The organism is Streptomyces sp. SAS_272 (genome assembly GCF_052543235.1).
Genome location: NZ_JBMNDR010000072.1, coordinates 1 through 45954, shown reverse-complemented (window position 1 = coordinate 45954; position 45954 = coordinate 1). Strand labels below are relative to the sequence as shown.

Here is a 45954-nt window from a genome sequence, read left to right as displayed (position 1 = left end):
CCCCCCCCCCCCCCCCCCGGGACCCGTTCCGGGCGGTCCCCGCGCTCTGAGACAATAAGAGGCATGGCCTCAGACCGACCCCGCGTGCTCTCCGGAATCCAGCCCACCGCAGGCTCGTTCCACCTCGGCAACTACCTCGGCGCCGTCCGCCAGTGGGTGGCCCTGCAGGAGTCCCACGACGCCTTCTACATGGTCGTCGACCTGCACGCGATCACGGTCCCGCAGGACCCGAAGGAGCTCGGCGCGAACACGCGGCTGGCCGCCGCCCAGCTCCTCGCGGCCGGTCTCGACCCCGAGCGCTGCACGCTGTTCGTCCAGAGCCACGTCCCCGAGCACGCGCAGCTCGCCTGGGTCATGAACTGCCTCACCGGCTTCGGCGAGGCCAGCCGGATGACGCAGTTCAAGGACAAGTCCGCCCGGCAGGGCGCCGACCGCGCGAGCGTCGGCCTCTTCACGTACCCGATCCTCCAGGTCGCCGACATCCTGCTCTACCAGGCCCACGAGGTCCCGGTGGGCGAGGACCAGCGGCAGCACATCGAGCTCACCCGCGACCTCGCCGAGCGCTTCAACGGCCGCTACGGCGAGACGTTCACGATCCCGAAGCCGTACATCCTGCGCGAGACCGCGAAGATCTACGACCTCCAGGACCCGTCGATCAAGATGAGCAAGTCGGCGTCCACGCCCAAGGGCCTCATCAACCTGCTCGACGAGCCGAAGGCCACCGCGAAGAAGGTGCGCAGCGCGGTCACCGACACCGACACGGTGATCCGCTACGACGCCGAGAACAAGCCGGGCGTCAGCAACCTGCTCACGATCCTCTCGACGCTGACCGGCCGCAGCGTCCCCGAGCTGGAGCTCGCTTACGAGGGCAAGCTCTACGGCGCGCTCAAGACGGACCTCGCCGACGTCGTCGTCGACTTCGTGACGCCGTTCCGCGACCGCACCCAGCAGTACCTGGACGACCCCGAGACGCTCGACTCGATCCTGGCCAAGGGCGCCGAGAAGGCACGCGCCGTGGCCGCCGAGACGCTGTCCCGGACGTACGAGCGGATGGGCTTCCTGCCCGCGAAGCACTGAAGGCGCTTCGAAGCACTCGGGGCGCACCGCACACGTGTTCCTCGCGGCAGAGCGCTGCACATCACTTCGTCTGCGCCTGCCCAGAGCACAGCGGTGGTCGTACAGTCGATAGCCGTACGACTGAGTACGAACCCGGCACCACACCCCGCCATCACGACATGACGACAGGAGAAGACGTGGGGACCGTAACGATCGGCGTGTCGATCGCGGTCCCGGAGCCTCACGGCAGCCTGCTCCAGGAGCGGCGCACAGGCTTCGGCGACGCCGCGGCTCACGGCATCCCCACCCACGTCACGCTCCTGCCGCCGACCGAGATCGACGCGGGCGCGCTGCCGGCCGTCGAGGCGCACCTCACCGAGGTCGCGGCGGCCGGCCGCCCCTTCCCGATGCGGCTGTCCGGCACCGGGACCTTCCGGCCGCTGTCGCCGGTGGTCTACCTGAGGGTCGTTCAGGGCTCGGAGACCTGCGCCCGGCTCCAGCAGCGCATCCGGGACGCCTCCGGGCCCCTCGTGCGTGAGCTGCAGTTCCCGTACCACCCGCACGTCACCGTCGCGCACGGCATCGACGAGGCGGCGATGGACCGTGCCTTCCAGGAGCTCGCCGGCTACGAGGCCGAGTGGCCCTGCACCGGCTTCGCCCTCGCCGAACAGGGCGCCGACGGCGTCTGGCGCAAGCTCCGCGAGTACCCCTTCGGCGGCACGGTGGTGCCCCCGCAGGCCGCCCACGTCGACCGGGGCTCCCTGCCGGCCCGCTGAGCCCGGCAGGCGGGCTCAGAGCGGCAGACGCCGGAACAGACCCCGCGGCAGGTGGCGCAGGGCGGACATCACCGCGCGCAGCACCCCGGGCGCCCAGACCGTCTCCGAACGGCGCCGCAGTCCCAGTTCGACGGCCGTGGCGACCGCCTCCGGGGTGGTGGCCGGCGGCGTCTCCTCCCGCCCGGCCGTCTTCTCCGTCCGCACGAATCCGGGGCGGACGACCATGACGTGGACGCCGGTGCCGTGCAGGGCGTCGCCCAGACCCTGGGCGAAGGCGTCGAGGCCGGCCTTGCTGGAACCGTAGATGAAGTTCGAGCGGCGGGCCCGCTCGGCGGCCACCGAGGAGAACACGACCAGCGAGCCGTGTCCCTGCGCCTGCAGGGCCTGCGCGGCGATCAGGCCGGCCGACACCGCCCCCGTGTAGTTGGTCTGCGCGACGCGCACCGCGGCCGCCGGCTCGCGCTCGTCGTTCGCCTGGTCGCCGAGCACGCCGAAGGCGAGCAGCACCAGGTCGACGTCGCCCTCGGCGAAGACCTTCCCGAGGGTGGTCTCATGGGACTCCGGGTCCAGCGCGTCGAACGGCACGGTGTGGACGTCCGCCCCCAGCAGCCGCAGCTTCGCGGCGGCCGACTCCAGGGCCGGCGACGGCCGCCCGGCCAGCCAGACCGTGCGGGTGCGGCGGGCGATCAGCCGGCGCGCGGTGGCCAGGGCGATCTCGGACGTGCCGCCGAGGACGAGCAGGGACTGGGGGAGGCCGGAGGCGTCCTTCATAGGGGCTCCTGAGCGACGGTGCCGGGAACGGTCTCGGCAGGCATGTCGGCGACCGTATCGCCCCTGCTCGGGCGACTGGTCGTGAAACGTGACGATCATCCCCGAAATGGGCGATTAATGGGATGTGGCTCGATATTGCCGGAGTTCCGGTGGCGTCGGCGTACTCGTACCCCTCTCCCCGGCGTCATCCTGCGGGAGCAGGGCAGAGTGGGCTCATGGACTGGCTCAGCAAGCTGCCCGGGATCGGGCCGGCGGTCGCGCGTCTCATGGCCACGCACGCGTGGCGGTCGTACGAGCGCCTGGACCGCGTCAAGTGGACGCGGCTCGCCGCCGCGATGACGTTCGTCAGCTTCGTCGCGCTCTTCCCGCTGCTCACCGTGGCCGCAGCCGTCGCCGCCGCCACGCTGAGCGAGTCCCGGCAGCAGGAACTCCAGGACAAGATCGCCGACCAGGTCCCCGGCATCTCCGACCAGATCGACATCAACGGCCTGGTCGAGAACGCCGGCACGGTCGGCTCCATCGCCGGCGCCGTCCTGCTGCTCACCGGCATCGGCTGGGTCGGGCAGATGCGGGACTGCCTGCGCGCGGTGTGGGAGCTGCCCGACAAGGACGAGAACCCGGTCCTCGCCAAGGCGAAGGACGCCGGTGTCCTCGTCGGGCTCGGCGGCGCGCTGCTGCTCACCCTCGCCATCTCCACCGTCGCCTCGGCGCTGGTCGGCTGGATCACGGACGAGCTCGGCATCGACCAGGCCGGCTGGGGCAGCGTGCTGCTGCGGTCCGCCGCGTTCGCCGTCGCCGTCCTCGCCGACTTCCTGCTGCTGCTCTACGTCCTCACCCTGCTGCCGGGCGTCGAACCGGGCCGCCGCCGGCTCGTCGTCGCCGCGTTCATCGGCGCCGTCGGCTTCGAGCTGCTGAAGCTGCTGCTGAGCGGATACATGCAGGGCGTGGCCGCGAAGAGCATGTACGGCGCGTTCGGCGTGCCCATCGCCCTGCTGCTGTGGATCAACTTCACCGCGAAACTGGTCCTGTACTGCGCGGCCTGGACGGCGACCGGCAGTACATCCGACGAGCCCGGGGACATCGACGTCAGCGACGACGTCGTACCAGGTCCGGCAGCGGCCAGCGCCGGTTGACCAGCCACGCGCCGCCCGCGAGCAGCACCAGCAGACCGCCGGTGATCGCCAGCGCGATCCACATGCCGCCGGAGCCGTCGTCCGCCACCGCGCCCGCCACCGGCTTCGCCGACGCGTTCCCCGCGCCGCCCGCCTGCCCCGCCCCCGCGGACGGGTTCGCGCCGGGCTGGGCGCTCGGCTGCGCCGCGTTCCTCGGCGCGACCAGCTCGCCCACCGGAGTCACCTTGCCGGCCGCCTGGAACCCCCAGTCGAACAGGGCGGCGGTCTCCTTGTAGACCTCGTTGTGGTCGGACTTCTCCGGGTTCATGACCGTGACGAGCAGCACCTTGCCGTTGCGCTCGGCGACGCCGGTGAAGGTGGCGCCCGCGTTGGTGGTGTTGCCGTTCTTGACGCCGGCGATGCCCGGGTACTGGGAGATGTCGTAGTCGCCGCTCAGCAGCCGGTTGGTGTTCTGGATCTCGAAGGTCCCGCGGCTGGTCTTGCCCTTCTTGTTCTTCGTCGTCTCACCGGGGAACTTGGCCGACACCGTCGAGCAGTACTCCCGGAAGTCCTTCTTCTGCAGGCCCGAACGGGCGAACAGCGTCAGGTCGTACGCCGAGGAGACCTGCCCGGGCGCGTCGTAGCCGTCCGGGGAGACGACGTGGGTGTCGAGGGCCTGCAGTTCGCCGGCGTGCTCGTTCATCTGGGCGACCGTGGCGGCGACGCCGCCGTTCATCGCGGACAGGACGTGCACGGCGTCGTTGCCCGACCGCAGGAAGACGCCGAGCCACAGGTCGTGGACCGTGTACGTCTCGCCCTCCTTTATGCCGACGAGGCTGGAGCCCGAGCCGATGCCGGCCAGGTCCTTCGGGTCGACCTTGTGCACGGTGGCCCGGGGGAAACGCGGCAGCACGGTGTCGGCGAACAGCATCTTCATCGTGCTCGCCGGGGGCAGCCGCCAGTGCGCGTTGTGCGAGGCGAGCACATCGCCCGACTCGGCGTCCGCGACGATCCACGACCGCGCCGTGAGGTCCTTCGGCAGCACCGGCGCGCCGCCCGCGATCGTCACCTGGGTGCCGGCCTGCCCGAGCCGGGCGCCGCCCACGGTCGACATCTTCGCCGGGGGAGTGACCGAGGGACCGGCGGACGCCGAGGCCCCCTTCGAGGCCCCGGCGGACGGTGAGGCCGAAGCCGAGGCGGGCGGCGACGCCGAGGGCGAACGGGGCGCCGACGGGGGCGGGATCGGCGCGGCGAGCGAGACGGGCGCGGTCAGCGCGAGGGCCGCGAGGGTCGCGGAGGTGACCAGCAGGGAGCGCCTGACGGTCTGCTTCATGGGTGCGGGCACGACGCAGAACGTACCCGGCCCACGACGCGAAGTCCCGCTCCCCTCCCCACCCCGGTCACGGAACAGGACACCGGGCGGCGATACTGGACGCATGACGCTCAGCCGCCGCCTCTCCTGGTTCCTGCTCGCCTTCGGGGTGTGGAGCTGGATCATCTGGGTCACTTTCGTCAAGAACCTGGTCAAGGACAGCAGCGGGCTCGCGTTCGAGAACGGCGACCCCACCGCGTACTTCTGGGTGCATCTCACGCTGGCCGTCGTGTCCTTCGTATTGGGGACGGTCGTCGGGGCCATCGGGTTGCGTGGTCTGCGCGCACTCGGCCGGACGTCATAGCCATGGTGATCGTTTTCGCGCTCGTCGCACTGACCGTGCTGGTCACGGCCAACTGGTATCTGTGGCGCCGGCTGTTCCGCGACACCACCCGCGGCCCCGGATGGGCCCGCCGCGGCGGCGCCGCGCTCATCGCGGGCGGCTGGGTACTGGCCGTCGGCGCCCTGGTCGCCGAGCGGGCCGGCGCTCCCTTCCTGCTCCAGCAGGTCCTCGCCTGGCCGGGCTTCCTCTGGCTGGCCCTGTCGGTCTACCTGCTGCTGGGCGTCGTCGCGGGCGAGGCGGTTCGGCCGCTGCTGCGCCGCTGCCTGGAGAGGCGGGCGCGCGCTGGAGCCCCGGCCGGGACGTCCGTCGCCGGCCCGCCGCCGGACCCGGTCCCGGTGGGCGCGTCCGCCGCCGAGCGCTCCGGCCCGGGGAAGAACCCGGGACCGGGCGCGCCGGGTCAGGGGCAGCCGGGGGAGCGGAAGCCGGGCCAGGGGCAGCCGGATCCGGACGAGTCCGGGTCGGCGAAGTCCGAGCCCGGACAGCCGGGGCCGGAGAGGTCCGGCCCCCGGCAGTCGGCGTCCGGGCAGCCGGCGTCCGAACGGTCTGTGGAGTCGGTGGCGGAGCCGGTGTCGGAGTCGGGGGCGGGGAGGCCGGGCTCCGGGACGCCTTCGCCGTCGCGTCGCCTGTTCGTCTCCCGGGTGGTGGCCGGCGCCGCGGCCGCGGCCGCGGCGGGGACGGTCGGCTACGGCACTTACGGCGTGCTGCGCGGACCCCGGGTCAAGCGGGTGACCGTTCCGCTCGCCAAGCTCCCTCGGGCCGCCCACGGTTACCGGATCGCGGTGGTCAGCGACATCCACCTGGGCCCGGTGCTGGGCCGGGGGTTCGCGCAGAAGGTCGTGGACACGATCAACGCGACGCAGCCCGACCTGATCGCGGTCGTCGGCGACCTCGTCGACGGCAGCGTCAAGGACCTCGGGCCGGCGGCCGCCCCGCTCTCGCAGCTGAGGGCCCGTCACGGCAGCTACTTCGTCACCGGCAACCACGAGTACTTCTCCGGCGCCGCGAGCTGGGTCGAGGAGGTGCGCCGGCTCGGCCTCACCCCGTTGGAGAACGCGCGCACCGAACTCGGCTGGTTCGACCTCGCCGGCGTCAACGACATCGCCGGCGAGAGCGAGGGACAGGGCCCCGACTTCACCCGGGCCCTCGGCGGCCGCGACACCGCACGGGCCTGCGTGCTCCTCGCCCACCAGCCGGTCCAGATCCACGACGCGATGCGCCACGGCGTCGACCTCCAGCTCTCCGGACACACCCACGGCGGCCAGCTGTGGCCCGGCAACTTCGTGGCCGCCGCCGCGAACCCCACCGTGGCGGGACTGGAACGCCACGGCGACACCCAGCTGTACGTGTCCCGGGGCGCCGGCGCCTGGGGGCCGCCCACGCGCGTCGGCGCACCGTCCGACATCACCGTCGTCGAACTGGCCTCCCGGCACGCCTGACGGGGGGCTCGCCCGGATCCCGGCCGGGCCGCCCGGCCGGGACCTGACGCCCCGTCTCATCCCTTGCGGAGAACCTGAGAAGGAGCTGTGAAACCCGGCCGAAACAGTGCGTCGGTAAGTTCTTTCCCATCTCGCCGGACACCTCTTCCCCCAGCTGAAACTCCTGTGGTTAGGTGAGGCCGCCGCCAAGGGGAGCGGCACTTTTTATGGACTGGGCCCGTCTGGCGGCCTGGGGAGGCAGGGCACCACCATGCGCTCTGTTCGCATGCGGATTCTCCTGACGCTGCTGGTCCTCGCGGTGATCGGAGTGGGCGGCTGGCAGCTGCTGCCGTCGAAAGGGAAGAGCGACGCGGCCATCACGGTCGGCACCACGGACACCGTCACCTCGCTGGACCCGGCGGGCGCCTACGACGCCGGGTCCTGGGCGCTTTTCAGCAACGTCTTCCAGTCGCTGCTGACGTACCAGCCGGGCGGCGTCTCGCCGGTGCCGGACGCGGCCAGGAGCTGTTCCTTCGCCAAGGGCAGCCTGCTCACCTACACCTGCGAACTGCGTGACGACCTCGCCTTCACCGACGGCGACAAGGTGACGGCCGAGGACGTGAAGTTCTCCTTCGACCGGGTCAAGAAGATCAACTCGGATGTCGGTCCGGCGTCCCTGTTCTCCACCCTGAAGTCGGTGGACGCCAAGGGTCTGACCGTCACCTTCCATCTGTCGTCGCCGGACGCCACCTTCCCGTTCAAGGTGGCCACCGGGGCCGGATCGATCCTCGACCACACCCGCTATCCGGCCGACGCCCTGCGCACGGGCGACGGCGTCGACGGCACCGGCCCCTACGCGCTCACCGGGTACACCAAGGGCAAGAAGGTCGAGCTGTCGCCCAACTCGCGCTACCGGGGCGCGGTCTCCACCGGCGCGCCCGTCGAGCTGCGCTACTACTCCGACCCGGAGGCGCTGGAGAAGGCCTGGAAGGCCAAGGACGTCGAGGCGGCCACCCGCCAGCTGCCGCCCGCGGTCCTCGCCGCCCTCAACGCCAGCGACCCCGGCCAGCGGGTCACCGAGGCCGACAGCTCCGACATCCGCAACCTGTACTTCGACACCCGCTCCGGCTCGCCGCTGCACGACGTCGACGTCCGCAAGGCGGTGGCCTGGCTGATCGACCGCGAGCAGCTCGCGTCGACCGTGTACGACGGGACCGTCGAGCCGCTGTACTCGCTCATCCCGACCGGGATCACCGGCCACACCACCTCCTTCTTCGACAGCTACCCGGACCAGGACCCCGCGAAGGCGCGCAAGCTCCTGGAGAAGGCCGGCGTCCGCATCCCGGTGAAGTTCACCTACGGTTACGGCCTGGGCAGCGGCACGGCGGCGGCCGAGGCCGCGGAGATCAAGCGGCAACTGGAGGCCGGCGGCCTGTTCAAGGTGGACGTCAAGGGGTACGAGTGGACCGACTTCCAGAAGCGGTGGGCCACCGGCAGACTCGACGCCTACGCCGTCGGCTGGGTCGCCGACTACCCTGACCCGGACACCTTCGCGGCCCCGCTCGTCGGCACCGACTCCACCATGAACACCGGCTACAGCGACAGAGGCGTCGACGAGTACATCGCCGCGAGCCGGCAGTTCGCCGACCGCGGCCGGGTCGCCGCCGACTTCCGCGACCTGCAGCAGGTCATCGCCGAGGACGTGCCGGTCATCCCGCTGTGGCAGCGCAAGGAGTACGTCGTCACCTCCTCGGAGGTCGGCGGCGGCCAGTACCTGGCGGACGGCAACGGGGTGTTCCGTCTCTGGAAGCTCGACTGGATCTGAGTGTTCGTGCGCCCCGGCGCGCGCGGTTGATTCCACGCGCCGGGCATACGCCCCCGTGACACCGGGCACTCACCCGGCACGGCACCGTGCGACGGAGGTGTGTGCGGGGGAGGAGCGGACGTGTCGAGACGCAACTCCTTCCGGCTGCCCCGGCATCCGGAGTCCGTCGGCCTCGCCCGGCGCCGGGTTCGGGACCATCTCGTCGACTGGGGACACCGCCCCGACGACCCCGCGCTGACCGGCGCCGTCCTCGTCGTGTCCGAGCTGGCCACCAACGTCGTGCGCCACGCCTCTCCCGCGCGCTCTCCGGGCCGGCCGGAACCCGGGCGCGAGCGGGAGTTCGAGGTGGCGGTGACCGCCCTGGGCGACGGCTCGTGCCTGATAGAGGTCTCCGACGAGGGACGGCATGCCCCCCGACGGCGACAGGTGGGGGAGTGGGAGGAACACGGCCGCGGACTGCACCTGGTGGAGCACATCGCCACGGCGTGGGGCGTGTGGAGCCGAGGCCGCCACGGCAAGACCGTCTGGGCCCTGGTCACCGCCCCGCTCTGACCCCGCCCGCAGCCCCCTGCCTCCCGGGAGCCTGTCTCCGAAGCCCCGCCGGCGGCCCCTCCGGCCGGTCCTCCCGGTCCTCGGCCGCCGCTATCCGCAGGTCTTCGGGCGGATCGGCAGCGTCACCGTCACTCCCAGGCCCTCACCCGGCGCCGTCCGCACGCTCACCTCGCCCCCGTGGGCCCCGACGACGCCCTGCACGATCGCCAGGCCCAGCCCGCTGCCCGCGCCGCCGCCGGCCCGGAAGAAGCGGTCGAAGACCCGCGCCGCGTCCTCGGCGGCCAGCCCCGGCCCCTCGTCCTCCACCCACAGCCGGACGACGCCGTCCACCCGCCCCACGCCGAGCCGTACCGGCACCCCGGCCGGCGTGTGCGTGCGGACGTTGCCGACGAGGTTGCCCAGCACCTGCCGCAGCCCCGACTCGTCGGCCCGCAGCAGCACGGCCCCCTCGGCCTCGACGGTCACCGGCCGGCCGGGCTGCTGCGCCCGCAGGTCCTGCGCCGACTCCCGCACCAGACGGCTCACGTCCACCGTGCGCAGCCGCAGCTCGGGCCGCTGGTCGAGACGGGCCAGCATGAGCAGCTCGTCGACCAGCCGGCCCATCCGGTCCACCTCGCCGTTCATCCGGTCCCAGGCCCGCCGGCGCTCCTCCGGCTCGACCAGCATCCCCTGGTCGTACAGCTGGAGATAGCCGCGGATCGCGGAGAGCGGGGTGCGCAGCTCGTGCGAGGCGTCGGCCACGAAACGGCGCAGCTGGGCCGCGCTGCGCTCGCGTGTGCGGTACGCCGTCTCCACCTGGTGGAGCATCGAGTTCAGGGCCAGCCGCAGCTGTTCGACCTCGTGGGCGGGGTGCTGGCTGGACGGCACCCGCCGGGTCAGGTCCCCCTCGGCGATCGCCGACGAGGTCTCCACCATGTCCTCCAGCGGCCGCATCCGCCGCCGCACGCTGAACAGGGTCAGACAGGCGAGCAGCGCCAGCAGCAGCGTGCCGACGGCGAGGTCCAGCCGGAGGGCCTTCGCTATGCCGTTGTGGAGCGCCTCGGTGGAGGTGGCCAGCAGGATGTACGTACCGTCGGAGAGCCGGGTCGCGGTCGCCCGGTAGGGGACGCCGTGCACGGTGACGTCGCTCGGGCCGTCGGCGGCGGCCAGCGCGCCCGGGTCCCGTACGGCGTCGGCGAGACCGCGCTGGGCGTCGGTGGGCTCGACGCCGAACAGGGTGAGGGCGGCGCCCCGGCCGTCGACGGCGGTGAACACCGAGTCCGGCGCGGGAGGCGCGTCGCCGCCCCGGGGCGCGAGGCGGTCGCTGACGACGCTCAGCGCGCTCAGCGAGTCGATCTGGCTCAGCGTGAGCCGCGAACCGCCGAGCGAGTCGCGCAGATGGGTCAGTTCGGTGTCCACCTGGTCGAGCAGGTAGTGCCGCATCCCCATCAGGCTGACGGCGGTCGCCACGACGATGCCGAGCGCGAGCAGCCCGACGCTCGCCGCCGTCAGCTTGGCGCGCAGGGAGTGGACGCCGTGCCGGCGGATCCGCCTCACGCCAGCCCGTATCCCACGCCCCGCCGGGTGGTGATCACCGGCGGCCCCAGGGGGTCCAGCTTGCGCCGCAGATAGCTGATGTACGTCTCGACGACGGTCGACTCCGGCGGGGTGTGCTCGTACTGCCAGACGTGGCGCAGGAGTTGCTCCTTGGGCACGATCCGGCCGCCGTTGCGCACCAGGAAGCGCAGCAGCGCGTACTCGGTGGGGGTGAGCTCGACCGAGCGCCCCGCCCGGTGCACGCTGTACGTCGTCTCGTCCAGCTCCAGGTCGCCGTAGCGCAGCGGCGGCCGCTGCGGCAGGACGTCGGCCGGCCGGGTGCGCCGCAGGACCGCCGTGATCCGGGCGACCACCACGTCGATGTCGAACGGCTTGGTGATGTAGTCGTCGCCGAAGCCGAGGGCGCCGACGATCTCGGCCGGCGCGTCCCGCGCGGTGAGGAACACCAGCGCCAGGTCGGGCCTGCGGGCGCGCAGTTCGCGCCCCAGCGCCCTCCCGTCGCCGTCCGGCAGCATCACGTCGAGGAGGGCCGCGTCCGGCCTGGTCCGGTCGGCGAGGGCGAGGGCCTCACGGACCGTGCCCGCGGTCATGACCTCGAAGCGGTGATAGCGCAGGGCGATGGCGAGGACGTCCGCGATGCTCGGTTCGTCCTCCACGACCAGCACGGTTCCACAAGCCGTCGTCATTCCCCCAGTATCGGCGGGCCCCGGGGCCGCCGGGACCGGTTGTCGCTTTGGAGTTCCTTGAGAGTCGGCCCGTCCGCATGTCCGCACCGGCGCGCATCCGCCGATCCTGGTGCCCAGGACCTGGGGGACCGACCGACGATCTGCAGAAGGAGTTTGAGCGTGGCGGCATTGGCGCGCTGGTGCTATCGGCACCGGCTGGTGGTCCTGTTGCTCTGGGTGGGGGCGCTGTTCGGGCTGGGATTCTCGGCCTCGGCGGCGGGCACGGACTACGCGAACGTCTTCTCCCTCCCCGACACGGACTCCAAGAAGGCGTACGACCTGATGGAGAAGGCGTTCCCCGCACGCGCGGGCGACACCGACACGGTCGTCTGGAAGGTCGACGAGGGCTCGGTACGGGACCAGGACGTACGGTCCCGGATGCAGCCCGTCCTCGACGACATCGCGAAGATGAAGGGCGTCGGCGGGGTCGCCGGCCCCTACGCGGGGGGAGCGGCGCAGATCAGCGGCGACGGGCGGATCGCCTACGCCCAGATCACCTTCACCGAGCAGGCGAACGCGGTGCCCAAGGAACTCGTCCAGGACGTCGTCGACACCGCGCGGGACGCCGGGCGCGGCGGCCTGGAGGTCGAGGTGGGCGGCCAGGCCGTCCAGCGGGTGCAGGAGCCGCCCACCGGCCTCGCCGAGATGGTCGGTCTCGCGGCGGCGGCGGTGGTCCTGTTCCTGGCCTTCGGCTCGCTGTACGCGATGCTGCTGCCGCTCGCCGTGGCGGTCTTCGGCGTCGGCATGGGCCTGTTCTCGACCCAGCTGCTCAGCCACGTCACCGACATCCCGGACCTGGCCCCGCTGCTGTCCTCGCTGATCGGGCTCGGCGTCGGCATCGACTACGCCCTGTTCATCGTCACCCGGCACCGCAAGGGCGTCCTGCGCGGAATGGACCCCGAGGAGTCGACGGTCGTCGCCCTCAACACCTCCGGCCGGGCCGTGCTGTTCGCGGGCGGCACGGTGTGCATCGCGCTCGCCGGGATGCTGGTGACGAACCTGCGCTTCCTGGACGGCGTCGTCATCGGCACCTCTCTCACGGTGGTCCTGAGCGTCCTCGCCGCGACGACGCTGCTGCCCGCCCTGCTGGGCTTCCTCGGGGTGCGCGTGCTGAGCCGCAAGCAGCGGCGCATGCTGGCGGCGACGGGCCCGGAGCCGGAGAAGGCGAGCAGTCCGGCGGCCCGCTGGTCGACGGGCGTGCAGCGCCGCCCCCGGACGATCGCGGCGCTCGCCCTCGTCGTCATGGCCGTCCTGGCGCTGCCCGTGCTGTCGCTGCGCCTCGGCGCCACCGACCAGGGCAACGACGACGCCTCGACGACCACCCGCCAGGCCTACGACCTGCTCGCCGAGGGCTTCGGGCCGGGCTTCAACGGCCCCCTCCAGGTGGTCGTGGACGGCGGCGACGCCACCGCGCTGGCCCGGGGCATCGAGAAGACGCCCGGCGTCGCCCAGGTCGCCGCGCTGCCGCCGGCGGCCGGGGTCACGGTCATCCAGGTGGTGCCCACGACCTCGCCGCAGTCAGAGCAGACCGACACGCTGATCGACCGGCTGCGCGACGACGTGATCCCCGCGTCCGGGGCCGAGGCGCACGTGGGCGGGGTGACGGCCGTCTCCAAGGACTTCGCGACGGTCACCGGCGACCGGCTGCCCCTCTTCATCGCCACCATCATCGGTCTCGGCTTCCTGCTGCTGCTCGTCGCCTTCCGGTCGCTGGTCGTGCCGCTGACGGCCGCCGTGATGAACCTGGTCGCGGCCGCCGCCTCGTTCGGCGTCCTCGTCGCGGTCTTCCAGTGGGGCTGGGGCCTGGACCTGCTCGGCCTCGGCAAGGAGGGGCCGATCAACGCCTTCCTGCCGGTCATCATGCTGTCCCTGCTGTTCGGCCTGTCGATGGACTACCAGGTCTTCCTGGTCAGCCGGATGCACGAGGAATGGGTGCACACCAGGGACAACGCCCGCGCCGTCCGGGTGGGCCTCGCGGAGACCAGCCGGGTCATCAACTCCGCCGCCCTCATCATGGTGTGCGTCTTCCTCGCCTTCGTGCTCAGCGGCGACTCGGGCGCGGCGATGGCGGGCGTCGGCCTCGCGGCGGCGGTCGCGCTGGACGCGTTCATCTTGCGCACGGCCCTCGTGCCGGCGGCGATGCACCTGCTGGGCAACTCCAACTGGTGGCTGCCCGGGTGGCTGGAGAAGCGGCTGCCGCATCTCGCGGTCGAGCCGAAGGAGGAGGCCTCGGAGCAGGCCGCGGCGGGCGCCGGCGCGGCCACGGTCGTCCACGGCTTCGTCCGCGACACGGCCGGCGACCCGGTCGGGGGCGCGACGGTCGCCCTGCTGACGCGGGACGGGGCGGAACGCGACCGGGTGACCTCGCTCGCCGACGGCTCGTACATCCTCTCGGCCCCCGCCGCCGGGACCTATCTGCTGGTGACGACGGCCGAGCCGCCGCTGCTGAAGCGCACCCGGCAGCTGACGGTCGCCGGGGAGCCCCTGGTGTACGACGTGGAGCTGGAGGAGGGGGCGGAGGTCGGCTGACTCACGCCTCGTCCGGGCCCGGCGGGTTCTTCTTCGCCGGGTCCGGCAGGGCGTTGGACATCCCGGGCAGGAAGTCCGTGAACAGGTCGTGCACCTCCAGGACGAGCGGTCGCAGCACCCGGAACCGGGCCAGCGACACCCCCCGCGCGGTGAGGCGCGCACCCCGCCCGGCCAGCCGGTAGCTGCGCTCGCGGCCCTCCGTGCGGTCGTAGATCCAGTACATGACGAGGCCCATCTGCGAGAGCCACATCAGCTCGGGCAGCACCTCCCGCAGTTCCTCCGGCACCTTCGCCTTCGACCCCGCGAGCACCTCCTGGTGGACGGCTATGGCCTGCACGCGCGCGGGCTCCGACTCGGCGGAGAACGGGCTGAGCGGGCTGTCCGGGTCGGCGGCGTTCTTGAAGAACTGGACGGCGAACTCGTGGTACGGCTCCGCCACCTCCAGCCACACCCGCAGCACCCCCGCCAGCCGGGCCTCCAGGCTCGTCTCCCGCGCGAGGACGTCCCGGACGGCCTCCCGGTGCTCGGCGGCGAGCCGGTCGTAGAAGCCCTGGATCAGATGCTCCTTGCCGGCGAAGTAGTAGTACGCGTTGCCGACCGAGACCCCGGCCTCCTTGGCGATGGCCCGCATCGTCGTCTTGTCGTAGCCGCGTTCCTGGAACAGCCGCATCGCCGTCTCCAGGATCAGGGCACGGGTCTGCTCGGACTTGGACGCGGGGGTACCGGGGGACCCGGTCGGGGGAGCGGCCTCGTCGGGACCGTCGTTGTTCGCGGACACGGAAGGAGAGCCTAGTCAGTGGCGCAGGCGCCGCCCGCACAGGCCGGAGGGTCGTAGAGCCAGCCCACCTGCGGGTCGTAGGACCAGCCGTCGCCGCGGCGGTACACGCCCCCGCCCCAGCCGGCGGCCGGCTCCTGCCCCTGGCGCCACCTGGCGGCGGCGAGCACGGCGGCCCGCGCGACCTTCGCCCCGGCCGGAGTGCTCAGCCGGTGGGACAGCGGGCGGTGCTCGCGCAACGCCCACAGGGTGACGATCCAGGCGGCGGCCCCCCGGTAGACCTGGCCCGCGTCGCCGACGACGGTGATCTCGTCGAGGGTGGCGCGGTGGTCGAGGCCGGGATAGCGGGCGCACGCCTGCGCCGACCCCGCCGGGACGAACTCCAGCGGCACCAGCTGCGGCTGCCGGCGCAGCCAGTCGCACAGGAAGGCGCACAGCGAGCACTCGGCGTCGTGCAGGACGGTGAGCCGGCGGACCGGGACGCGACGGGCGTCCCGGTCGGCGGCGGCCCGCGCGGCCGGTGAGCCCTGCGCGGCCCGGTCGGCCGTCACGGTGCTCACGCCCCGGTCGCGGGCGCCGACGGGGCGGTCCAGCCCTGCGGGGCGACGGGCGGCAGCTGCTCCCGCTCCATGATCCCGCGCCGCCGGATCCGGTTGAGCACGTACACGTTGCCCAGGTGCATCGCGCCGAGCACCAGCAGCACCACGCCCAGCTTGGTCGACAGGGCCTCGAAGACGCCCCGGGTGTCCTCGATGGTGTCGTCGCCGCTCAGGTACAGGGCGACGAACCCGAGGTTGATCAGGTAGAACCCGACCACCAGCAGGTGGTTGACGGCGTCGGCGAGCTTCTCGTCGCCCTGGAGCACGTCGGCGAGGAAGACCCGCCCGTTGCGACTGAGGGTCCTGGCCACCCAGACGGTCAGCCCGATGCTGACGATCAGGTAGACGACGTAGGCGATGACCGTGCGGTCCATGTTCCCCACCCCTTCTTGAACGCGTTCAAAACGCTGTCAGGGATGACTGTAGCCCTGTTTTTGAACATGTTCAACTCGGGTTTCGAACCTGGCGTGACCGCCTCGACGCCGCCTCAGCGCCGCCCCAGCTCCGGCCGCTTGGAGTAGTCCGTGAACCCCAGGACGTTGCCCCACGGATCGGCGACCTCGACGGTCCAGCCGGTGGCCACGGAGAACGGCGCGTCCAGGGGCGCGATGCCGGCCGCGGTCAGCCGCCCGGCCGCGGCCCGGGCGTCCGACACCTCCAGCCACACGCGAGGGGACGGCCACGGCGGCGGCCGGCGCCCCAGCGCCTCCTCCTGCCGCAGCAGGATCCCGGGCGTCTCGCCCCCGACCTTCAGCAGGGCGATCCCGCCCTCGTCGAACCGGAACGCCACCGTGAACCCGGCCCGCTCGTAGAACCCCACGGCCTCACCGAGGTCCCCGACGGGCAGCAGGACGTTGTCGAACCCGAGCAGGTCGCACGACTCGTCATCTGACATGCGGTCACACTAGGTACGACGGCGAAGGCGTACGGGAGGGCTTGACCGGGGGGTCACCCGGCCGGGGGAGAGGCGGTGGCCGAAACGGCTTGTGCGCCGTGGGGATCCGTGAAAGATGGCCGCATGTGGATCGATCTCGTCTCCTCGCTCAGCGCCGACGTGAAACTCGGCGGCCCCGGATGCGAGGAGGAAATGCGGGCGGCCGAGGCCGTTCTGGGGCATCCTCTTCCGGCTGCCCTCAAGGACTTCTGGCGGGTCGCGGACGGCGCGCACGACGAGGACGGGTTCGCCGTCGTCTGCCCGGTCGGCGAAGTGATGGGCCGCAATCTGGAGTTCAGGAGCTCGGCCGACTTCCGCGACCTCTACATGCCGTTCGATCCGCTGCTGCTCTTCGGCGAGAGCGCCGGCGGCGACCTCTTCGCCTGCGTCGTCAGACCGCAGCGCCCGGACGTCTTCGTCTGGGACCACGAGAACGACAGCCGCCGCTGGGCGGCGAACGACCTGGAGGACTACCTGCGCCGGCGGCTCGGCGACGATCCGGAGTGGTACACGTCGTGGTGACGGAGGGTCAGTCGCTGGTCCTCGGCCGACCCGCCGCGAGGATCTCAGCCGCGCTCAGAGTGACCTCGGCGCCGATCGAGTAGGGCAGAGTGAAGGACTGGCCCGGGGCGTAGAACCGGTGGTGGTCGTAGCCGCCCTTCTTCGGTCCGGTGAGGACGTGAACCCGCTGATGCCTGCGGTCGACGACGACGTAGACGGGGATCATGGCCTCGGCGTACGCGGGGACCTTGGTCTTCATGTCGTCCTTCCAGGTCCCGGAGGTGACCTCCAGGACCAGGCGGAAGCAGGCCGGGTCGTACGCGTTGTTCCGCACGAAGTGGTCGTCGATGTCGGAGTCGACGATCACCAGGTCGGGGATGACGTAGTCCTCCTCGCCGGTCGGCAGCCACAGGCCGATGTTCTGGAGGACCTCGGTTTCCCCGTCGTCCAGCCCAGCTGCGATGAAGGGGCGCATGAGCTTGGTCAGGGCGCGGGCGTGTGGGGCATCCGGTGACGGTGTCACGAGGAGGTAGCCTCCGATGATCTCGACGCGGTAGCCCGGATGGCGCTCCATGATCTCGTCGGCGATGGCCGTCAGTGAGAACGGCTCGTCGTCGGCGTAGGGCTGCTCGACGGATGCAGCGGACATCGCGTGCCTCCTTGGGGCTGGTGTCGAGAGCATCATCGTAGGCCGGACGCCCCCGGATGTCCCTCTTGATCAAGTGCACCCGATCGTGGTGTCCGAACGCCCGAGGGCCCCGCCCCCGGTGACGAGACCGGGAGACGGGGCCCTCGTGGACGTATCGCGACGCAGCTCAGAAGCGGCGGGTGATCAGGGCCTTCTTGACCTCGGCGATCGCCTTCGTGATCTCGATGCCACGCGGGCAGGCGTCCGTGCAGTTGAACGTGGTGCGGCAGCGCCACACGCCGTCCTTGTCGTTCAGGATCTCCAGCCGCTGCTCGCCGGCCTCGTCACGCGAGTCGAAGATGAAGCGGTGGGCGTTGACGATCGCCGCCGGGCCGAAGTACTGGCCGTCGTTCCAGAACACGGGGCAGGACGAGGTGCAGGCCGCGCACAGGATGCACTTCGTCGTGTCGTCGAACCGCTCGCGGTCCTCCGCCGTCTGGAGACGCTCCCGGGTCGGCTCGTTGGTGTCCTTCGTGATCAGGAAGGGCATCACGTCCCGGAACGCCTGGAAGAACGGCTCCATGTCGACGACCAGGTCCTTCAGGACCGTCAGGCCCTTGATGGGCTCGACCGTGATCGGCTTCTCGGGGTTGATGTCCTTGATCAGCGTCTTGCACGCCAGACGGTTCTTGCCGTTGATCCGCATCGCGTCCGAGCCGCAGATGCCGTGGGCGCAGGAACGGCGGAAGGTGAGCGTGCCGTCGAGCTCCCACTTGATCTTGTGCAGACCGTCGAGGACGCGCTCCTTGGGGTCGATCTCCAGCTGGAAGTCGTCCCAGACCGCGTCCGCCGAGACCTCCGGGTTGAACCGGCGGATGCGGAAGGTGACGGTGATGTACGGGGAGTCGGCGAAGCCGGGCTCGGGGGCGCCGGCCGCGTCCGCCTTGTCGAGGGTCGGGGTAGCCATCAGTACTTACGCTCCATCGGCTGGTAGCGGGTCTGGACGACCGGCTTGTAGTCGAGACGGACGGTCTCGGTGCCGTCGTCGCCCACCTCGCGGTACGCCATGGTGTGGCGCATGAAGTTGACGTCGTCGCGGTTCGGGTAGTCCTCGCGGTAGTGGCCGCCGCGGGACTCCTTGCGGGCCAGCGCCGACACCGCCATGACCTCGGCCAGGTCGAGCAGGTTGCCCAGCTCGACGGCCTCCAGCAGGTCCGTGTTGAACCGCTTGCCCTTGTCCTGGATCGAGACGTTCCGGTACCGCTCGCGCAGCTCGGCGATCTTCTCGACCGCCGTCTTGATCGTCTGCTCGGTGCGGAACACCATGACGTTCGCGTCCATGGTCTCCTGCAGCTCGCGGCGCAGGACCGCCACGCGCTCGGTGCCCGTGGAGGAGCGCAGCCGCTCCACCTGGTCGACGACCAGCTGCGCGGGGCTGTCCGGCAGCTCGACGAAGTCCGCCTTCTGGGAGTACTCGGCGGCGGCGATGCCGGCCCGCTTGCCGAACACGTTGATGTCCAGCAGCGAGTTCGTGCCCAGACGGTTGGCGCCGTGGACCGACACACAGGCGACCTCGCCGGCCGCGTACAGGCCCGGGACGACCGTCGTGTTGTCGCGCAGGACCTCGCCCTCGACGTTCGTCGGGATGCCGCCCATGGCGTAGTGCGCGGTCGGCTGGATCGGGATCGGGTCCGTGTAGGGCTCGATGCCGAGGTAGGTGCGCGCGAACTCCGTGATGTCGGGCAGCTTGGCGTCCAGCTGCTCCGGCGGGAGGTGGGTGAGGTCGAGGTAGACGTGGTCGCCCTCGGGACCGCAGCCGCGGCCCTCGCGGATCTCGGTGTAGATGGAGCGGGAGACGACGTCACGGGACGCGAGGTCCTTCATGACCGGCGCGTACTTCTCCATGAAGCGCTCGCCGTCCTTGTTGCGCAGGATGCCGCCCTCACCGCGGGCGCCCTCCGTCAGCAGGATGCCCATGCGCCAGATGCCGGTCGGGTGGAACTGGAAGAACTCCATGTCCTCCAGCGGCAGCCCGCGCCGGTAGACGGCGGCCTGGCCGTCACCGGTCAGCGTGTGCGCGTTCGACGTCACCTTGAAGAACTTGCCGCAGCCGCCGGAGGCGTAGATCACGGCCTTCGCCTGGAAGACGTGGATCTCGCCGGTGGCCAGCTCGTACGCCACGACGCCGGCGGACTTCTTGACGCCGTCGACCTCGGTGATCAGCTGGTCGAGGACGTAGAACTCGTTGTAGAACTCCACGCCCTCCTTCACGCAGTTCTGGTACAGCGTCTGAAGGATCATGTGGCCGGTGCGGTCGGCCGCGTAGCAGGACCGGCGGACCGGGGCCTCGCCGTGGTTGCGGCTGTGACCGCCGAAGCGGCGCTGGTCGATCGTGCCGTTCGGGGTGCGGTTGAACGGCAGGCCCATCTTCTCCAGGTCGAGGACCGAGTCGATGGCCTCCTTCGCCAGGATCTCGGCGGCGTCCTGGTCGACCAGGTAGTCACCGCCCTTGACCGTGTCGAAGGTGTGCCACTCCCAGTTGTCCTCCTCCACGTTGGCCAGCGCGGCGGCCATGCCGCCCTGCGCGGCGCCCGTGTGGGAGCGGGTGGGGTAGAGCTTGGTCAGCACGGCGGTGCGGCTGCGCTTGGTCGACTCGATGGCGGCGCGCATACCGGCGCCGCCGGCGCCGACGATGACGGTGTCGTACTTGTGGATCTTCATGATTCTCGCAACCCCGTGCCTAGCGGATGTTCGGGTCGAAGGTGAAGATCACCAGCGTGCCCAGCAGGATGGTGAACACCGTGGCGGTGTAGAGCAGGCCCTTCAGCCACAGCCGGGTGTTCGCGCGCTCCGCGTAGTCGTTGATGACCGTGCGCAGGCCGTTCGCCCCGTGCAGCATCGCGAGCCACAGCATCAGCAGGTCCCAGACCTGCCAGAAGGGGGACGCCCAGCGGCCCGCCACGAACGCGAAGCCGATCTTCGACACGCCGCCGTCCAGCACCAGCTGGATCAGCAGGTGGCCGAGGACCAGCACGACCAGCACGACGCCCGACAGGCGCATGAACAGCCATGCGGCCATCTCGAAGTTGCCCCGGGTGGACTTCGGGGTCTTCTTGGTGCGCCGGCGCGGGGCCTCGATGAAGGGCGCCGGGTTGTCGACGTCGTAGCCGGAGCCGCCCTCGACGGGGCCGATCCCGGCTGCGGTGGATTCAGTGGTCGCCATGGGTGTCAGCTCCCGAACAGTTCACGAGCGGCGTGTCCGAGGACGGGGTAGACCGCCCCGAGCATCAGCACGAGCCACAGGCCCACGACGGTCCAGAGCATCTGCTTCTGGTAGCGCGTGCCCTTCGACCAGAAGTCGACGGCGATGACGCGCAGGCCGTTGAGCGCGTGGAAGAGGATGGCGGCGACGAGGCCGTACTCCAGCAGCGCGACGATGGGGGTCTTGTAGGTGGCTACGACCTTGTCGTAGTCCTCGGGGGAGACACGCACGAGGGCGGTGTCCAGCACGTGGACGAACAGGAAGAAGAAGATGAGGACGCCGGTGACTCGATGAGCCACCCAGGACCACATTCCTTCCCGGCCGCGGTACAGCGTTCCAGCCGGCACGGAAGAACCCTCCGGGAGCGGGGATTGGGGCCTGCCGGCTTGGGTGTCGGACGGGCCCGGCCGGGTACGGTCCACCGGCCCCCAGCATCGTAGCGAGACGTCGGCGCAGGGCTTACGCCGGGCCTACCGGTGTGATCAAAGTGGCACGCGTATGGGTGAGCGCCGGCGGCATCTGGGGCGGTCTCGGCCGTTATGCGCCGAGTGTGCGGGCGCGGGCGCATGGTGGCCGGTCACGGCCGCGCGGCGGCCGCCGCCGGAACTCGGCTACAGCCCGGCGCCCCTGACGGCCCCGACCAGCCGCCCCTTGGCCAGACGGCGGAGCTCGTCCGCCGCCACCACCCGTTCGTCCTCCGGATCGTTCGCCAACCGTGACCGGATTCCCTCCAGCACGTGGTCCAGGGCCTCCGACCGCGGCAGTCCGTCCAGGCAGATGACGAACACGTGGCCGAATCTGGCCTCGTAGGCGGAGTGGGCGGCGCTCAGCGCCATGTGGGCGGCTTCGTACGCGTCGTCCGGCAGTGCGGGCAGGGTCTCCGCCGCCAGCGCCTCCGCCAGGTCGTCCGGCGTCAGGTCGTACGCCGCCTCGTCGGACGCCGCCAGCAGCGAGTCCACGGTCGGATAGGGGCGGTGGTCGGCGAGGCGACGGGCCCAGCGGGGGCTGTGCAGGCAGGTCAGCAGCACACGGCGGGCCTCGTCGGCGGACGCGGTGTTGAAGCCGTGCAGCAGGGGCACCGGCGATGTCCGGGTCTGCGCCGGTATGGCGAGGCGGCCGGAGAGGTGGGGAAGGCGGTGCGCAGGCAGCGTGGATCCTCGCGTCACGTGTGTGGTGGCAGGGGATGCAGTGAAAGATGTGTCGTCACGTTATCGAGAGCGGTCGAAGTGTGTCTGACCGATGCCTGAATTTCACTCGAACGAGAGAGTTTCAGAATGTGTCGTGGACCCCTTCGCGCGGACTTCGGCGCGCCCGACCCGCGCGCGGGTCGTACGGTTGGCCGAGTGAGCAGGCACAGGCACCGGCGCCGGGCGCCGCAGACGCAACCGCACCAGAAGGTCGTGACACGGGCACTGACGGCCGGCGGGCTGGTCGCCGTGCTCGGCGTCGGAGCGGGGCTGTGGGCCTCGTCGGGCGACGACGGCACGCCGGCCGGGTCGGCCTCCCAGCAGGTCGCCGACGGCCCCTCCGCCGGTGACCGGGGCGTGGCCCGCGCCCCGTCCCCGAGCCCCACCCCCAGCCGCGCCTACCCCCTGTCCACCGCCCCCCGCACCATCCCCGCCGTCCGCTCCCACACTCCGGCCCGCGGCCCGGGCTGGCGTCCCGCGGCCGGCCGCCGGGTCGTGGTCGGCGACGCCGGGCTCGCCGACGAGGGGCGTCTGGTCGCCGGCGAGCTGGGACTGAGCTACGCGGGCGTGCGCAGCGACGCGCGCGCCGGCGACCTGCGCCTCGCCCGCAACGCCGACCGCGGCGCGAACCCGGAGTCGTACACCATGACCGTGCGCGGCGGACGGGTCACCGTCAGCGCACCCTCGGACGCCGGCGTCTTCTACGGCACCCGAACCCTCAAGCAGGAGGTGCGCGGCGGCGGGACGGCGCCCGAGGGCGTCGTGCGCGACCAGCCGGCCAAGCCGCAGCGCGGGTTCACGCTGGACATCGCGCGCAAGAACTTCAGCGCCGGCTGGATCGAGGACCGGGTGCGCGAGCTCGGCGACCTCAAGTACAACCAGCTCGGCCTGCACTTCTCCGACGACCAGGCGTTCCGGATCCAGTCCGACACGCATCCGGAGATCGTCGCCCAGGAGCACCTGACCAAGGCCCAGGTGAGGCAGATCGTCGCGCTCGCGGCCCAGCGGCACATCACCGTCGTGCCCGAGATCGACTCGCCGGGACACCTGGGCGCAGTCCTGGCCGCACACCCCGAGCTGCAGCTGCGCAACGCGCGGGGGGTCGCCACCCGAGGGGCGATCGACATCTCCCAGAAGGCGTCCGCGAACCTCCTCGACGACCTGCTGAACGAGTACGCCGGCCTCTTCCCCGGCGGCTACTGGCATCTCGGCGGCGACGAGTACCAGGCGCTGACGGTGTCGGACCCCGCCGCCTCCTACCCGCAGCTGGCCTCGGCCGCGCGGGCCCGGTACGGCCCCGGGGCGCGCGTCTCCGACCTCGCCACCGGCTGGCTCGACGACCGTGCCGCCACCGTCCGCGCCCACGACCGGACGATGCGGGCGTGGAACGACGGGTTCTTCCGCGGCACGTCGGTGAAACCGGCCTCCGACCTGGTGGTCGCCTACTGGACGGGCAAGGAGATCGGCGCCCGGACGCCGACGGAGTACCTGAGCGCGGGGCGCAAGATGCTCAACTACAACGACGAGTACCTCTACTACGTCCTCGGCGAGCCCAACGACTTCGCCTACCCGACCGGCCGGCGCATCTACGAGCAGTGGACCCCGCGCGTGCTGCGCGGCACCACCCCGGTCGCCGCGAGGTACGACGCCCAGATCCTCGGCGGCTCCCTCTCGGTCTGGTGCGACCTCGCGAACGCCCAGACGCAGGCGCAGGTCGCGGCGGGGGTGCGGATGCCGCTGCGGGCCACCGCGCAGAAACTGTGGGACGCGCGGACGCCGACGCTGACCTGGTCGCAGTTCACGTCCCTTGCGAACAGGCTGGGCTGATGCCGGCCCGTCTGTCATGCTCGGCCGACTGGGCAGCGGTCCCTCGGGGTTGGCCGAAAAGATTTCCTGTGACACTCCCGGGCCGTTGCACGCAGTAAGGGGAAGTGCGGGCTCCGTCAGGTAGGGCCCTGGCGAGGGAGGCGTGCATGAGCCTGGTGGAACTGATCGCGCAGGCCGACGAACGCGGACTGGCCGCCAGCGGGTTGGCTTGTTTGGACCGGTGCGTGCCCCTGCTCGGCGGCGACGACGAGACCCTGCGCCCGCTGTGGGGAAACCTCGCGGACGCCTCCGACGCGGCCGACTGGGGTCAGTTGCTGGAGCAGACGCGCGGCAAGCTGGACTCCTCCAAGGGCGAGGGCGAGGGCGACGAGGCCGTGCTGCTGGTCCACCGCATGCTGGCCGCCGCCCCGGCCGACCGATGCGCCGCCGAGGTGCGGACCTGGGCCGACGCCTGCTCCGTCGCCTCACTCCAGATCCACCGCCTGCTCGACCCGGCGGCCGACGCCGGCCCGGTCGACTCCGGCCGCGAGGGCCGCACGGCGGGCATGTCGCCCCTCGTCGCCGCCGAACTGCGCCGCCAGGTCATCGTCCTGGAGGTGCTCGCCGGTCACGGCGCCGGCGGACTGCGGCGGGCGCTGGAGGTGTCCACGGAGGGACGCCGGGTGCTGCGCGCGGTGGTGTCGCGGCGGGCGCGTGGACGATCGTGAGCATTTCGCGGCGGAGCTGGGGCGGTCCTGCACCGGTCTCGCGTCCGCCGCGCAATCGCGTGACGGAACACCCCCCGGCCTCGCTCAATGGAGTGTGACCCGCAGGACGACAGAGCAGACCGAACAGAGCGGACAGCCCCGTCCGGCCGCCCGGCCCTCCGCCGCGGCCCGGCCCGTGCGATGGGCGGCGGAGGCCGTGGCCGCCGCGCCCGACGCCGTGCGGCCGCACCTCGACCACTCGCCGCAGAGCCTGTGGCGCGTCGACCGGTGGATCGCGGAACTGCGGCGCACCGGCGCCGCGCCCGCGTCCGTGGAGGACCTGCTGCGCGGACTCGGCGCCTACGCCGGCGAGGTGATCGTCCGCCGCTCCGGCGCCGAGTGGTGGGCGTCCGGCGGCGACCACTGGGTCCGCACCCCCGACGGCCGCCTGTGGGAGCCCCTCGACGAGGCCCGCCGCTGCTTCGGCGGCCACGGCTCGCTGCGCCTGCTGTGCCGGGACGCGGTCCCCGGGAGCCGGTGACTGTGGGCGCCCCGCGGGGGAGGTCGCCGGGGGCGTATTCGACGCGCGCGGCCCGGGTGCGGGCCCGCGGCGAGCGGGCGGGGCGTCGCGACCGAGGCAACGGCCGGGGCCGCCACCCCCCACAGGAGAGGCCCCGGCCGTCGCGCGGCACGGGCCGCGCGGCGACCCGTACTCCCTACAGCGCCAGGAGTGCGGTTTCCGTCACACCTTGCGCGCGTCACGAACCAGTTGCATGTTCTATGAACATGGACGGGCGGCGGTTTCAGGTCGTAACGTGCCTTTCGCGCCGGACGGCCAAGCGGAAGACCACCGCTACGACCTGCGGTCCCGAGACCGCGAAGCATCGACCGAGGAACCACGACGTGGGGGACGACGCGGAGCTGACAGCCGCGGTGCTCGCGGCACAGCACGGGGACGAGACCGCGTTTCGGACCGTGTACCGCACGGTGCACCCGCGGCTGCTGGGATACGTGCGCACACTGGTCGGCGATCACGACGCCGAGGACGTGACGTCCGAGGCCTGGCTGCAGATCGCCCGGGACCTCGAGCGCTTCGCCGGCGACGCGGACCGGTTCCGCGGCTGGGCCGCCCGGATCGCCCGCAACCGCGCCCTGGACCACATACGGATGCGCGGAAGACGGCCGGCGACGGTCGGCGACGAGACCGAGCTGGCCGGCCGGGCCGCCGAGTCCGACACCGCGGGCGAGGCCATCGAGGCGCTGGCCACCGGCCGCACCCTCGGCCTCATAGCCCGGCTGCCGCAGGACCAGGCCGAGGCCGTCGTCCTGCGGGTGGTCATGGGACTGGACGCCAAGACGGCCGCCGACACGCTGGGCAAGCGGCCCGGCGCGGTGCGCACCGCGGCCCATCGGGGCCTGAAGAAACTCGCCGAGCTGCTCGGCGACGACCCGGAGACGGCCGGCGTGCTCGACGCGCTGCCGCCCCAGCGGGGACCGCGTTCCCGTACGGTGACGTCCGCCGGTGTGACGCATGTGCGCACGCGGACGCAGAGGGACATGTGATGGCCGACAAGCACGACAGGTGGCTCGATCGCGAGACGTCGGAGCGTCTGCTGCGCGGTGAGTCGCCCGACAACGCTGTCGCAGGCAGTGCCCGGGAAGAGGCCGAACGGCTCGCCAGGACGCTCGGCGCGCTCTCGGCGTCGGCCGCCGCCCCGCCGCCCGCGGACGAGGAGCTGCCCGGCGAGGCCGCGGCCCTCGCCGCGTTCCGCAAGGTCCAGGCCGACCGCCATGACCTCGCGGCCCGCCCCGGTCCTACGGGTGCCGCGGGCCTCTTCGGCCTTGCCGGGCATACGGGGCAGGGCGCTCGGGCCGGCCGTGCGGCCCGTGCCGTGACTGCCGTGGCCCCGGGTGGGCCCGCGCGGGAAGGCGGCGGCGACGCGGGTCTGGTCCGCATCGGCGGGCGGGCCGAGGAGAGCGGGAGCCGACCGCGCCGGGGCCGGCCCGTGCGGCTGGGGCTGGCCGCCGCGTTGGCCGTCGGGATGGTCGGCGGCGTGTCGGCCGCGACGGCGGCCGGGTATCTGCCGACTCCGTTCGACGATCAGGGGCCCGGGCGGCCCGTGGCGTCCGTCTCCGCCCCCGCGCCCTCCCACGGCCGTCCGCTCGGCTCGCCCTCCCCGACCGCTCCGGCAGGCGACGGCGCGGCGTCCGCGCCGAAGCCCGGCGCGAGCGCCGCGGACCGGGATGCGGCAGGGAAGGGCGACGCGGGCGACGACGCCTCGGAGGCCCCCAAAGCCCGCGGCGGCCGGCCGGCGGGCGTGATCTCCTCCTGCCGTGAACTCGGCGCCGGCAAGACCCTGGACCGTGAAGGCCGCCGACGCCTGGAGAAGCTGGCAGGCGGCGCACAGCGCGTCCAGGCGTACTGCGCGGCGCTGCTCGACGGCGCCCGCGCCCAAAGCGGCTCGGCCGGCCGGGATCCCGGAAAGGGACAGTCGGGCCGCGGGGGCGGTGGCACGGCCGGGCAGAAGGGCGCCGACGGCACGGGCGGCCGCGGCGGCTCCGACGACGACGATGACGCGGGCCGAGCGGACCACGGGCACGGCCGCGGACACGGCAAGGGCCACGGGCACGGGCACGGCCGGGGCGGCTCCGGCTCCGGCTCCGGCGGCCTGGGACACCACGGCTGACCTGCGGGTTTCAGGCAGCTGAAATTTCTTCCGCCGCAGGTGTGACATTTTCCGCGGCCGGTACGCAGTACCGAGTGAGCCGACTGGTCATCGGCCCCAGCACAGAGCCGGGGGTTCCCCCCGTACCTTCGGCTCGTGCGCTCGGCGCGGGCGGGACACGTTCCCCCGGTCCCGCTCGCGCCCCATACACCTCTCCCCCCGTCCGGATGACGAGTCGCGAACCGCCCGGCAGACTGACGGGTACTCGGTCAAAGACCAGGGGCGGCCGCCGTGACCGCCCGGCGGGAGGCCTGCACCCATGGCGCGTGAGTCGGAGTCCGGACTGCCCATCGAGCCGGTGTACGGCCCGCAGGACCTGGCCGGCTGGGACCCTTCGGAGCGGCTGGGGGAGCCGGGCGCGTACCCCTTCACCCGGGGCGTCTACCCGTCGATGTACACGGGCCGCCCCTGGACGATGCGCCAGTACGCGGGGTTCGGCACGGCCGTCGAGTCCAACGCCCGTTACCGGCAGCTGATCGCCCACGGCACCACGGGCCTGTCGGTCGCCTTCGACCTGCCCACCCAGATGGGCCACGACTCCGACGCCCCGATCGCGCACGGCGAGGTCGGCAAGGTCGGCGTGGCGATCGACTCGGTCGAGGACATGCGGGTGCTGTTCGACGGGATCCCGCTGGACCAGGTGTCGACGTCGATGACGATCAACGCCCCCGCCGCGCTGCTGCTGCTGATGTACCAGCTCGTCGGCGAGGAGCAGGGCGTCCCGGCCGGCCGGCTCACCGGCACGATCCAGAACGACGTGCTGAAGGAGTACATCGCGCGCGGGACGTACATCTTCCCGCCGAAGCCCTCGCTCCGCCTGATCGCCGACATCTTCAGGTACTGCCGGGCCGAGATCCCCAGGTGGAACACCATCTCGATCTCCGGTTACCACATGGCGGAGGCGGGTGCGTCGCCCGCGCAGGAGATCGCCTTCACGCTGGCCGACGGCATCGAGTACGTCCGTACGGCGGTCGCCGCCGGCATGGACGTGGACGACTTCGCACCGCGGCTGTCCTTCTTCTTCGTGGCCCGCACGACGCTGCTCGAGGAGGTCGCGAAGTTCCGCGCCGCCCGCCGGATCTGGGCGCGGGTGATGAAGGAGGAGTTCGGTGCGAAGGACCCCAAGTCGCTGATGCTGCGCTTCCACACGCAGACCGCCGGCGTCCAGCTGACGGCCCAGCAGCCCGAGGTGAACCTGGTCCGGGTCGCCGTCCAGGGTCTGGCGGCGGTGCTCGGCGGCACCCAGTCGCTGCACACCAACTCCTTCGACGAGGCCATCGCGCTGCCGACCGACAAGAGCGCGCGGCTGGCCCTGCGCACCCAGCAGGTCCTGGCCCACGAGACGGACGTGACGGCCACCGTCGACCCCTTCGCGGGCTCGTACGTCGTGGAGCGGATGACCGACGACCTGGAGGCGGCGATCGTCGGTCTCATGCGCCGCGTCGAGGACCTCGGCGGCGCGGTGCCGGCCATCGAGCACGGTTTCCAGAAGAACGAGATCGAGCGGTCCGCCTACCGGATCGCGCAGGAGACCGACTCCGGCGAGCGGGTCGTGGTCGGCGTCAACCGCTTCCGGCTCGACGCGGAGGAGCCGTACGAGCCCCTGCGTGTCGACCCGGCCATCGAGGCGCAGCAGGCGCGGCGTCTGGCCCGGCTCCGAGCGGAACGCGACAGTGCGGCCGTGGACTCCGCACTCGACGCCCTGAGGAAGGCGGCGCAGGGCGAGGACAACGTCCTGTACCCGATGAAGGACGCGCTGCGGGCCCGGGCGACGGTGGGAGAGGTGTGCAACGCCCTCCGCGAGGTCTGGGGCACGTACGTGCCGTCGGACGCCTTCTGAGCCGGGGCGGCGTCCACCGCCCTACGACCCGTCCGTCCCGGCCGAGGCCGACCCGCCGGTCGAAGGGGCGGACGCCGTCGAGCGTCGGGCGGCGGACGCCGTCGACCGTCAGATCCGCGGCGGACGCCGTCGACCGTCAGGTCCGGGACGCGGTCGTCGGCCCGCAGCGGGCCGGGAGCCGGCTCGTGCCTCGCTCGGCGACCGGTCGGGCGGCGCTCCTCCTCGCAGGCGTCCGCCGAGGCTCCGCCCGTTCTCCGTGCGGGGCCGCCAGGCTCGCGTCGTGCCCGCCCTCCCGGGCCGACCCGGCCGGGTCGCCCTGTGTGGCGGGACCGCTGCGCGGAGGTGATGATTCCAGGATCGGTTCCGGAACGTGGACTGGCACGGCGTGCCATTGGTGGTCCGTGGTATCCGTGAGAGAAAGGAAGAAGTGCGGGTTGCCGACCCCGAAAGCCGGCGAGTTTACCCATCCCGCACAGCAGCCATGCGCCGCGCGGCCAACTTTTCTTCGCCTGACGGGTTGAAGTTTTGTTGATCGTAGGTCGGTTGACCGCCCAGGCGTCCTACCCTTCAGAGGGTGAAGCAACTGATGTCCCGAGAGTCCGAGGCCGATCCCTCAGGGGAAGCCGTGCTCCCCGGTGCCCTTCCCGGCACCCTGCCGGAGGCGCTGCGCGCCGAGCTCGTGGCCTTCCGCCGCGACCTGCACATGCACCCTGAGCTGGGCAACCAGGAGTTCCGCACGACGGCCGCGATCAAGGCCCGCCTCGAGAAGGCGGGGCTTCGGCCCCGCGTGCTCGCCGTCGGCACCGGCCTCATCTGCGACATCGGGACCGTGGGGGCGGAGGGCGTGGCCGTCGACGGCGTCCCCGTTCTCGCGATGCGCGCCGACATCGACGCGCTGCCCATCCCGGACACGAAGACCGAGTGCGCCTACCGGTCCACCGTCCCCGACCGCGCGCACGCCTGCGGCCACGACGTGCACACCACCGTCGTCCTCGGCGCCGGCCTCGTCCTGGCGGAGCTGCACCGGCAGGGCCGGCTCCCGCGGCCGGTGCGGCTGATCTTCCAGCCCGCCGAGGAGGTGCTGCCCGGCGGCGCCGCCGACGCCATCGCCGACGGAGCGCTCGACGGCGTGGGCCGGATCATCGCCGTGCACTGCGACCCCCGGGTCGACGCGGGCAAGGTCGGTCTGCGCGAGGGCGCCATCACCTCCGCCTGCGACCGGCTGGAGATCTCCCTGGACGGGCCGGGCGGCCACACCGCACGCCCGCACCTGACCACCGACCTCGTCACGGCGGCCGCCCGGGTCGTCACCGACGTGCCCGCGCTGGTCGGCCGCCGGGTCGACACGCGCGCCGGACTGGCCGTCACCTGGGGCCGCATCGAGAGCGGCCACGCCCCGAACGTGATCCCGCAGCACGCGGAGCTCTCCGGGACCGTCCGCTGCCTGGACCTCGAGGCGTGGCGCCAGGCGCCGGACATCGTGGTCGCGGCGATCGACGAGGTGGCCAACCTGCACCGGGCCAAGTCGGAGATCAACTACGTGCGGGGCGTCCCGCCGGTCGTCAACGACGGGGACGTCACCGCCCTGCTGCGGGACGCCATGGTGGCCCGGCGCGGCGAGTCGTCCGTGGAGGGCACCGAGCAGAGCCTCGGCGGCGAGGACTTCTCCTGGTACCTGGAGCGGGTCCCGGGCTCGATGGCCCGGCTCGGCGTGCGCCCGCCCGGCGAGCGCACCGTGCGCGACCTGCACCAGGGCGACTTCGACGCCGACGAGTCGGCGATCACCGTCGGTGTGGAGCTCTTCACGGCGGCAGCGCTGCTGGACGCGGCCGGCAGGTGACCGGACGGCGGCGGAACGGCCCTCACGTGGCCGTTCCGCCGTTCGGCGCAACCCTGTTGTAAGCCATTCGTCCCCGGTTCGAAATCATCCGCGCGAAGCTGCAAGGCGCCGAGTTCAGACGGCGTTCGCCTCGAATCGATAACGGCGTCGCGAGGGGTGTTTTTCTGACATCTACGCGCGTTACGATGCCGCGAAGCCAACGCCGATCGGGGCGTCCAGGCCCGAGCACTGGCATGGTGCTCACATCAAGCGCCGACAAGGCGCTCAGGTCAGGTGAAGGAGCCTTCCCGTGCGCCGGGTAGCCAAGCTTTCCGCTGCGTGTATCGCCACCGCAGCTCTCGCACTGACTGCCACAGCATGTGGCAGCACCTCCTCCGAGAACGACAGCAGCAGCTCGTCCTCCGCCTCCTCCGGCGGCGGTTCGGGCGTCAAGATCGGTCTCGCCTTCGACGTCGGCGGTCGTGGTGACCGTTCCTTCAACGACTCCGCCGCGCGCGGCGCCGACAAGGCCAAGGCCGAGTTCGGCGGCTCGATCAAGGAGCTGACCGCCAAGACCACCGACACCGAGGCCGACCGCGAGCAGCGTCTGACCGACCTGGCGGACGCCGGTTACAACCCCATCGTGGGCGTCGGCTTCTCCTACGCCACCTCGATGACCAAGGTCGCCGCGAAGTACCCGAAGGTCAGCTTCGGCATCGTCGACTCGGTGGTGGACGCCAAGAACGTCGACAGCATCACCTTCACCGAGGAGCAGGGCTCCTACCTGGCCGGCGTCGCCGCGGCGCTGAAGACCAAGAAGAACCACGTCGGCTTCATCGGCGGCGTCGACGTCCCGCTGATCAAGAAGTTCGAGGCGGGCTTCACGCAGGGCGTCCACGACACGAAGCCGGCCGTCAAGGTCGACAGCCAGTACCTGAGCCACGGCTCGGACTTCTCCGGTTTCGCCAGCCCCGACAAGGGCAAGGCCGCCGCGTCGGGCATGCTCGACAACGGCGCCGACGTCATCTACTCGGCGGCCGGCTCCTCCGGCAACGGCGCGATCGAGGCCGTCAACGGCGTCAAGGGCGCCTGGGCCATCGGCGTGGACTCCGACCAGTACAACATCCCGGGTCTGGCCAAGTACAAGGCCTCGATCCTGACCTCGATGGTCAAGAACGTCGACGTCGGCGTCTACGACTTCGTCAAGTCCGTCCACGACGGCAAGCCGCTGACGGGCACCAACAACTACTCGCTCGCCAAGAACGGTGTCTCGCTCGCCACCAGCGGTGGCTTCATCGACGACATCAAGACCCAGCTGGACGCGGCGAAGCAGAAGATCGTCGACGGTTCCATCAAGGTCAAGACCACCCCGTGACCTGATGGTCGCTGCCTGACCCCGGGTCGACGAGGGGGGTGCACGACTACCCCCTCGTCGAGCCATAACAATGTGTCAACTCTACGCGTGTAGCACGGAGTTGCCGCGCTAGCGTCGCCGACGCCTGCCCTCCCCACGCAGCCCCTTTCCCCGAGGAGAGTGCGCCATCAACGCGTCCAGCCCTCCCGCTGCCGTCGAACTGCGCGGCATCACCAAGCGATTCCCCGGCGTCGTCGCCAACCGCGACATCGACATCACGGTTCGCACCGGCACCGTCCACGCCCTGTGCGGTGAGAACGGCGCCGGCAAGTCCACCCTGATGAAGATCCTTTACGGCATGCAGCAGCCGGACGAGGGCACCATCACCGTGAACGGCGACCAGGTCACGTTCAGCAACCCAGCCGACGCCATCGCACGCGGCATCGGCATGGTGCACCAGCACTTCATGCTCGCCGACAACCTCACCGTCCTGGAGAACGTCGTCCTCGGCGCGGAGAAGCTCCACGGCATCGGCGGCAAGGCCCGGGCGAAGATCAAGGAGATCTCCGACGCATACGGGCTGAACGTCCGGCCCGACGTCCTCCTGGAGGAGCTCGGCGTCGCCGACCGCCAGCGTGTGGAGATCCTCAAGGTCCTCTACCGCGGCGCCAAGACCCTCATCCTCGACGAGCCCACGGCCGTCCTGGTGCCGCAGGAGGTCGACGCCCTCTTCGACAACCTGCGCGAGCTGAAGGCCGAGGGCCTCACCGTCATCTTCATCTCCCACAAGCTGGGAGAGGTGCTGTCCGTCGCCGACGAGATCACCGTCATCCGGCGCGGCACCACGGTGGGCACGGTCGAGCCGGAGAACACCACCACCAAGCAGCTCGCCGAGCTGATGGTCGGCAGCGAACTGCCCACGCCGGAGACCGAGGAGTCCACGGTCACGGACGTCCCGCTGCTGAAGCTGGACGGGCTGCACCTGACGCAGACGGACCTCGACGGCGTCGAGCGGATCATCCTCGACGACATCTCCTTCACCATCCACAAGGGCGAGGTCCTCGGCATCGCCGGCGTGGAGGGCAACGGCCAGTCCGAGCTGGTCGAGGCGATCATGGGCATCCGAGCCCCGGACGCCGGCGTCATCAGCCTCGACGGCGCCGACATCTCCCGCGTGCCCACCCGCAACCGCCGTGAGGCAGGCGTCGGCTACATCCCCGAGGACCGCCACCGCCACGGCCTGCTCCTCGAGGCGCCGCTGTGGGAGAACCGCATCCTCGGCCATGTCACCGAGCGGCCCAACTCGCGCGGCCAGCTGCTCGACATCAAGGCCGCCCGCACCGACACCGAGCGCATCGTCCAGGCGTACGACGTCCGCACGCCCGGCATCGACGTCACCGCCGCCTCGCTGTCCGGCGGCAACCAGCAGAAGCTGATCGTCGGCCGCGAGATGAGCCACGCGCCCAAGCTCCTCATCGCCGCCCACCCCACCCGCGGTGTGGACGTCGGCGCGCAGGCCGCGATCTGGGACCACATCCGCGAGGCGCGCCGCGAGGGTCTGGCCGTGCTGCTGATCTCCGCCGACCTGGACGAGCTCATCGGGCTCTCCGACACCCTGCGGGTCATGTACCGCGGCCGGTTGGTCGCCGACGCCGATCCCGCCACGATCACCCCCGAGGAGCTGGGCTCCGCCATGACGGGTGCGGCCACCGGCCACCTGGAGCACGCAGAGGACGACGCCCGATGAAAAAGCTGACCGCAAGGATCGACAAGGAGCGGCTGCTCCTCGGGGTCGCGGCCCCGCTGCTGGCGATCGTCACCGCGCTCGTCGTCACCGCCCTGGTCATCCTCGCCACCGGCAAGAACCCGGGCTCGGCCTTCAGCGACATGCTGACCTACGGCTCCGCGAGCGACAGCCAGGTCTACATCCTGAACAAGGCGACGACCTACTACCTGGCGGGTGTCGCGGTGGCCATCGGCTTCCGCATGAACCTGTTCAACATCGGCGTCGACGGCCAGTACCGGCTCGCCGCGTTCGTCGCCGCCGTCCTCGGCGGCGCGCTGACCGTGCCCGGCTGGATCGCGATCCCGCTGATCATCCTGTGCGCCATGGCGACCGGCGCCCTGTGGGCGGCCATCGCGGGCATCCTCAAGGTGACCCGCGGCGTCAGCGAGGTCATCTCGACGATCATGCTGAACTCGATCGCCACCGCGATCATCGCCTACCTGCTGCAGCCGGGGAAGCTCGCCGAACTGCAGAGCGGCGGCACGGTCGTCTCGACCGACCCGCTGCCGAAGTCCTCGTACTTCTTCAGCATCGACACCGGCGCGGCCGGAGTGCTGTGGGGCTTCATCGTCGTCGCCGTCCTCGTCGGCGTCGCCTACTGGTTCGTCCTCGGCCGCACCCGGTTCGGCTTCGACCTGCGCACCGTCGGCCAGTCCGAGAGCGCGGCCACCGCGAGCGGTGTCTCCGTCAAGAAGATGGTCGCCACCAGCATGGTCATCTCGGGCGCCGTGGCCGGCCTGATCGGCATGCCGACCCTGCTCAACGACAGCCACCAGTTCAGCAACGACTTCCCGTCGGGCATCGGCTTCACCGGCATCGCCATCGCCCTGCTCGGCCGCAACAACCCGGTCGGGATCGCGCTCGGCGCACTGCTCTGGGGCTTCCTGGAGCGCACGACCAACCACCTCGAGTTCGAGGGGTACGACAAGGAAATCCTCGGCGTCATCCAGGGCGTCATCGTGCTGTGCGTCGTCATCGCCTACGAGCTCGTCCGGCGTTACGGCCTCAAGCGCCAGCAGCAGCGGGTCGGCGCCGAGCTCGCCGCCCAGGCCGCCGCCCCGACCCAGAAGCAGGAGGTGGCGTGATGACTGCCACGATGACCGACACGCCGCCCCCCGCGGCGCCCAAGGCGGACACCGGCGGCCGGTCGGGCCGCTCGGTCGGCCGGATCCTCACGATCATCGCCGCCGCGCTGGTGCTCGTCGCCGTGGTCCGCATCATCACCGGCGCCAACCAGCTCACCTCCGAGGGCCAGATCTCGGCCGCGCTCGGCCTCGCCGTGCCCATCGGCCTCGCCGGTCTGGCCGGCCTGTGGTCCGAGCGGTCCGGTGTGGTCAACATCGGCCTCGAGGGCATGATGATCCTCGGCACCTTCGGCGCCGGCTGGATCGGCTGGCAGTCCAACCCCTGGCTCGGTCTGCTGTGCGGCGTCGGCTTCGGCGTCCTCGGCGGCCTGGTGCACGCGGTCGCGACCGTCACCTTCGGCGTCGACCACATCGTGTCCGGCGTCGCGGTCAACCTGCTGGCGCTCGGCATCACCCAGTACCTCGCGAAGCTGTTCTTCTCGGAGGGCAAGCCGGCCGAAGCGGGCGGCAACCCCAAGCAGTCCCCGCCCGTGGAGTCGCTGCCCCACATCGACGTGCCCGGCCTCTCGGACGCCCTCCAGTCCGTCGAGAAGCACCACTGGTTCCTGCTCTCCGACATCGCGGGCATCCTCGGCGGTCTGGTCACCGACCTGTCCGTGGTGACGCTCCTCGCCTTCCTGCTGTTCGTCGGCAGCTGGTGGCTGCTGTGGCGCACCCCGTTCGGCCTGCGGCTGCGCTCCTGCGGTGAGAACCCGATCGCCGCCGAGTCCCTCGGCGTCAACGTCTACAAGTACAAGTACGCGGCCGTGGCCGTCTCCGGCGGCCTCGCCGGTCTCGGCGGCGCCTTCCTCGCCCTGGTCACCTCGCACACCTACCTCGAGGGCCAGACCGGCGGCCGAGGCTACATCGGCCTCGCGGCGATGATCTTCGGCAACTGGCGTCCCGGCGGTCTGGCCATGGGCGCGGGCCTGTTCGGCTACTCCGACGCGCTGCAGCTGCGCAACGGCGGCGAGACCGTCCACGCGCTGCTGCTCCTGCTGGTCGTGCTCCTCGCGGGCCTGGCCGGCTGGAAGCTGTACCGCAAGGCGCACTGGCAGGCCGGGATCAGCCTCATGGTGGCCGCGCTCGTCCTGGTCTGGTACCTGTTCACCGACGAGGTCCCGAGCGACTTCGTGGGCGCCACCCCGTACGTCGTCACCCTGCTGGTGCTGTCGCTGTCCGCGCAGCGGCTGCGCATGCCCAGGGCCGACGGCATGCGCTACCGGAAGGGCCAGGGCAAGTGACCGCGGCCGACGCCGTCGACTGGGAGGCGTTGCGCGAGGTGGCCCGCGAGGCCATGTCCCGCGCGTACGCCCCCTACTCCGGGTACCCGGTCGGTGTGGCGGCGCTCGTCGACGACGGCCGGACCGTGTCCGGCTGCAACGTCGAGAACGCCTCCTACGGGCTCGGCCTGTGCGCCGAGTGCGGGCTGGTCTCGCAGCTGCAGAACACCGGCGGCGGCCGGCTCACGCACTTCACCTGCGTGGACGGCCGCGGCGAGGTCCTCGTCCCGTGCGGCCGCTGCCGCCAGCTGCTGTACGAGTTCGGCGGTCCCGGTCTCCTGCTGGAGACGCCGGCGGGAATCCTGCCGCTCGCCGAGATGCTCCCTCAGGCCTTCGGCCCGGGCCACCTCACCAAGTGACTCCCGCGCGGCCCCTCTGACCCCCGCAGAGGGGCCGCGCACTTTCTCCCCCCGCCTTCTCCCCACGTCTTGTCGCACCACCGTGCACCACCGTTGCATCACCGGAAGGAAAGCCATGGCCATGGACGCCGTCTCCGTCATCCGCACCAAGCGGGACCGCGGTGAGCTCAGCGACGAGCAGATCGACTGGGTCATCGACGCGTACACCGGCGGTGAGGTCGCCGATTACCAGATGGCCGCCCTCAACATGGCCATCCTGCTCAACGGCATGAACCGCCGCGAGATCGCCCGCTGGACGGCCGCGATGATCGCCTCCGGCGAGCGCATGGACTTCTCCGCCCTGTCCCGCCCGACCGCCGACAAGCACTCCACGGGCGGCGTCGGCGACAAGATCACGCTGCCCCTGGCCCCCCTCGTGGCGGCCTGCGGCGCGGCGGTCCCGCAGCTCTCCGGACGCGGCCTCGGCCACACCGGCGGCACGCTGGACAAGCTGGAGTCGATCCCGGGCTGGCGCGCACTGCTCTCCAACGAGGAGATGCTGTCCGTGCTGGACGGCACCGGCGCGGTGATCTGCGCCGCGGGCGACGGGCTCGCCCCGGCCGACAAGAAGCTCTACGCGCTGCGGGACGTCACCGGAACCGTCGAGGCCATCCCGCTGATCGCCTCGTCCATCATGTCCAAGAAGATCGCCGAGGGCACCGGCTCGCTGGTCCTGGACGTGAAGGTCGGCACCGGCGCCTTCATGAAGACCATCGAGGACGCCCGTGAGCTCGCCTCGACGATGGTGGGCCTCGGCACCGACCACGGTGTGAAGACGGTCGCCCTGCTGACGGACATGTCCACCCCGCTCGGCCTCACCGCGGGCAACGCCCTGGAGGTCCGCGAGTCGGTGGAGGTGCTGGCCGGCGGCGGCCCGGCGGACGTCGTGGAGCTGACGATCGCCCTGGCCCGCGAGATGCTCGACGCGGCCGGCGTCAAGGACGCCGACCCGGCGAAGGCGCTGGCCGACGGCTCGGCCATGGACGTCTGGCGGCGCATGATCGCGGCCCAGGGCGGCGACCCGGACGCCGCGCTGCCCGTCGCGAAGGAGCAGCACGTGGTGAAGGCGGGCGCCTCGGGCGTCCTGACCCGCCTCGACGCCTACGACATCGGCATCGCCGCCTGGCGCCTCGGCGCGGGCCGCGCCCGCAAGGAGGACCCGGTGCAGGCGGGCGCCGGCGTCGAGCTGCACGCCAAGCCCGGCGACACGGTCACCGCCGGCCAGCCGCTGCTCACCCTGCACACCGACACCCCGGAGCGCTTCGCGTACGCGCTCGACGCGGTGGACGGCTCCTACGACGTCGCCGCCCCGGGCACCCCGTTCACGGCGTCCCCGGTCGTGCTGGAGCGCATCGCCTGACCTGGCCTTACCTGACCCAAGTTGCCCGCGCCCTTCGACGTCGTCATCGACACCACCGAGTTCCCCGCCGAGTAGGCACTGCCGCCGCTGCCGATGAGTCGGGGCGGTGCGCACGGTCTACCGATCGTGGAAGCGACGACACCCCCCGTGCTCACCCTGACCGGCCCCGTCACCCCTGGGCAGGCGGCAGGGCTGGGCGACGCCGTGCGCGCGCTGCTGACCGGCGCCGAGACCGCGGTCGTCATCTGCGACGTCGCCGGGATCGGGCCGCCCGGGCTCCTCACCGTCGATCTGCTGGCGCGGCTCCAGCTGGCCGCGCGGCGGGCCGGGGGCCGGATACGGCTGCGCGGCCCCGGCCCCGAGCTACGCGCCCTGCTCGACCTCGTCGGAGTCCCCGTCGAGGTGGAGGGGGAGGTCGAAGAGGGGGAACCAGCGCTGGGTGTCGAGGTAGAAGTGGAACCCGGTGAGGCGGCCGTCTGAGATCTCCAGGATCTGGACGGCCCACGGCGTGAACCCGCCCTTCTCCGGGTCCGGCTTGTACTGGGCGAACCCCGGCAGACCGTTGACCTGGACCGGCAGCAGTCGCGAGCCCTCGCAGGCGGAGCCGAGCGTGGTCATGAAGCCGGTGATGTCGTCGTGCCCGGTCAGCCACAGGTCGAAGGGCGGCATCGTCATGACGGCGTCCTCGTGGAGGAGGGCCGTCAGCGCCGTCATGTCATAGCCCTCGAAGGCCGCCACATAGCGGTCCAGGAGCTTCTGCTGCTCCTTGTCGAGCGGGTCCGACACCGCCGCGTCCGCGCCTGATTCCTTCCGCTCGGACAGCGTGGCCCGCGCCCGCTGCAGCGCGCTGTTGACCGAGGCGACGGACGTGTCCAGCAGCTCGGCGACCTCGCTCGCCCGCCACGCCAGCACCTCCCGCAGGATCAGCACCGCCCGCTGCTTCGGCGGCAGCTGCTGCAGCGCGGCCATGAACGCGAGGCGCACCGACTCCTTGGCGACCGCCGCCTCGGCCGGGTCCTCCACCGTCGGCAGCACGCGGGCGTCGGGCATCGGCTCCAGCCAGGTGTGGTCGGGGCGGGGCGAGAGCGCGGCCCGGGCGAGAGGGGTGGGCCCGGAGAGGTCCATCGGCCGGGCCCGCTTGTTGCCGGCCGTCAGCATGTCCAGACAGACGTTGGTGGCGATCCGGTACAGCCAGGACCGCAGGCTGGAGCGGCCCTCGAACCTGTCGTAGCTCCGCCAGGCGCGCACCATGGTGTCCTGCACCGCGTCCTCCGCCTCGAAGGAGGAGCCGAGCATGCGGTAGCAGTAACCGGTCAGTTCCGTCCGGTGCTTCTCCAGAGCGACGTCGAGGTCCGTCGTCGTCGCCGTGCTGTCGCCCATCGTCCAACCCACCCCTGTGGCCGTCCTGTCACGCGTCTTCGCGCCCAGCACTTCGGAAGCTACCGCAGCCCACTGACAATGGCCTGCCGAGTCGGTGAAAGCGCAGGTGGGACGCCCCGTCCGGGCCCTCGCGACCGCCGCTCAGACCAGCTGCCTGACCGACATCAGCAGGTGCCGGTGGCTCTCCGGCGCGTCCGCCGCGCTCAGCAGCGTCCGCTGGCCCGTGCCCAGCAGTTCCATCCGCAGCCGCGTCGCCCCGAACGACGACAGCGCGTCCAGGAGATACGCCGGGTTGAAGGCAACGGTGACGTCCTCGCTTGCGGTCAGCCGGGCCGGCAGCCGCTGAGCCGCCACGTCGTCGCCGTATCCGGCGCGCAGCAGCACCGACTCCGCCGAGAAGTCCAGCCGCACCGGGCTGTTCGTCTCCGCCACCACCGCGACCCTGCGCACGGCCTCCGTCAGCGCTGCGCACTCCACCTCGGCCGCCACGGCCTCTCCCATGTCGAACAGCTTCCCGTACGACGGCAGCCGCCCGTCCAGCGGCCGCAGCACCGTCCGCATCCGCCCGCCGCCGAACCCGACCGGTCCGCTCCCGGCAGCCCCGTCGAGGCCGATCCGCACGGTCCCGCACCGCGCGAGCGACCGGGCCGCGTCCAGCAGCCGCCGCGCCGGCAGCAGCGCCTCCACCACGCCCCCGCCCGCCGCGTCCGGCTCCGCCTTCCACTCCAGCCGCCGCACCGCGTACCGGTAGCGGTCCGACGCCGACAGCGTCATCTCGTCGCCTTCCAGGCGCAGTTGGACGCCGGTCAGCACCGGGAGGGTGTCGTCGCGGCCCGCCGCCACCGCCACCTGCGTGACGGCGGTCGCGAACGCGGCCGCGTCGACGGCGCCGTACGCCTGCGGGGGAGCGGGCGGGGAGGGGTACTCCTCGTGCGGGAGGGTGGACAGGCCGAAGCCGGTGCCGCCCGCCTGGACCGTGAACCGCGTCCCCTCCAGCGCACAGCTCACCGGCCCGTCCGGCAGCACCTTGCAGATGTTCAGCAGCCGCCGCCCGAGGACGAGCACCCGGCCGCCGGTCCCGACCTCGGCGTCCGCCTCGATCCGCGCGGCGGTCTCGAAGTCGAACCCCGACACCGCCAGCGTCCCCGACGACGCCTCCAGCACCAGGCCGCCCAGCACCGGCACGGGCGTGCGGGCGGGCAGTGCGCGGGCCGCCCACCCCACGGCCTCGACGAGATCACCGCGGTCGATCCGGAACTCCATGGACGAGAACCCCCTGTGCCAGAAACCGGTCAGTGGTCGCGGAGGCTATCCGCGACCACTGACAACGGGCTCTGAACAGGGACGAACGCGAACGAGGGGCGGTCAGGCGGCCGCCGGCGCCTCCCGGCGCGCCGCGCGGGTGCCCGCCACCGTGATCGCGACGACGCCGAGCACCGCGAAGAGGCCGACGCCGACCGTGCCGGACCAGCCGCCCGAGTGGAAGGCGATCGCACCGACGGTGGAGCCCGCGCTGGAGCCGACGTAGTACGCGGACTGGTAGAGCGCGGAGGCCTGGGCGCGGCCCGTGGTCGCGGTCCTGCTGACCGCCGACGACGCCACCGCGTGCCCCGCGAAGAAGCCCGCCGTGATCAGGACCAGGCCCAGCAGCACCGACGCAAGCGAGTCCGACAGCGAGAGCAGCAGGCCCGCGGCGGTCGTGCCGCCCGCCAGGTACAGCGCGCCGCGCCGCCCCAGCCGGCCGACCAGCCGGCCCGCCGTCGACGCCGACACCGTGCCCACCAGGTACACCAGGAAGATCGAGCCGACGACGCCCTGGGGGAGCGAGAACGGCTCCTCCGTCAGCCGGTACCCGATCACCGTGTACACGCCGCCGAAGACGGTCATGAACAGCGCGCCGATCGCGTACAGCCGGCGCAGCAGCGGGTCGGCGAGATGGCCGCGGACGGTCCGGACCAGGACGCGGGGCGCCAGGGAGCCCGGCGTGAAGTGGCGCGGCGCCGGCAGCAGCAGCCGGAAGGCGACCGCGCAGGCCACCGCCAGTGCGCCGATCACGCCGACGGCGATCCGCCAGCCCCACTCCTGCGCGACCCAGCCGGTGATGACCCGGCCGCTCATCCCGCCGACGCTGTTGCCGGCCACGAACAGACCGATCGCCGTGACCAGCGCCTTCGGCCGGACCTCCTCCGCGAGGTAGGCCGTGGCCGAGGCGGGGAGCCCGGCCAGCGCCGCGCCCTGCACCGCACGCAGCACGACCAGCCAGCCCAGCGAGGGCGCGAACGGGACCAGCAGGCCCACGCCGACCGCGACCGCCAGCGAGGCAGTCATCACGGTGCGGCGGCCGTAGCGCTCCGACAGGGCGCTCATCGGCAGGACGAACAGCGCCAGTCCGCCGGTCGCCGCCGCGACCGTCCAGCTCGCCTGACTCGCGGCCACCCCGAAGTCGCCGGAGATCAGCGGCAGGAGCGCCTGCGTGGAGTACAGCAGGGCGAAGGTCGCCACACCGGCGAGGAAGAGCGCGAAGCTCATCCGGCGGTAGCCGGGGCCGCCGGGGGTCAGCCGCGCGTCGGAAGGGGCTGCGGAGACGGCGGCGGGGGCGGTGGCGGTCGAGCGGGCGGGCGAAGCGGCGACCACGATCGTGGACGCCCCGGTACTGGCGGGAGACATGTCTCGAACCTACGGACGGTCCCGCTGATCCGTCCAATGCATGGACTCGTCATAATCGTTCCCATGGTGCATCAGCAGAGGTCACAGACTCGCCTGTCACCGTCCGGTGACACAGAAGACACCACCGACATGGCGAGGCTGCTCGCGCCCCGGCTCGCCTACTTCGCCGGGGTCGCCCGCACCGAGCACGTCACGCGCGCCGCTCAGGAGATGGACGTCCCTCAGTCGACGCTGTCCCGCGCGATGGTGCGGCTGGAACAGGATCTCGGCGTCGATCTGTTCGCCCGCCGCGGCCGCACGGTCTCCCTGACCCCGGCCGGCCGTACCTTCCTCGCCTCGGTGGAGCGCGCCCTCGCGGAGATCGAACGGGCCGCCGACGAGGTCCGCGCCGACGCCGATCCGACGGCCGGCAAGGTCGCGTTCGGCTTTCTGCACACCATGGGCGCGGAGACCGTGCCCGGGCTGCTGCACGCCTTCCGCGCCGACCATCCGCGGGTGCGCTTCAGCCTCGTGCAGAACTACGGCGAGGCGATGCTCGAAGGGCTGCGGGCCGGCGAGCTGGACCTCTGTCTGACCTCGCCGGTCCCGGACGCCCCGGACCTCGTCGCCCGCAGGCTCGACGAGCAGAAACTGCGCCTGGTCGTCCCGGCCGACCACCGCCTCGCCGCCCGCAGGAGGGTCCGCCTCGCCGAGGCCGCCGAGGAGGCCTTCGTGACCCTGGAACCCGGCTACGGTCTGCGCCGCATCACCGACGACCTGTGCAAGGAGGCGGGCTTCCGGCCCCGGGTCGCCTTCGAGGGGGAGGAGGCGGAGACGCTGCGCGGGCTGGTGGCTGCGGGTCTGGGCGTCGCCCTGCTGCCGCCGCCGGCCGTGGCGCGTCCCGGCGTGGTGGAACTGACGGTCACGGCCCCGCGGGCGGCCCGTGAGATCGGCGTGGCCTGGCTCGACGGCCGTCCGGACACCCCGCCGGTGGCCGCCTTCAAGAAGTTCCTGCTCTCGAGACGGGGCAACCTGCTCCCGTCCTAGGGCGGACACGGCAGGACACGGCAGGACACGGCCCAGGCGTGTCGACCACGACGGGGCGCCCGCCGGTGCTGCGGCGTCCCGTTCCTACCGTCGCCGTAACGACTTCCCGAAACCGGCTGCCAGCGGCATGCGCAGGCCCAGCGGGGGCGGCGCCGCGAGCGCGTCCTCGACCGGGCGGGAGAGGGCCTTGCCGAACAGCACGCCCATGACGAAGTCCTCGGCGAGGGCGTGGACTTCGGCGCGGTACTGGTGCAGCCCGTGGCCGTCGGAGTGCACCTCGAACCGGCACACGTCCCGGTTCGCCTTCTTGGCACGCGCCGCGAGCCGGAACGACAGCTCGGGGTCGCAGCGTTCGTCCTTGGTGCCGTGCACGAGGAGCACCCGTCGTCCCACGAGGTGCCTGACCGGCTCGGGTGGAGCCGCCATGTCCTCCTCCGGCAGCCACGGGGCCATCGCCAGAACGGAGTTGACGGCGTCGTGGCCGCCCGCGTGCAGCGCGGCCCGCGCGCCCATGTCGACGCCGGCCAGACACACCGGGACGTCCCCGTACCGCCGTACGATCTCGTCGGCGGCCCAGGCGGCGTCGGCCGCGAGATGCGCCTCGCTGCCGTTCCAGCCGCGGTAGCGGTAGTGCACCGCGTGCACGGCCAGCCCCTCACCGGCTCCCGCCCGGGCGAGTCTGCGCCCGAGGCCACGGACGGAGGCGGCCGCCCACAGGGCGGACGGTCTGCGGCCGGAGACCTCCTCGCCGGCCGGGAGCAGCAGCACCGCTCCGCTCACCGCCGTCGGCTCCGGGCCGAGCGCCTTCCCCAGCCGGGCCGTCCGAACCGGCGTCAGTTCCTGTGCCATGGCAGAACAGTGTCAGAAGCAGTGGTGTACGCCACCTGTCTGCGCGGTCACCGTTACATATCGGCGGAGTTGTACAACGCGCGATCTACGCGCGTAGGAGTTAGAGTGCCGAAATGACGAGCCAGAGCATCCAGGCGGGCATCACCCCGAGTCCGGACCAGATCCGGCGGGCGCCCAAGGTTCTGCTGCACGACCACCTCGACGGCGGGCTGCGCCCCGGCACGATCGTCGACCTCGCCCGGGAGGCCGGGTACGCCCGCCTTCCCGAGACGGATCCCGACAAGCTCGGCCTCTGGTTCCGGGAGGCCGCCGACTCCGGCTCCCTGGAGCGGTACCTGGAGACCTTCTCGCACACCGTCGGCGTGATGCAGACCCGCGAGGCCCTGGTGCGGGTCGCCCGCGAGTGCGCCGAGGACCTCGCCGAGGACGGCGTCGTCTACGCCGAGGTGCGGTACGCGCCCGAGCAGCACCTCGACGGCGGACTGACCCTCGAGCAGGTCGTCGAGGCCGTCAACGAGGGCTTCCGGGAAGGGGAGCGGGCGGCGCGCGGCAACGGCCACCGCATCCGCGTCGGGGCCCTGCTGACCGCCATGCGGCACGCGGCCCGCGCGCTGGAGATCGCCGAACTCGCCAACCGCTACCGGGATCTGGGCGTCGTCGGCTTCGACATCGCGGGCGCCGAGGCCGGCTACCCGCCCACCCGGCACCTCGACGCCTTCGAGTACCTCAAGCGCGAGAACAACCACTTCACCATCCACGCCGGCGAGGCCTTCGGGCTGCCGTCCATCTGGCAGGCGCTGCAGTGGTGCGGCGCCGACCGGCTCGGGCACGGCGTGCGGATCATCGACGACATCGAGGTCGCGGACGACGGCTCGGTGAAGCTCGGGCGGCTCGCCTCCTATGTCCGCGACAAGCGCGTCCCGCTGGAGATGTGCCCCAGCTCCAACCTGCAGACCGGAGCGGCCGCCTCCTACGCCGAACACCCCATCGGGCTGCTGCGCCGGCTCCACTTCCGGGCCACCGTCAACACGGACAACCGTCTGATGTCCGGCACCAGCATGAGCCGGGAATTCGAGCACCTGGTCGACGCATTCGGTTACACGCTCGACGATCTGCAGTGGTTCTCGGTCAATGCTATGAAGTCAGCATTCATTCCTTTCGATGAACGACTTGCCATGATCAGTGACGTGATCAAGCCCGGTTACGCCGAGCTGAAATCCGAATGGCTGTTCCAGCAAACCGCGTCCACCAGCGGTTCTGTGGCAACGGAAAGCTGAGTGGGAAATCTTGGGCGTACGAAATGCGGGCGGGTGTTCACCAACCGTCCGCATTTCGATGTTTGCCGCTGACCCCGTCCCGTGTTTACGGTCGAGAACCGCTCAGTTCCCCGTATCCCATTCGAGGACGCATTCATCATGAAGCAGTCTGCTGCCAAGACCCTCGGCGTCGCCGCTCTCGGTGCCGCCTTCGCCGCCGTCGGTGCGGGCGCCGCGAACGCCGCCCCCGCCGTACCGGACGCCACGCAGGCCCTGGACGGCATCACCCGGACGCTGCCGGCGGAGAACGTGACCCAGGCGCTGCCCGCCGCCGGCCAGGTGCTGACGCAGGCGCAGCCGGCGCTCGGCGCCGGCCTGACCGCCGCCCAGCCGGTCGCCGGGAAACTGCTCGCCGAAGGCCCCACCGCGCCCGTCTCCGGGCTGCTCGGCGGTCTGCCGCTGCAGGGCCTGCCCACCCACGGCCTGCCGGTCAACGGGATCCCGCTGGGCTGAGCGGCGCCGCCCGCCGCACCCACCGCAGACCCGTCACGCCGTCGGGGCGTGCCCATACGTACTCCATGTACGGCCTGCGCCCGGTCGTGGAGATGCAGTTCGACGCCTTCGCCTATCCGGCGTTCGAGCAGCTCATCAGCCATGTCGCGCGCATGCGCAACC

General features: G+C 71.9%; 44 protein-coding genes. 26 read left to right on the top strand and 18 right to left on the bottom strand.

The window, feature by feature from the left end; all coding sequences use genetic code 11:
• Nucleotides 1-63: 63 nt before the first annotated feature.
• On the top strand, nt 64-1077 hold the full coding sequence (gene trpS, locus ACN6LD_RS31670; RefSeq protein WP_319192607.1) for a tryptophan--tRNA ligase: 1014 nt from the start codon (nt 64-66) through the stop codon (nt 1075-1077).
• A 176-nt stretch (nt 1078-1253) separates the two neighbouring features.
• On the top strand, nt 1254-1832 hold the full coding sequence (locus ACN6LD_RS31665; RefSeq protein ID WP_445044990.1) for a 2'-5' RNA ligase family protein: 579 nt from the start codon (nt 1254-1256) through the stop codon (nt 1830-1832).
• A gap of 15 nt (nt 1833-1847) precedes the next feature.
• Here ACN6LD_RS31665 and ACN6LD_RS31660 read toward each other — a convergent pair whose 3' ends face one another.
• Nucleotides 1848-2603, bottom strand: a complete 756-nt coding sequence (locus tag ACN6LD_RS31660) for a decaprenylphospho-beta-D-erythro-pentofuranosid-2-ulose 2-reductase (protein WP_319192609.1) — start codon at nt 2601-2603, stop codon at nt 1848-1850.
• 215 nt (nt 2604-2818) lie between these two features.
• Here ACN6LD_RS31660 and ACN6LD_RS31655 point away from each other — a divergent pair, with 215 nt between their 5' ends.
• Complete coding sequence (locus ACN6LD_RS31655) at nt 2819-3736, top strand: YihY/virulence factor BrkB family protein (RefSeq protein WP_445044989.1); 918 nt, start codon at nt 2819-2821, stop codon at nt 3734-3736.
• Here the strand turns inward: ACN6LD_RS31655 and ACN6LD_RS31650 are convergent.
• The gene (locus ACN6LD_RS31650) at nt 3690-5060 is read right to left on the bottom strand and encodes a D-alanyl-D-alanine carboxypeptidase family protein (RefSeq protein WP_319192613.1); all 1371 of its coding nucleotides are present in this window, start codon (nt 5058-5060) and stop codon (nt 3690-3692) included. The two genes, ACN6LD_RS31655 and ACN6LD_RS31650, sit on opposite strands and share 47 nt — an antisense overlap.
• Before the next feature lie 91 nt (nt 5061-5151).
• Here ACN6LD_RS31650 and ACN6LD_RS31645 point away from each other — a divergent pair, with 91 nt between their 5' ends.
• The 4 genes from ACN6LD_RS31645 (at nt 5152) to ACN6LD_RS31630 (ending at nt 9222) form a co-directional block, all read left to right on the top strand.
• A complete protein-coding gene (locus ACN6LD_RS31645; RefSeq protein WP_319192614.1) occupies nt 5152-5391 on the top strand; it encodes an SCO4848 family membrane protein in 240 nt (79 codons plus the stop codon).
• 2 nt (nt 5392-5393) lie between these two features.
• Nucleotides 5394-6866: a metallophosphoesterase gene (locus tag ACN6LD_RS31640; RefSeq protein ID WP_445044988.1), complete on the top strand. Its 1473-nt coding sequence runs from the start codon at nt 5394-5396 to the stop codon at nt 6864-6866.
• Between the two features lie 265 nt (nt 6867-7131).
• The gene (locus ACN6LD_RS31635; protein ID WP_319192618.1) at nt 7132-8670 is read left to right on the top strand and encodes an ABC transporter substrate-binding protein; all 1539 of its coding nucleotides are present in this window, start codon (nt 7132-7134) and stop codon (nt 8668-8670) included.
• Nucleotides 8671-8790: 120 nt separating this feature from the next.
• Nucleotides 8791-9222 carry an ATP-binding protein gene (locus ACN6LD_RS31630; RefSeq protein ID WP_445044987.1) on the top strand — a complete coding sequence of 144 codons (432 nt, stop codon included), beginning with the start codon at nt 8791-8793 and terminating at the stop codon, nt 9220-9222.
• Between the two features lie 90 nt (nt 9223-9312).
• Here the strand turns inward: ACN6LD_RS31630 and ACN6LD_RS31625 are convergent, their stop codons facing one another.
• Together ACN6LD_RS31625 and ACN6LD_RS31620 are read right to left on the bottom strand one after the other, a co-directional pair.
• A complete protein-coding gene (locus ACN6LD_RS31625) occupies nt 9313-10758 on the bottom strand; it encodes an ATP-binding protein (RefSeq protein WP_445044986.1) in 1446 nt (481 codons plus the stop codon).
• The gene (locus ACN6LD_RS31620; RefSeq protein WP_319192623.1) at nt 10755-11444 is read right to left on the bottom strand and encodes a response regulator transcription factor; all 690 of its coding nucleotides are present in this window, start codon (nt 11442-11444) and stop codon (nt 10755-10757) included. Before ACN6LD_RS31620 ends, ACN6LD_RS31625 begins: the two co-directional genes overlap by 4 nt.
• 168 nt (nt 11445-11612) lie before the next feature.
• On the opposite strand from ACN6LD_RS31620, the gene ACN6LD_RS31615 reads away from it, so the two are divergent.
• Entirely contained in the window at nt 11613-14012 is a 2400-nt protein-coding gene (locus tag ACN6LD_RS31615; protein ID WP_319192638.1) for an MMPL family transporter, read from the top strand.
• A 1-nt stretch (nt 14013) separates the two neighbouring features.
• Here the strand turns inward: ACN6LD_RS31615 and ACN6LD_RS31610 are convergent, their stop codons facing one another.
• The 4 genes from ACN6LD_RS31610 to ACN6LD_RS31595 all read right to left on the bottom strand — a co-directional run bounded on the left by ACN6LD_RS31610 (nt 14014) and on the right by ACN6LD_RS31595 (nt 16281).
• Nucleotides 14014-14790 carry a TetR/AcrR family transcriptional regulator gene (locus ACN6LD_RS31610; protein ID WP_319192625.1) on the bottom strand — a complete coding sequence of 259 codons (777 nt, stop codon included), beginning with the start codon at nt 14788-14790 and terminating at the stop codon, nt 14014-14016.
• 11 nt (nt 14791-14801) lie between these two features.
• Nucleotides 14802-15338 carry a thiol-disulfide oxidoreductase DCC family protein gene (locus tag ACN6LD_RS31605; RefSeq protein ID WP_319192640.1) on the bottom strand — a complete coding sequence of 179 codons (537 nt, stop codon included), beginning with the start codon at nt 15336-15338 and terminating at the stop codon, nt 14802-14804.
• Between the two features lie 5 nt (nt 15339-15343).
• Nucleotides 15344-15760: a hypothetical protein gene (locus ACN6LD_RS31600; protein ID WP_057584560.1), complete on the bottom strand. Its 417-nt coding sequence runs from the start codon at nt 15758-15760 to the stop codon at nt 15344-15346.
• 113 nt (nt 15761-15873) lie between these two features.
• Complete coding sequence (locus tag ACN6LD_RS31595) at nt 15874-16281, bottom strand: VOC family protein (protein WP_445044985.1); 408 nt, start codon at nt 16279-16281, stop codon at nt 15874-15876.
• Nucleotides 16282-16404: 123 nt separating this feature from the next.
• Here ACN6LD_RS31595 and ACN6LD_RS31590 point away from each other — a divergent pair, with 123 nt between their 5' ends.
• Entirely contained in the window at nt 16405-16842 is a 438-nt protein-coding gene (locus tag ACN6LD_RS31590; RefSeq protein ID WP_319192628.1) for an SMI1/KNR4 family protein, read from the top strand.
• Nucleotides 16843-16849: 7 nt separating this feature from the next.
• Here ACN6LD_RS31590 and ACN6LD_RS31585 read toward each other — a convergent pair whose 3' ends face one another.
• From ACN6LD_RS31585 to ACN6LD_RS31560, 6 genes are all read right to left on the bottom strand, one after another.
• Nucleotides 16850-17470: a Uma2 family endonuclease gene (locus tag ACN6LD_RS31585; protein WP_319192630.1), complete on the bottom strand. Its 621-nt coding sequence runs from the start codon at nt 17468-17470 to the stop codon at nt 16850-16852.
• A 166-nt stretch (nt 17471-17636) separates the two neighbouring features.
• Entirely contained in the window at nt 17637-18416 is a 780-nt protein-coding gene (locus tag ACN6LD_RS31580) for a succinate dehydrogenase iron-sulfur subunit (protein ID WP_319192631.1), read from the bottom strand.
• A complete protein-coding gene (gene sdhA / locus ACN6LD_RS31575; protein WP_319192633.1) occupies nt 18416-20170 on the bottom strand; it encodes a succinate dehydrogenase flavoprotein subunit in 1755 nt (584 codons plus the stop codon). Before sdhA ends, ACN6LD_RS31580 begins: the two co-directional genes overlap by 1 nt.
• Before the next feature lie 19 nt (nt 20171-20189).
• On the bottom strand, nt 20190-20672 hold the full coding sequence (locus ACN6LD_RS31570; RefSeq protein ID WP_306949648.1) for a succinate dehydrogenase hydrophobic membrane anchor subunit: 483 nt from the start codon (nt 20670-20672) through the stop codon (nt 20190-20192).
• 5 nt (nt 20673-20677) lie between these two features.
• Complete coding sequence (gene sdhC / locus ACN6LD_RS31565) at nt 20678-21058, bottom strand: succinate dehydrogenase, cytochrome b556 subunit (protein WP_079041644.1); 381 nt, start codon at nt 21056-21058, stop codon at nt 20678-20680.
• A gap of 264 nt (nt 21059-21322) precedes the next feature.
• Complete coding sequence (locus ACN6LD_RS31560; protein WP_319192636.1) at nt 21323-21877, bottom strand: 2-oxo-4-hydroxy-4-carboxy-5-ureidoimidazoline decarboxylase; 555 nt, start codon at nt 21875-21877, stop codon at nt 21323-21325.
• Nucleotides 21878-22111: 234 nt separating this feature from the next.
• Between ACN6LD_RS31560 and ACN6LD_RS31555 the strand changes: the two genes are divergently transcribed.
• The 14 genes from ACN6LD_RS31555 (at nt 22112) to ACN6LD_RS31490 (ending at nt 38581) form a co-directional block, all read left to right on the top strand.
• Nucleotides 22112-23725: a beta-N-acetylhexosaminidase gene (locus ACN6LD_RS31555; protein WP_445044993.1), complete on the top strand. Its 1614-nt coding sequence runs from the start codon at nt 22112-22114 to the stop codon at nt 23723-23725.
• Nucleotides 23726-23871: 146 nt separating this feature from the next.
• On the top strand, nt 23872-24432 hold the full coding sequence (locus tag ACN6LD_RS31550; RefSeq protein ID WP_445044984.1) for a hypothetical protein: 561 nt from the start codon (nt 23872-23874) through the stop codon (nt 24430-24432).
• Nucleotides 24433-24526: 94 nt separating this feature from the next.
• Nucleotides 24527-24952 carry a hypothetical protein gene (locus ACN6LD_RS31545; protein WP_319192716.1) on the top strand — a complete coding sequence of 142 codons (426 nt, stop codon included), beginning with the start codon at nt 24527-24529 and terminating at the stop codon, nt 24950-24952.
• 362 nt (nt 24953-25314) lie between these two features.
• The gene (locus ACN6LD_RS31540) at nt 25315-25974 is read left to right on the top strand and encodes an RNA polymerase sigma factor (protein ID WP_445044983.1); all 660 of its coding nucleotides are present in this window, start codon (nt 25315-25317) and stop codon (nt 25972-25974) included.
• Nucleotides 25974-27098, top strand: a complete 1125-nt coding sequence (locus ACN6LD_RS31535; protein ID WP_445044982.1) for a hypothetical protein — start codon at nt 25974-25976, stop codon at nt 27096-27098. The genes ACN6LD_RS31540 and ACN6LD_RS31535 overlap by 1 nt, the downstream gene beginning before the upstream one ends.
• Nucleotides 27099-27396: 298 nt before the next feature.
• On the top strand, nt 27397-28977 hold the full coding sequence (locus tag ACN6LD_RS31530) for an acyl-CoA mutase large subunit family protein (RefSeq protein WP_319192711.1): 1581 nt from the start codon (nt 27397-27399) through the stop codon (nt 28975-28977).
• A 586-nt stretch (nt 28978-29563) separates the two neighbouring features.
• Nucleotides 29564-30817, top strand: coding sequence for an amidohydrolase (locus ACN6LD_RS31525; RefSeq protein ID WP_445044992.1), 1254 nt, complete (start codon nt 29564-29566; stop codon nt 30815-30817).
• 289 nt (nt 30818-31106) lie between these two features.
• Complete coding sequence (locus ACN6LD_RS31520; RefSeq protein WP_319192710.1) at nt 31107-32171, top strand: BMP family lipoprotein; 1065 nt, start codon at nt 31107-31109, stop codon at nt 32169-32171.
• A gap of 166 nt (nt 32172-32337) precedes the next feature.
• Nucleotides 32338-33897 carry an ABC transporter ATP-binding protein gene (locus tag ACN6LD_RS31515; RefSeq protein WP_319192720.1) on the top strand — a complete coding sequence of 520 codons (1560 nt, stop codon included), beginning with the start codon at nt 32338-32340 and terminating at the stop codon, nt 33895-33897.
• Nucleotides 33894-35021 (top strand): ABC transporter permease, encoded by a 1128-nt coding sequence (locus tag ACN6LD_RS31510; protein WP_319192709.1) that lies wholly within the window; start codon nt 33894-33896, stop codon nt 35019-35021. Before ACN6LD_RS31515 ends, ACN6LD_RS31510 begins: the two co-directional genes overlap by 4 nt.
• Nucleotides 35021-36304: an ABC transporter permease gene (locus ACN6LD_RS31505; RefSeq protein WP_319192708.1), complete on the top strand. Its 1284-nt coding sequence runs from the start codon at nt 35021-35023 to the stop codon at nt 36302-36304. The genes ACN6LD_RS31510 and ACN6LD_RS31505 overlap by 1 nt, the downstream gene beginning before the upstream one ends.
• Nucleotides 36301-36702: a cytidine deaminase gene (locus ACN6LD_RS31500; RefSeq protein ID WP_445044981.1), complete on the top strand. Its 402-nt coding sequence runs from the start codon at nt 36301-36303 to the stop codon at nt 36700-36702. The genes ACN6LD_RS31505 and ACN6LD_RS31500 overlap by 4 nt, the downstream gene beginning before the upstream one ends.
• 115 nt (nt 36703-36817) lie before the next feature.
• The gene (locus tag ACN6LD_RS31495) at nt 36818-38101 is read left to right on the top strand and encodes a thymidine phosphorylase (protein ID WP_319192705.1); all 1284 of its coding nucleotides are present in this window, start codon (nt 36818-36820) and stop codon (nt 38099-38101) included.
• Between the two features lie 93 nt (nt 38102-38194).
• Nucleotides 38195-38581, top strand: coding sequence for an STAS domain-containing protein (locus tag ACN6LD_RS31490; RefSeq protein ID WP_319192704.1), 387 nt, complete (start codon nt 38195-38197; stop codon nt 38579-38581).
• Here the strand turns inward: ACN6LD_RS31490 and ACN6LD_RS31485 are convergent.
• From ACN6LD_RS31485 to ACN6LD_RS31475, 3 genes are all read right to left on the bottom strand, one after another.
• Nucleotides 38465-39481, bottom strand: coding sequence for a sigma-70 family RNA polymerase sigma factor (locus ACN6LD_RS31485; RefSeq protein ID WP_445044980.1), 1017 nt, complete (start codon nt 39479-39481; stop codon nt 38465-38467). The two genes, ACN6LD_RS31490 and ACN6LD_RS31485, sit on opposite strands and share 117 nt — an antisense overlap.
• Before the next feature lie 141 nt (nt 39482-39622).
• Nucleotides 39623-40744 carry a DNA polymerase III subunit beta gene (gene dnaN, locus ACN6LD_RS31480; RefSeq protein WP_445044979.1) on the bottom strand — a complete coding sequence of 374 codons (1122 nt, stop codon included), beginning with the start codon at nt 40742-40744 and terminating at the stop codon, nt 39623-39625.
• Between the two features lie 102 nt (nt 40745-40846).
• Nucleotides 40847-42148 carry an MFS transporter gene (locus ACN6LD_RS31475; protein ID WP_319192700.1) on the bottom strand — a complete coding sequence of 434 codons (1302 nt, stop codon included), beginning with the start codon at nt 42146-42148 and terminating at the stop codon, nt 40847-40849.
• Between the two features lie 63 nt (nt 42149-42211).
• Between ACN6LD_RS31475 and ACN6LD_RS31470 the strand changes: the two genes are divergently transcribed.
• A complete protein-coding gene (locus ACN6LD_RS31470) occupies nt 42212-43174 on the top strand; it encodes a LysR family transcriptional regulator (RefSeq protein ID WP_319192699.1) in 963 nt (320 codons plus the stop codon).
• 84 nt (nt 43175-43258) lie between these two features.
• Here the strand turns inward: ACN6LD_RS31470 and ACN6LD_RS31465 are convergent, their stop codons facing one another.
• Entirely contained in the window at nt 43259-44023 is a 765-nt protein-coding gene (locus ACN6LD_RS31465; protein WP_445044978.1) for a prolyl oligopeptidase family serine peptidase, read from the bottom strand.
• A 113-nt stretch (nt 44024-44136) separates the two neighbouring features.
• Here ACN6LD_RS31465 and ACN6LD_RS31460 point away from each other — a divergent pair, with 113 nt between their 5' ends.
• Together ACN6LD_RS31460 and ACN6LD_RS31455 are read left to right on the top strand one after the other, a co-directional pair.
• Nucleotides 44137-45300, top strand: a complete 1164-nt coding sequence (locus ACN6LD_RS31460) for an adenosine deaminase (protein WP_319192696.1) — start codon at nt 44137-44139, stop codon at nt 45298-45300.
• Nucleotides 45301-45438: 138 nt separating this feature from the next.
• Entirely contained in the window at nt 45439-45792 is a 354-nt protein-coding gene (locus tag ACN6LD_RS31455) for an ATP-binding protein (protein ID WP_307045433.1), read from the top strand.
• Nucleotides 45793-45954 lie beyond the last annotated feature (162 nt).

Coding starts and splice junctions, on each gene's coding strand:
- trpS (WP_319192607.1), top strand. CDS start 64: ATGGCCTCAGACCGACCCCGCGTGCTCTCCGGAATCCAGCCCACCGCA.
- ACN6LD_RS31660 (WP_319192609.1), bottom strand. CDS start 2,603: ATGAAGGACGCCTCCGGCCTCCCCCAGTCCCTGCTCGTCCTCGGCGGC.
- ACN6LD_RS31655 (WP_445044989.1), top strand. CDS start 2,819: ATGGACTGGCTCAGCAAGCTGCCCGGGATCGGGCCGGCGGTCGCGCGT.
- ACN6LD_RS31645 (WP_319192614.1), top strand. CDS start 5,152: ATGACGCTCAGCCGCCGCCTCTCCTGGTTCCTGCTCGCCTTCGGGGTG.
- ACN6LD_RS31640 (WP_445044988.1), top strand. CDS start 5,394: ATGGTGATCGTTTTCGCGCTCGTCGCACTGACCGTGCTGGTCACGGCC.
- ACN6LD_RS31635 (WP_319192618.1), top strand. CDS start 7,132: ATGCGGATTCTCCTGACGCTGCTGGTCCTCGCGGTGATCGGAGTGGGC.
- ACN6LD_RS31620 (WP_319192623.1), bottom strand. CDS start 11,444: ATGACGACGGCTTGTGGAACCGTGCTGGTCGTGGAGGACGAACCGAGC.
- ACN6LD_RS31600 (WP_057584560.1), bottom strand. CDS start 15,760: ATGGACCGCACGGTCATCGCCTACGTCGTCTACCTGATCGTCAGCATC.
- ACN6LD_RS31595 (WP_445044985.1), bottom strand. CDS start 16,281: ATGTCAGATGACGAGTCGTGCGACCTGCTCGGGTTCGACAACGTCCTG.
- ACN6LD_RS31590 (WP_319192628.1), top strand. CDS start 16,405: ATGTGGATCGATCTCGTCTCCTCGCTCAGCGCCGACGTGAAACTCGGC.
- ACN6LD_RS31585 (WP_319192630.1), bottom strand. CDS start 17,470: ATGTCCGCTGCATCCGTCGAGCAGCCCTACGCCGACGACGAGCCGTTC.
- ACN6LD_RS31580 (WP_319192631.1), bottom strand. CDS start 18,416: ATGGCTACCCCGACCCTCGACAAGGCGGACGCGGCCGGCGCCCCCGAG.
- sdhA (WP_319192633.1), bottom strand. CDS start 20,170: ATGAAGATCCACAAGTACGACACCGTCATCGTCGGCGCCGGCGGCGCC.
- ACN6LD_RS31570 (WP_306949648.1), bottom strand. CDS start 20,672: ATGGCGACCACTGAATCCACCGCAGCCGGGATCGGCCCCGTCGAGGGC.
- ACN6LD_RS31550 (WP_445044984.1), top strand. CDS start 23,872: ATGAGCCTGGTGGAACTGATCGCGCAGGCCGACGAACGCGGACTGGCC.
- ACN6LD_RS31535 (WP_445044982.1), top strand. CDS start 25,974: ATGGCCGACAAGCACGACAGGTGGCTCGATCGCGAGACGTCGGAGCGT.
- ACN6LD_RS31530 (WP_319192711.1), top strand. CDS start 27,397: ATGGCGCGTGAGTCGGAGTCCGGACTGCCCATCGAGCCGGTGTACGGC.
- ACN6LD_RS31525 (WP_445044992.1), top strand. CDS start 29,564: ATGTCCCGAGAGTCCGAGGCCGATCCCTCAGGGGAAGCCGTGCTCCCC.
- ACN6LD_RS31510 (WP_319192709.1), top strand. CDS start 33,894: ATGAAAAAGCTGACCGCAAGGATCGACAAGGAGCGGCTGCTCCTCGGG.
- ACN6LD_RS31505 (WP_319192708.1), top strand. CDS start 35,021: ATGACTGCCACGATGACCGACACGCCGCCCCCCGCGGCGCCCAAGGCG.
- ACN6LD_RS31495 (WP_319192705.1), top strand. CDS start 36,818: ATGGCCATGGACGCCGTCTCCGTCATCCGCACCAAGCGGGACCGCGGT.
- ACN6LD_RS31490 (WP_319192704.1), top strand. CDS start 38,195: ATGAGTCGGGGCGGTGCGCACGGTCTACCGATCGTGGAAGCGACGACA.
- ACN6LD_RS31485 (WP_445044980.1), bottom strand. CDS start 39,481: ATGGGCGACAGCACGGCGACGACGACGGACCTCGACGTCGCTCTGGAG.
- dnaN (WP_445044979.1), bottom strand. CDS start 40,744: ATGGAGTTCCGGATCGACCGCGGTGATCTCGTCGAGGCCGTGGGGTGG.
- ACN6LD_RS31475 (WP_319192700.1), bottom strand. CDS start 42,148: ATGTCTCCCGCCAGTACCGGGGCGTCCACGATCGTGGTCGCCGCTTCG.
- ACN6LD_RS31470 (WP_319192699.1), top strand. CDS start 42,212: ATGGTGCATCAGCAGAGGTCACAGACTCGCCTGTCACCGTCCGGTGAC.
- ACN6LD_RS31465 (WP_445044978.1), bottom strand. CDS start 44,023: ATGGCACAGGAACTGACGCCGGTTCGGACGGCCCGGCTGGGGAAGGCG.
- ACN6LD_RS31460 (WP_319192696.1), top strand. CDS start 44,137: ATGACGAGCCAGAGCATCCAGGCGGGCATCACCCCGAGTCCGGACCAG.
- ACN6LD_RS31455 (WP_307045433.1), top strand. CDS start 45,439: ATGAAGCAGTCTGCTGCCAAGACCCTCGGCGTCGCCGCTCTCGGTGCC.